This window comes from Dyadobacter linearis, assembly GCF_907165045.1.
GTDB classification, from domain to species: domain Bacteria; phylum Bacteroidota; class Bacteroidia; order Cytophagales; family Spirosomataceae; genus Dyadobacter; species Dyadobacter linearis.
Window position 1 is genome coordinate 403,699 of sequence record NZ_CAJRAU010000004.1, and the last position, 56,715, is coordinate 460,413.

A 56,715-nucleotide genomic window follows, 5' to 3' on the forward strand; every position below is an offset into this window, starting at 1 on the left:
GATTTGCGGAGCAATCACTTTCACGCCGGTCTCGACATTCGTACCGAGCAGCGCGAAGGTTTACCTGTTTATGCGGCTGCGGAAGGATATGTATATAAAGTAGGCGTGCAGCGGAGCGGTTATGGAAATGTGATCTACCTGCGCCACCCAAACGGCCAAACGACGGTTTACGGGCATTTACTGAAATTCGGAGAGCCGCTCGCGAGCTATGTCCGGGAAGAGCAATATAAGAAGCAAACCTTTGAAATAGAGTTATTTCCGGAAGAAGGAAAATATGCAGTAAAAAAGGGCGAAGTGATTGCGCTTTCCGGAAATACCGGCGGCTCGGCTGGTCCGCATTTGCATTTCGAGATAAGGGATTCCAAGAACAATTATCTTAACCCGCTTTATTTCGGTTTTCAAGAGATTAAAGATGTAACGCCTCCGAAGTTTGTCAATCTGGCTATCCGGCCACTGGATATCAATGGGCGCGTGAATGGGCAGTTTGACCGGAAAGTATATGCGCCGATCAAGTTGCCTGACGGATCTTACAGGTTGAAGGAGCCAGTTACCGCCACAGGTATGATCGGTTTTGACCTGGTAGCGCACGATCAGATGACGGGAACGGGATTTCGGTACGGTTTGCAATGCATTGAAATTAAAATGGACGGGCAGGAAGTATTTTCCTATAACATTGAAATTTTTCCGAGCACATCTACGAGGGACTACAACAACCTGATCGACTACGAAACCGAGCAGGCGACAGGGCAACGGTTTTTGAAATGCTACGTACCTGATGGAAATAATTTCAATCTCTTCAAAACGAATGCGTACCAGGGAAAACTGAATATTGCGGATACACTGGATCACGAGGTAAGTATTAGAATATCAGATTCATACGAGAATTCTTCGCAACTGTATTTTACAATAAAAGGTGAAGCAAGAAATCAGCCGCTGCCCGTTTATGATATGGAAATGAGTCCGGAATGGGTGCAGACTGATGTTCAGGAAAATACATTAGTAGTAAAAGCAAAATATTACCGCAGCTCGCTTCCGCTGGTTACCTATTTTGTGGCTGGAAAAGAAGTGAAAAGCAAGCCGGACCTGTACGCAAACGAAACGGCAGTATTTTTAACTGATCTGAGAGAATACCGGCCTGATTCTGTGCAGGTTGGGAATAAAACAGTAAAAACTTTCCTGAGAAGTCAGATATTCCCGGCCGCCCCTGCCCGGTTTGAAGGGGAGAAGTGGGCGATTGATTTTAAGAATACCAGCCTTTTCGATACCCTTTTCCTGACCGGCCAGCGAAACTTCAATGCATTAACTATCAATAACCGTGGCACGGCGCTGAACGATTACATTACTGTTTCATTTGAACCTGAAAAAGCCCCGGAGAATAAAGATAAGGCCAGTATTTACAGATATGTTGGCGGATATTACAGATTCCTGGGAGGGACTTGGGAGGAGGATCGGATCAAGTTTGATACCAGAGAGCTGGGCACATTTGTGGTAATGGCCGATACCATGCCGCCGAAAGTAAAGCTGATTGAGCATAGTAAAGCGCGCATTCGGGGCTATATCAGTGATGCTACTTCGGGAATAGCTCATTTCAAGGCATTTGTGAATGGGGAGTGGGTTTTGTTGAACTACGATTACAAAAAAGCTTATATCTGGTCAGAAAAACTGGATAAGGAAAAGCCTTTTGAGGGCGAGCTGACCGTGGAAGTGACGGACAGGGCAGGAAATAGTACTATCTTGCGAACAGAAATTGCCGAACCGGTTGTTGTTAAAAAGAAGGCAAGAAAACGTAAAAAATAGTATATGGGACTTGAAGTGGGACAACCCGCGCCGACATTTTCAGCCAAAGATCAGGATGGTAAGGAAGTAAAACTTTCAGATTTTAAAGGAAAAAAACTGATTCTGTACTTTTATCCTAAAGACAACACACCAACGTGCACCACGCAGGCTTGTAATCTACGCGATAATTATAAATTGCTTCTGAAAAAGGGTTATAAAGTGCTGGGAGTGAGCAATGATGATGAGAAGTCGCATTTGAAATTTATTAAAAAATACGACCTGCCCTTTCCGTTACTGGCTGATACGGATCATAAAATGGTGGAGGATTATCAGGTTTGGGGTGAAAAAAATACGTTTGGTCGCACCTATATGGGGGTTTTGCGTACAACCTTCGTCATTAATGAAGAGGGGATTATTGAAGAGATCATCCAAAAGGTAGAATCCAAAAACCACGCAGGTCAAATTCTTGGTAATACTGATTAATAATAAGTCATTTTACCAAATCTAATAAACAGACATTTGTCGGGCTAAGTTGCTCACGTTGAGCCGCGGCCGGATCTAGTACAGTCCAATAGAAAATAGATAAAAATGGAAATTGAACAATTAGAAAAAGTAGCTTCACAAGTTCGCAGGGACATTGTACGCATGGTACATGGCTGTCAATCGGGTCACCCGGGCGGTTCCCTTGGCTGTACTGAATTATTTGTGGCCCTTTATTTCGAGCGCCTCAAATTGAAGGAAGAAGGCGGAAAGCCTGTTTTCGATATGAATGGAACGGATGAAGATCTTTTCTTCCTTTCAAACGGTCACATTTCTCCGGTATGGTACAGTACGCTTGCGCGTCGCGGCTATTTCCCGGTTGAGGAACTTGCAACTTTCCGTAAGCTGGACTCAAGATTGCAGGGCCACCCGACCACGCACGAGCATCTGGAAGGTATTCGCATTGCGTCGGGTTCACTTGGACAAGGACTTTCAGTGGCACTGGGCGCTGCGACGGCGAAGAAGCTGAATAATGATAAAGGTATTGTTTACGTCCTGATGGGCGATGGCGAGCAGCAGGAAGGCCAGGTTTGGGAAGCGGTTACATTCGCGCCCCACCACGAAGTTGATAACCTGATCGCATTCATTGACCTCAACGGACAGCAGATCGACGGCCCGACAGTGAAAGTAATGAACAACCGTGATCTTGGTAAAAAATACGAAGCTTTCGGCTGGGAAGTGATATCGATTGAAGAAGGTAATGACATGGCGGCAGTACTGAAAGGCCTTTACGAAGCGAAAAGCCGCCTCGGACACGGCAGACCGATCCTTGTGTTATTGCATACCGGAATGGGCTACGGCGTAGATTTCATGATGGGCAGTCACAAATGGCACGGTGTAGCACCAAACGACGAGCAACTTGCCGCAGCTTTGGGCCAGCTGGAAGAAAGCCTGGGTGATTATTGATCTCAAAAGGGTGCAATAGTCTGTTAATGTCATTATTTATTCAAAAGAAATTTCACAAATGAAAAAATACACCTTCACCGAGAAGAAAGATACCCGCTCGGGATTTGGAGCAGGAATGCATGAACTGGGACAGCAAAACCCGAATGTAGTAGCACTTTGCGCTGACCTAGTAGGTTCACTGAAATTAGAGCCTTTTATTAAGGAAAACCCCGACCGCTTTATTCAATGCGGTATTTCGGAAGCGAATATGATCGGTCTTTCGGCAGGTTTGACGATTGGTGGTAAAATTCCTTTTGCTACAACTTTTGCCAACTTTGCAACAGGCCGTGTTTATGACCAGATTCGCCAGAGTGTAGCATATTCTAACAAAAATGTAAAAATATGTGCATCTCACGCCGGGCTAACACTAGGCGAAGACGGCGCGACGCACCAGATCCTGGAAGATTTGGGAATGATGAAAATGTTGCCTGGAATGACCGTTATCAATCCTTGCGATTATAACCAGACCAAAGCTGCTACCATCGCGATCGCTGATTACGAAGGTCCGGTTTATCTTCGTTTCGGCCGCCCGGTAATTCCTGTATTTACCGATGCAGATCAGAAATTCGAGATCGGTAAGGCGTGGATGGTGAATGAAGGAACTGATGTCAGCATTTTCGCGACGGGCCACATGGTTTGGGAAGCGATTCAAGCTGGCGAAATGCTGGAAGCGGAAGGTATCAATGCAGAAATCATTAATATCCACACGATTAAGCCGCTGGATGAAGAGGCTATATTGAAATCTGTTGAAAAAACGGGTTGCGTAGTTTCTGCCGAGGAGCATAACCGCATTGGTGGACTGGGCGACAGTATTGCTCAGGTTTTGGTTAAACATAAACTCGCGCCGCAGGAATATGTAGCTGTTGACGACAGCTTCGGAGAAAGCGGTACGCCGGCTCAGCTTCTTGAAAAATATGGTTTGACAGCAAAACATATTGTGGAAGCCGCTAAACGCGCGATCGCAAGAAAATAAGTCGGGGTACGTCGTTTTTGTGACGTTTTGCTCCGAAATGAAGGGCCCGGCAGGATTGTAAAACATTGGTTTTGCTCCTGCCGGGCTCAATTTTTGTTTGACCTGACCAAAAAATAAATTATTATTGACTGATGTTGATTTTCACTTAGGTGGATAAATGAATGCTTGCCACAGTAAGGAATTAGCTATCAGGTTAGTACCGATTAAATGTCTGACGAAGAATTATTAGCCCTTTTTGCAAATCCCGAAACGCGTCGAAACGCTTTCAATCTTATGGTACGAAAGTATCAGCAAAAGGTATATTGGCTGGTGCGGAAAATGGTGATCGACCACGACGATGCGAACGATGTGACCCAGGATGTTTTTATCAAAGCCTGGACTGCATTGGAGAACTTCCGCGGCGATTCGAAATTATACACCTGGCTGTACCGCATTGCGAGTAACGAAGCAATTAATTTCCTGAACAAGAAGCGCCGGAAGTTCTTCGTGCCTATTTATGATGTAGAAAACGAGCTGAGTGAAAAACTGGAAGCGGATCCGCAGCTGAGCGGTGACGTGATCCAGCTTAAACTACAAAAAGCGATACTGAAACTCCCCGAAAAACAGAGGCTGGTTTTCAACCTTAAATACTTTGAAGAACTGCCTTATGAAGAGATTTCCGAGATAACCGGGACTTCGGTCGGCGCGTTGAAAGCCTCGTATCACTGGGCTTCCAAAAAAATTGAAGATTATTTAAATAGTACTGATTAAACTATTTGAAGTGGGGGTGGTCAAACTTCTGATAAATAAAAAATATTAATAATTATGGACAAGGGACGTATACGGCTGGACGATCTTCGCAAAGAAGTTCCGTTTTCTGTGCCCGAAAATTACTTTGAACAACTTCCCCAGATCATTCAGTCGAAGATCCAGTCTGAGCCTGCGCGTAAGCCGGTGATCAGCTGGTCGTGGCAGCGGGTGTCGGGAATGGTGGCTGCAATGGCGCTGGTTCTGATGCTGGTGTGGGTTACTGTTCCGGAAAGACAGGGATCCCTTGGACAGGAACCTTTGAGCGGAATCAGTAATGCAACGATCATCAATTACCTGGAAGATGAAAATATCAGTTATTTCGATTTGAGCGAGCATAAAGTGGTTCAGAAGGCTTTTGAAACAGATTCTACCGTATTGTATTATCTCGACGGCCTTGATGACGATATTTTGCGCCAGCAGATCCAGGAAAGCATTTCCGGACAGGAAACCATTTGACCCTAACAGCATAAAGAAATGAAGCATACAACCATAACCCACCTACATCGCAACCTGCTTTTTGCATTCGTTTTGATCCTCGCAGGTTTGTCGGCAGCGAATGCGCAGCGGCGCTCAGAAGAGGAGATCAAGCGGATTCAGGATGCCAAAATTGCGATTATCACCAACAGGCTCAGCCTAACTCCCGAGCAGTCGACTGGTTTCTGGCCCGTGTACAATGAATTTTCTCAAAAGAGAAGGGAAATTCACCGCGCGCAGAGAAAGATCGTGAATGATAAAAAAGCGGAGGGCAAAACGGACGACCAGGCGCTTAATAACCTGAAAGAAGTGCAGGATCTGAGACAAAAGGAGCTGGATCTTGAAAAGGAATATCAGAACAAGTTTCTGAAAGTGATCTCAGCCGCGCAAGTTATTGAGTTATACAAAGCAGAAAAAACGTTTAACGATATGCTGCTTCAACGACTTAAACAGAAGAATTAATAACCTGAAATATCGACTTACTACAATTATTTTCCCCCGGCTGAGTTATCTGCCGGGGGATTTTTTTAGTGACCGCCTACAACTTCTACGTCGTTGATCCCTCTTGTTTCCACAGTAATGTTGCGCAACGGAGCTGAATGCTTCTTGAAATCCTGAATAATTTCAAGTACATCATAATCGATATTGATCGATTTGCTGCCGTCGATAATTACCGTAGCTCCATCAGGAAGATTTTCGAGCGTTGCGTTGATACTGCCTTTGTTCAGGAAAGTAACTTCCTCCGACAATTGGAGCGTAATTACCTCACCTTCACGATGCTGCTCTTTGATATAATGGTAGGAATGCTGATAGTTCTTTCTGAGAATGAAATAGATAGCCACTACCATACCCACTGCTATTCCCTTTAATAAGTCGGTGCTTAGGATCGCGATGATCGTCACGACGAAAGGAATAAACTGTTCCTTACCCAAAGCATACATTCCCTTGTACAAAGAGAACTTTGACAGCTTGTAACCTACCAATAAAAGGATAGCCGCCAGAGAGGCGAGCGGAATGTAATTCAGCAGCGCCGGAATCAATACGGCTGACAGAAGTAATATAGACCCGTGAATGATCGTGGACATTCTGGTACGTCCGCCGGAGTCGATATTGGCCGAGCTGCGGACAATTACCTGTGTTATCGGCAAACCGCCAATCAGACCCGAAGTCATATTCCCGATCCCCTGCGCAATAAGCTCACGATTGGTGGGTGTACTCCGTTTGAAAGGATCGAGTTTATCGGTTGCTTCCACAGACAGCAATGTTTCCAAGCTAGCCACGATGGCGAGCGTCACAGCTATTGTGTACACTTCCACATTCTGAAACGCAGAGAAATCCGGTGTTTTGAAGAAACCAAAAAATTCACCTGCACTGCTGGCCACGGGTAACTGGACCATATGTTCTCCGGTTAAAACCAGCTCAGGAGCAAATGCTGCGTAACCGAGATTTAACAGAATACCTGCCGCTACTACAAACAATGCACCAGGAATGAAGCGGAATAGCTGGATCCTTTTCATGAAAGGCCTGTCAAACAGAATCAGAAGACCCAGTGAGACAGCTGAAATGATGATCGCGCCGGTACTGCTGTACCTAACCGCGTTCCAGAGTTCGGTAAACGTATTCTGACCATCTTTTTGTGCGAAAGCTTCATCGCCCATGAAATCGGCATCATAGCCGAAAGCATGCGGTATCTCTTTTAAAATCAATGTGATACCGATTGCAGCCAGCATTCCTTTAATAACTGACGAAGGGAAATAGTAACCGATAATACCTGCTTTGAGCAAACCTGCGATTACCTGGATCGCACCTGCCAGCACTACGGCAAGCAAAAATGCTTCAAAACTCCCAAGAGTTTCCAGGGCATTCAATACAATCACGACGAGCCCGGCCGCTGGTCCGGCTACTCCCAGTGAGGATTTACTGATTGATCCAACCACGATCCCGCCAACCACACCTGCTATAATTCCTGAAAAAAGCAGGTCGGACCTGCCGGTAGACGCCAGCGCAATACCCAAACAGAGGGGCAGGGCCACGAGGTAAACCACGAGCCCCGAGGGGAAATCGTATTTGAGATTGGAGAACGGACTATTCTTATTCAATGACATACGATTGATTCGAAAGGAAATGAGTTATTTATTTATATGCAGCTTACCCAATCTGAAGTTTATCCAAACGATATACGTCTTCAAAATCATTGGTAGTACCGTCAGCTGTCACGTCGAGATCCTGGAGAATACCTGTATGGATATCATATACAAGTCCATGCACCTGAAGAGCCTTACCGTTTGCCCACGCATTCTGTACGATGCTGGTTTTGGCAAGATCGCGAACCTGCTCGATCACATTAAGCTCAACGAGCCTGTCACTGCGGAGATTCATATCAGAAATAGCATTCAATTCTTCCTGGTGGAATCTGTAAACATCTTTAATATGGCGTAACCAGTTGTCAATCAGCCCGACTTGCTTGTTACCCATTGCAGTAAGCACACCTCCACAACCATAATGGCCGCACACGATAATGTGTATTACACCAAGCACATTCACTGAATAATCGAGTACGCTGAGCATGCTCATATCCGTATGGATTACCATATTGGCAATATTCCGGTGCACAAAAATGTCTCCCGGCTGGGTGCCGGTCAATGCATTTGCCGGAACGCGGCTATCGGAACAGCCGATCCACAAAAATTTGGGGCTTTGGCCTTTTGCCAGGGTGTTAAAAAATTCCGGGTTCTCCTGGGTAATATCGTTGACCCATTTTTTATTATTTTCAAAAAGCTGCTGATATGACTTAACCATGATTTCTCAATTATTGATTTAATAAAGCAATAGGAATATGCCTGGTATGTGACGACGGTACAACCATCTTCATACAGGAAATACTAAAATTTGAGAGAAATCAGACCAGCTCGGGTGGGGGAGAGAGGAGATTGTAAAAAATCTCGTTCCGAAAACTGGTGGAGTAAAGAAAGGAGGCCTTGAGTGGAATGGATAGGCAAAATTTGTCGAAATGGACAATATGATCCGGGAAGACCTGATCGTCGCTTACTTTTTCCGCTTCCGTTTTTTCATTATCGCATGTACCGGTATCGCAAACCACAGATGCCTTTGCTTTGGCCAGCAAGTAACTTGCCACATCTGTAGCTTTGCAGATGAGGAAGGCCGTGAGCAATATGAGGCAGAGCTTTCTGAGCAAGGTATTGCAGATTTTGTAAAACGATTAAGGAACAGCTGACGGTGCTAAAACGTTCTGACGGGCTATAAATTATAGGCGGCCTGCCATTTTGGAAAGTTCAGCCATCACGGGAAACAAAAAAAGGGCGTTATAAACAGCCCTTTTACTTATTGGTTTTCCAGTTCTTTTCATTGTTCTCAAGCCAACGTCCTACCAGGAACGCAGAGCCTAAAAGAACAATATAGAAAACGATCATTATGATTGTCATTTGCATAAAATATCCGTTTAGCGCTTCTTTTGAATCGAACAAAAGTAACTAAAAAAAGCAAACTGGAAGATTAATCGGTCAAAAAATTACAGTACTCCTTTGGTCGACGGCATGAAATCCAGCGCTTTCAAATCTCTCCTTACCGCCATTTTGATAGCCTTTGCAAATGCTTTAAAAATCGATTCGATCTTGTGGTGTTCGTTGTCACCTTCCACTTTGATATTCAGGTTGGAAAGCGAAGTGTCGGAGAACGATTTGAAGAAATGGAAGAACATTTCAGTCGGCATTTCCCCTATTTTTTCACGCTTGAACTCCGCATCCCAAACAATCCACGGGCGACCGGAAAAATCAATAGCGACCTGCGCCAGGGCTTCGTCCATCGGCAAAAGAAATCCGTAGCGGTTAATACCTCTTTTGTCGCCGATCGCCTGCCGGTAAGCTTCACCGAGCGCAAGCGCAGTATCCTCAATAGTATGGTGTTCGTCAATGTGCAGGTCTCCCTCGACGCGGATCGTGAGGTCGGCGCCGGAATGCCTGGCGAGCTGATCGAGCATGTGGTCGAAAAAGCCGAGGCCGGTATGGATCTCAGATCTGCCGCTTCCGTCGAGGTTAAGGTCGATCCTGATCTGTGTTTCTTTTGTATTGCGTTCCACGGACGCTTTCCGGGAAGGCAGTTTAATGTGCTCATAAATGCTGTCCCAATCTTTACTTACAAGTGTAGTGCATTGGTTCATGTCAGCGGAAACATTCGTTTCAGGCAGCACATCGGCATACAGAATCGCTTTTGCACCCAAATTCACCGCTAGTTGAATATCTGTGAGCCGGTCCCCGATAACGAAACTGTTGGCCAGGTCATATTCATCAGAAAGGTAAGCAGTGAGCATACCGGTACCGGGTTTGCGGGTAGGCAGGTTATCTTCCGGAAAACTCCTGTCGATCAAGATTTCGGAGAAATGAATGTTCTCGCCTTCCAACGTCCGCAGCATTTTATTATGAGCCGGCCAGAAAGTATCTTCTGGAAATGAATCTGTCCCCAAACCGTCCTGATTTGTGACCATTACCAGTTCATAATCAGTCTCTTCTGCGATTTTTCGCAGGTTTGAGATTGCTTTTGGTAAAAATTCGAGCTTTTCCAGAGAATCGACCTGAAAGTCGGTGGTAGGTTCTACAATAATTGTCCCGTCGCGGTCGATAAACAGTACTTTTTTCATTTAATATTTTTTAGGAAGATAGCCGACACATTCAGTCAGCGGGATTTTGCTGGCTGCAAAGTTCGCAAACTATGTGAAATTGAAAAGTGATTGGCAGGATTGTAGCCAAGAATCGCATATCCACTCTGCGCAAGAAGTCTTAACTTTGGGTTTTCAAACTGTATATAAGAAGATGTTTACTGGAATTGTTGAGGCAATAGGCGAAGTTACTAATGTAGAGGAACAGGGTACTAACAAGACTTTTACGTTCCTTTCTTCGCTGGCGAAAGACTTTAAAATCGATCAGAGCATCAATCACAACGGTGTTTGTCTGACGGTAGTAGCAGTGGAAGGTGAATCTTACAAGGTAACGGCGATCGAGGAAACCCTTTCCAAAACCAACCTGGGCGCATTAACACCCGGGAGCAAAGTGAATCTGGAAAGGTGTATGCCGGCCAATGGAAGGTTTGACGGACATATTGTGCAGGGTCACGTAGATCAAACCGGGATTTGTACCAATGTGGAAGAACGGGACGGAAGCTGGCTTTTTGATTTCAAGTATGATGCCGGAACGGGGAATATCACGGTCGAGAAAGGATCGATATGCATTAATGGAGTGAGTCTGACTGTTTTTAACTCAGGAGAAAACACTTTCCGGGTTGCTATAATACCTTATACTTATTCCTTCACAAATTTCCATTCGCTGCGGGCGGGCGATTCGGTGAATCTCGAATTTGATATTTTAGGGAAGTATATCAAAAGAATTCTGGGCGCTAATGCAGTTTAACATATTGGCTTCTTAGATTATTACGTTTATTTTTACCCGTATATACCAGTTTAGTGCATTCAAAATATTCATGGCCAAAATAAGTACGCAGTCCAAAAAGGACCTTTTCATACATATTGGAATTATCGTTTCGCTTCTTTTGGTAATCTTTCTGGGATTCTTTTTTGTTTATCTGCCCTTCACAACCAATCACGGCGAAGCTATTACTGTGCCAGATCTGAAAAAGAAGAGTGTGGCTGATCTCGAAGAGTTTCTGGATACCAAGGATTTGCGTTACGAAGTTGACTGCACATTTGTGGCCAATATTCCTCCGCTCACGATTATAGCACAATACCCGCCTCCGGGAGCGAAGGTGAAAGAGGGAAGGAAAATTTATGTGACAGTTGTATCCAATACCGCGCCGCTGATCAAAATGCCGAAGCTGACGGATATGACGCACCGGAGTGCGCAAATGCTGCTGAAAAGTGTAGGGCTGGAAGAAGGAAATATCTCCTATGTGCCTGATATGGCGCAGAATGCGGTATTGCGCCAGTTATATAATGGAAAAGAAATATTGCCCGGCCAGCCTATTACAAAGGGTTCAAAAATTGACCTGGAATTAGGAGAAGGTTTGGGTACTGCTCAATTTGAGGCTCCTTCCGTGATCGGAATGCCGCTCGACGAAGCCAAGATCGCGATTATCGGATCGGGTTTGAAAGTGGGGCAGCAAATGGAACTGCCAGCTGAGGAAGGGCAGGCGCCGGGATCAATTGTACGGCAAAATCCGGATGCTGGAAGCAATGTTAGAATAGGGGATGTTATCGATCTTTGGGTAACACCGCAGTCTTTGGAACCAACTGAGAATGGAACTATCCAACCCGAACCTTAAAAGCACTTTTAATATCAGCAAGTATTTTATCTATATCGGAATGTTGCTGGTATTGCATTGCCGGGTTGCCCATGCGCAGCTTAGGCTTGTGCCGCTGGGTGAGGGAGATTACGAAGAAGAGGTTTTAGAAAACCGCACATTAAGGACGGAGGTACTTTCGCTTCCTTTTTTCGATGATTTTTCTACTACAAGAACTGCCTCGCCGGACACCCGCTACTGGCTTGCAGGAAGTGGTGTGTACATTAATAACTCCCTCGCAACTTCGCAGCCATCGCGCAATATCGCTACATTCGACGGGCTGAATGCGCGCGGGGTTCCTTACAATCTCGTCAATCCACTAGGCCAGGACTTTACGGATACACTTACATCTCAGCCCATTAACATCGCAGGAAGAAGTGCGGCTGATTCTATCTATCTTAGCTTTTACTGGTCGGCGAAAGGACTGGGAGAATTACCTGATTCCAGCGATTACCTAAGTCTTGAGTTGTTAAATCGAAACAATGAGTGGACAACTATCTGGACTCAAAACGGGTTTGAGGCAGATACGTTATTCAGTCAGGAGTTTATTAAGATTTCAGACGCACTCTATCTGCACGGTGCATTCCAATTCAGGTTCAGATCCTATGGACGTGGCTCGGGTCCGTTTGATACCTGGCATCTGGACTATGTGTATATCAATACAAAACGTTCAGTCCGCCAGCCTTACATTTTTGATGTAGCGACCAGAAAACCGGTTTCTCAGTTCCTGAAAACATACACAGCAATGCCACTAAGGCAATATCTGGTCAAACCCGCAGCGCTTATCGCGGATTCGGTGAGTACAGATATTGTCAATCATTTCAATAATTTTAATATCCTCACCAGCACATTTACACTAACCGATGAGCGCACCGGAAAAGAATTGCAGCGAAACGTGCAGCGATCAATCTATGTAGAATCCCTGAAATCAAAGGCTCTGCAAGTGAAGCTCAATGTTCCTGTAATACCCACTGGGATAGATAGTATTAGTCTGGTGAGCCGCTTTTTTCTAACCACCACCGATTCGATTCCAAACCTTGGTTTGAAAAACAACGACACGATTGTTTCAAGAACTACCCTGAAAGATTACTTCGCATTCGACGACGGAAGTGCTGAATATGGTGTTCAGGTTAATCAAAAGTTAGGTAGGGTAGCAGTGCGCTATATTCTTTCCAAGCCGGATACGATTGGCGGCGTCCGACTTGCTATTGTTCCTTTCAACAAGGATATTGCAGGTCAAAGTTTTAACATTCAGATTCTTAGCAATAAAAATGGAAAGCCTGATCAGATGCTCGGACAGCGGTCAGTTGCTGTTTCGTATACCAATAGACGCGATGGTTTTGTAGATTATAAACTGGCAGTTCCGGTTGCAGTAGCAGATACTTTTTACGTCGGCTGGAATCAGATCAATGAACAGCCAGTTACAGTGGGTTTTGACAGGAGTTCCAAGCTTGGAAAGAATCAGATATTTTATAACCTGGGTACGGAATGGGTGCAGGAAAGATCTTTGAACGGAAGCATTATGATCCGTCCGTATCTTGGCGAAAAAGCGCAAGGTGTGATCACTGGAAATGAGGAGTTGGCAACTGATCAAGTATTTTTCCCCAATCCAAATCGCGGTTCGCTGAATTGGAAGGCTGAAAATCTAAAACAAATTGATATATTTTCGAAAGAAGGGCGGCTTTTAAAAAGCGCGTTTCCGGATAAAAGTGAAAAGTCTGTTGATATCTCCCAGCTTCCTGACGGAATATATGTGATCAAAGCCTCTGACGGGAAACGATCGTTTGCACAAAAATTGTTAATTCTTAAATAGCTTACAGAAAACTACCTGACAATGGATATTACAGTTGAAGAATTAAAGAAGAGATTGGATGACGGGGAAGACCTGCATTTCTATGATGTTCGCGAAGAGCATGAATATGAGGAAGATAACCTCGGTGCTACTCTGATTCCACTCGGTGAATTACCGGATCGTTTAGAAGAACTGGAACCACTGAAAAATGAGGAGATCATTATTCATTGCCGCTCCGGCGCCAGAAGTGGTAAAGCTGCCAAATTTCTTGAATCACAGGGCTTCACGAATACCCGCAATGTAGTTGGAGGTATCCTGGCATTCCGCGAGCTGGAAGATTAAAGTAAAAGCCCATTTTCTACGAGAATGGGCTTTTTGTTTTTAAATAGCGAGTTCGGCTTTAATGAAGTGAAGTATCTGATCATAATCTTCCACATCAAACCATTCAAAATTTCCCTGGTGCCGGAACCACGTTAGCTGCCTCTTTGCGTATCTTCTTGAATTCTGTTTTAAAACCCGGATCATTTCCTCTTCATCATAATTTCCGTCCAGGTACTCAAAAACTTCCTTGTAACCCACCGTTTGCAACGCCTGGTGCGATTTGAACTCGCTCAGCCCTCGTACTTCTTCCACCAGCCCATCATTCAGCATATTGTCTATTCTGGTGTCAATCCGTTGATATAGTTCTGCACGGTCACGATTTACGGCAATACAAACTGGATTGAAGTCTCGCTCTTTTTTATTTTCCAGTCTATATTGACTGATCGGTTTACCCGTAGTTTTGTAAACTTCGAGCGCCCTCAGAACACGCTGCGGATTAGAAGTTTCGCTTGATTGAAAAAAAACCGGATCCACCGTTTCGAGCTCCTTTCTTAATACCTCCAAACCTTCATTTTGAAGTCTTTCTGTTAAAGATTCCCGTAAGCCAGGCGCGGGAATAGGTAATTCGTCAAGACCCTCGAGTAGTGCTTTAATGTAAAATCCGGAACCGCCGGTCAGTATTACGTAATCGAGCGTTTCAAAGAGTGAATCCAGCAGCGACAGGCAATCCCGTTCAAAATCGCCGGCGCTGTAAGTTTGGGTTATTGAATGCGAGTTAATGAAATGATGTGGCGCTTCACTCAACTCCTGGGCCGATGGTTTCGCAGTGCCGATATTGAGTTCTCTAAAAAATTGGCGGGAGTCGGCGGATATTATTTCTGTCTTTAAGTCGTTTGCTAATTCAATTGAAAGTGCGGTTTTACCCACAGCGGTCGGACCGGCAATTACGATGAGTTTTTTCTTTTTACTATTTGGCATTTCCAAAAAGGAATAATGGTTTTTTTTATATAATTTATGCGTTAAACGACTCAACAGGCATCATTCCCGAGACTCTGTGCGTATATGTTATCACATTTCTATTTCAGTTCACAATTTAAACGTTGACAAATTATGTTAAAAAAATTATTACTATTTGCCTGGATAGGATCAGTCGCTCTATTTACGAGCAGCTGCGAGGGGCCTGAGGGACCGCAGGGTGAGGTTGGTCCGCAAGGAGTAGCAGGTCCAGCCGGGCCAGCGGGTCCAGCTGGGCAGGATGGTCAGGGCGGCGGCGGTGGCGCAGGCTCTATCATCGCTTTCATGGGCGAAATAGAAACCGATACAGCAGGCAATGTAGTAGTTGGTGATACAGCATTCTTTTCAGAATTCACGGACGAGGAGGTAGCAAGCGTGGAAAAAGGTGCATTTCAGGTTTATATCAAGGATGATGGTGGCTACTTCCCAATCCCCGGTACTGTGTTATTTGAAGACGAGGCTATCAGTTACAGTTATTATTATGTAGTTGAAGGCAACGGGCTCTATTTCCCGATCTTCCGTACCTCAAATGCAAAGGTGAGACAACGTACTTTCGAGGAGATCCGGGTATTGGTTATGCCTGCGTTAAATTTGGGTAAGGAGAATGCTAAAATAAATTGGAAGAACTACGACGAGGCTGTTAAGGCATTAGGACTTTCAGAGTCGGATGTAAAAGTGATCCGCAAGTAATAGCTGGAAAGTTCGAGATAGTTAGATCAATTTCCGGTATTGTAAGCAGCTATAAAAAATCCCCGCTGGAATGCCAGCGGGGATTTTTTGGTATTAACTTGTAAGCTTTGAAATCTTAGTATTCCCAAAGACCATGTTCAAGCTCCATCAACTCTTGTTCGTAGTTAAGAGACTTGATCAAAGCTTCTTTCTGACCATCGTAAATGTCTAAAAACGCCTCATCGCTAGCATTTGAAAATTTGGTGATCCTTCCGTAAAACAGGCGAAGATCGAACGCGTCAGCCAGATTTTTGTTCTGTGCCGTATTATGCGTGTTGTACCAGATATACTTTTTAGGATCGCTTCTAAAAAGCCTCTCAACATCTTTGTATTTGAACGAAGCAACCGGAATTTCGAGGCCAGTCGCCGTTTGTTCAGATGGAAGGATGATGGTCAGAGACTGTATATCATTGTAAAGACGTGATCTCTTTTTGTCAAAAGTCCAATCTTCCTTGATCTCGATGATGCTCAACTGATTCGGAAAATACTCCTCCTCAATTCCGCCTACCTCACCAAAAGTAGAGTCGATCTTAGGTTGTTCAACGACAGGAGCTTCTTCTGTTTTCGCTACCTGCGTATCTTTCGCACCTTTTTTTGTAGTCTTTTTCTTAGGTGGACCCCAGCCATCATCTTCTACGACCTCCTCTTTCTTAGGGTCTTTTTTGGCTGTATTACCCCAGCCGTCATCCGCTGTCTGAGTTTGCTTCGCAGCATCCGGCTTTGGTTTTCCGCCCCATCCGTCATCTGTCTTAACTGGTTCACCAAAACCGGCAGCTATTTCTTCCTCCGACAAACCAGCGGTCTGATTCGGAATCACCATGCGCTTATGCAGCTCCCCGCCACCTATTTTAGTTGCGCAAGAATCATTTGTATATGCATCGATAAGACCTGCTTTCGCAGCATCCAGCAGATAGCGTGTAATCTCGTTATTCTTAGAGAACATGGAAATGTTCTGCTTTTCTTTGAGATCCACCCTTCTCCACAGCGTTCTTTTCATCATCACATCGCCATCTGCGATAGGTCGGGACGAGAAAGAATTAGCAGTTGAATCTTCCTTCTCCTGTGCAAATGCAACACCAGTTCCAATGGACAGGGATAGTATAGACCATGCAATCGTTTTTCCATTCATTCTTCTCATATCATGCAAGAGGTTGTATTGTCCAAAAAACGACAAAAAGTGATTATTAGTATAGTGTAACTGTCCTGTTTTGAGTACCCATTTCCACTTCATTTATAGCGCCTTTAAAATTCTGACGCTCAACCTTGAGGATCGTAATAACGTAGCGATCACCTGGCTGTGCCTGTTGGGCTAGGGAAGATATTGATCCACCACCACCTCGCAATGTTACACCATTAATACGACGGGTTCCGCGGGCAAGGGAAACCTCCACTTCTGAAACCCTGAACTTAGCATCTTCCGGCGAAAAGTTCTTGAAGCTTTCGTCAGGTATTGCTACAACCTGAATACTTCTCGTTCCACTTGCAGGAGCCCCACGTCTTTCGTCAAAAGCAGCGCCATTAACACGTACTTCTAAAGAGGGCTTAGGCACTTTATTAACTCTGAAAGGTTCTGATCCTAAAACGTTGCCGCCATTGCTAACCGTAATATTCAATTGGGCTCTACTAGGTACGATTGTGAATTTCCCTTTTTGTCCGCTCTGAATAATTTCTCCTCCATCTGTTGAGAAGCTAGGTGCCCAAAGTGCACCCAATGCCGGGCTTTGGATACTCAATTTATTTGCACAACCCAGATAAAGTGGAGGCAATGTTCCTGTCTCAATCTGGTAAGTTGGCTTCACGACGAAATATTCCTGATTCATCGTATAAGTAGTATCTCTGCCTGATGGAGTCGGGATCGTGATCCGCGCCTGCAATTCTCTTTTTACAATTCCTTCTGCATTATAACCTCCGCCTTGCGCAGTGAATTCTATCAAACCGATACCGTTTTCAACTTTAACGGGAGAGCCGTTGAGACTCATTCTAGGCGTGATACCACTTGCAGAAGCTGCGATAAACATCTGGCCTTTAAATTTGGTACCGGCTACAACAGTCTTGGCATCTGCACTGACCATCGCAAGTACTCTGTCAAACTTAACATCAGCCGCACCTACTTTACTTGCCAGATAGTTAAGCACTTCACCTTCCATCCGGCGAATATCAGTTTGCTTCTGACTCAAAACTGCCAATGCAGCTGCAACGGGAGTCGACTCAAAGTTTAATTCGGCAAAGTCCTTATTTCTCTGCTCTCTGTTACCCTTTACACTTGGATCTTCTCTGCCGTCCATAGCCAGCATCTGAAATTTATTAGGAGATAGCTGATTCATCTGTGCAGTGTATCCATTCAGGCGTTGCTGCAAGCCGTAAGCTTTTCCTTTTTTCCCTGTGGCAATCATTAACTGACCAACTTTGGATTCTTCCTGAGGGTTTTTAATTCCACCTTCCTCATTCAGCCCGCTGCCGGCTTCATTAATAATCTGTTGTTTCAAAGTGTTGATTTCATTTGTAATATCAGCAGTAACCTTGCGTACTTCTTCGGCTTGCTTAATGACCGCAACGTCAGCTGACCGGTTTCCCGCTTTTTCAACAGCTGCTTTGATTTTAAGTACAGTTTCCTGGTTTATTTTATTAGCTGCTCCGGAGGATAGTTCCAAAGAATTGTTCAGAAGAATGAATTTTTCTATGATGGCTGAACTAACCTGCAATGCGAGCATTGCAGTAAGTACCAGGTACATCATGCCAATCATCTTTTGACGGGGTGTTTCTTTTCCACCTGCCATATTGTTCAGTAATCAGTTATCTGTGATTGAATAATTTGATGATAACAAACAATTAATAATTCACTCAGAGGATTTACTATCGCTTGTTAGGGACTAATCAGGCATTTCCGCCACGCATTGCTGTGAGCATATTGCCATAAATGCCATTCAGGGACGAAATATTCGTCGTTAGTTTTGACATTTCATTTTTAAATACTTGTGATTCTTTGGTAGCGTCAGCCATATTTTCCATCGCTGCTGTCAGATTACCATAAAATGCATTCATCGCTTTCAAATGCTTGGTAGTATCCTGCAATTCAAGCTCATAAACCGCATTCAATGCGCCCATGTTCTTAGTGATTTGCTGAAACTGGTCACGGTAAGATTGCGCATCTTTCGTAGCATCTGCCATCGAAGACATTGCATTGATCGCAACACCATAAGATTTGTTCATGTCGCTGATCGCAGTTGAAGCACTTTTCACATTTCTTGCGTAATCATTAGTAGCAACAGTTGCATCGGTAAGATCTGTTATTTTGCCAACTGTGTCAGACAGGTTTCTGAATCCTTTACCAAGACTATCGAAAACGTCAGGAGAAAGCTTCGCGTTGTCAAGCATGTTGTCAAGCTTCGCTGTAATGTTGCTGCTTTGTGTTGAACCGCGAGTGATTGCGGGTCCGTTGTAATCGTCTGAAAGCTCAGGATAAACACGGGTCCAGTCCGGATCCCTGTCACTCGATTGAGTTAAGGTTTGAAGCGCATAAAGTAAAAATATGATTACCTCTGTTCCAAGACCTGCTGTAAGCATCTCGCTACCTCCATCCCAGTGTTGAATTTTAAATAATGCCCCCATAATTACAACGGCAGCACCTGCACTATATATTGTTGGTACTAGTTTATCCCAAAAAAAATTAGGTCCGCTATTCTTAGCCATACGAATTGAAATCGGTTACAGTGAAAAATTTGATATTAATAAAGTGTTATTTGATTTTGAAGAGATCGTAAAAAAGAAGCAGAGTATCGAAACGCTGCTTCTTTTTATCTGGAATTTCATACTAGCGACGACGGGCACGGGCACCTCCTCGGTCGTTTACATTATCCATTACACAGCGGAAGCCAATAAATGCGCGGCGCTCAGTTTCATATTCGAATGTCCTGGTGCCTGTTTGCAGGTAGTAAGCAATGTCTTTCCATGAACCACCTTTAACAACCTTGCGAGGTTCATCAGGATTATCATATTCGGGGTTCATATCCCAAACGATAGCAGTTGCGTTGTCAGTATAAGCATCCGAAGTCCATTCTGCTACGTTTCCAGCCATATTGTAAAGCCCGAAATCGTTTGGATTGTATGCATTAGCAGGACCGGTGTAAGGATAACCATCAGCGTCATAATTTCCGCGCTGCGGTTTGAAGTTTGCAAGGAAACATCCTTTTGCATTCATAGTATAAGGATTTCCCCAGGGATACTTAGCAACCGCCCGTCCACCGCGAGCAGCCCATTCCCATTCAGCTTCTGATGGAAGACGGAAACCAGTCGAGTTAAACTGACCTTCTTTATTTTGAAAATCGTGCAAGAGATTAGTTCTCCATTTCGAAAAGTACTGAGCTCCCAGCCAGCTTACGCCAACAACAGGATAAGTATCGAAACCAGGATGCTGATAATAGTATTCTACAAAGGGATCTCCATTTGAATAAGCGAAGTCTTTCTTCCAAACCGTTGTATCAGGATAATACTTGGTCATAATCTCTTCTTCTCCAAGTACGGAAACAGAATCAACCAAAAGTGCATTCACGAACTGGCGGTATTCGTTATTAGTGATCTCAGTATCATCCATATAGAACGAACTGATCGTCACCCGCCTGTTCATATTGTTCATAGATGAGGCAATATCTTCGTCAGCCTGACCCATTATAAAAGAACCGGATGGAATAACCACCATACCCGCCGGTGTAGTTTGTTTAAAGCCTTTTCTGGCTGTTGCTGTTATTTCTCCATTTGAAATACCGCTTTCTTCTTGTCCGCCCTTGCCAAACTTACTTTTGATAAATCCGCAACTCTGCATGAGCATAAGAGCGGCTATCAAAAGCAGACTTTTGACTCCATCCCGATAGAACACTTTCACATTCATAGTGGTTTTGTAAAATTTGAGTATAAACTGTAGCCTAAAAACGCCGGCTAATGCTATAAAGTATAATTGAAAAAACAAAAAACTAATCTAAAAAAGGCACTGTTCAGCCGGACAGGAAACTCTAAATTGTGCCCGGAAGCTGCTGAATTCAGTTAATCATCGACTTAACGTATTGAAAATGCGAATTGGTATGCAGGTCGACGATTTTACAAATATAAATTAAAGTTTCACAAACTGCTTGTGCCGAGCAAACTACCATTTAGGAAAATACCAAGTTTAACCCAGCTCATGTTGATTTATTGCTAGCCTGTAATTGAATATTACAAACTTTTCCGGTTTGAGCGATCAAAAGCGGAAGCGAGGCGTGCGGATGATCGTCTTCTTTCCGAATTTCGGAGAAGGTAATGCGTAGGATAACGTAACCTCAAATGAAGATGCGGCCTTGGCGCGATTGCCACCGATCACCAGATCGTAAGCCCCTGAAAGGCGCAGCGACTGGTCTTGCAATAAATAGATCCCGCCCATTAATATGAAGTAAGAATCCTGTTGTCTGTAAGTACCGCCCACCCAGTAGCGCTTATTATAGGTTACCGTCGCGCCACCTTCAACAGACAAAGTGCTGATATCAGATTTTACCAAAATAATTGGTTGAATATCCAGTAAATAGCCCAGTTCAAGGTTTACGCCCGCATTGAAATAAATTGTTTGTGGCAATGGATTCGTACCCTGATCTGAGCCTAGTTGATATTTCGGTTTCAGCAAATGGTTCAGGGATATACCCGCATAAAAAGCATCACTTTCATATCGCACACCTACTGCCAGGTCAGGATTGATTTCTGAGATAACACCGGTTTGAATCAAAGGATCGTCCGGATCACGGGCGCGTAACTTTCCGTAGTCGATAGCCTGGCGAAACAAACCTGCACTTGCACCTACCTGCAAGTTACCCCCGGCAACGGGAATATGATATGCTGCGGAAAGTTTAAAATCCTGATCAGTTCTTGGGCCACTCTTGTCATTCAATGCATAGAAACCAATACCGAAATTTTTGATTGGCATACTAAAAGAGAACAATTGCGTAGAAAGGGCACCGCCGGTATCGTCCAGGTTCGTGCCCTGATAGCCAGCGTACTGAGTCCGGTGCGTAAGCTGAAATTTCGTAAGTCCGTCGGCGCCAGCAGCTGCTGGATTGAGGTAAAGCTGATTTAAAGAGAATAAGCTAAACTGAGCATCTTTCTGGCCGACAGCAGCAAGGGGAATCAAAAATATTAGTGCAAGTAACCGGACATTTTTATTACTCCTTATAGTAAACTTCAAAGTCATACTTTTGGGTTTGTTTAGAGAACTTACCGAAGGTTTTCAGTTTAATTCATAACGCATATTGCTTAAAAAAATTGATATAAACACAAAAAAGCCCTGGAAATTTTCCAGGGCTTTTTTGACCGAAAAACCTGTCATATCTTGTTGGCTTGCCGGATATAAAGGTCGAGCGCGCCGGTCATGGAAGGCGCATTTGGTAGCGGTGCCTGAATGTCCAGAAACAGTCCGGCATCTTCTACTGCTTTCGCGGTGGTCGGACCAAATGCTGCTATCCGCGTATCTTTCTGTTTGAAGTCCGGGAAGTTTTCAAATAAAGACTTAATCCCCGACGGACTGAAAAACGCAATAATATCATAGTATACGTCTTCCAAATCAGAAAGATCAGATGGAACGGTCTGATACATAGTCGCTTCCGTGAAGCTGAATTCTTCTGTGTCCGCAAATTCGGGAATATCGTTTTTCCTTACATCCGAACATGGGTACAAAAACTTCTCTTTTTTATGCTTGCGCATTAATTCAATCAGTTCCGTTGCCGTTTTTGTGCCCGTAAAAATCTTTCTTTTCCGGATCACTATATATTTCTGAAGGTAATTAGCGGTTTGCTCGGAGATACAAAAGTATTTCATCGTCGCAGGAACCTCAATTCTTCCTTCAGTGCAAATCCGAAAGAAATGATCTATCGCATTTCTGCTCGTAAAAATGACAGCAGAATAATCTAGGATGTTGATTTTTTGTTTACGAAACTCTTTGTACGAAACGCCGTCGATCTGGATAAATGGCCTGAAATCAACTTTGATATTGTACTTTTTGGCCAATTCGTAATAAGGTGAATTTTCGTCGGCGGGTCGGGATTGGCTTACTAGCAGGCTGGTCACCTTTTTGAGCCTTTCCTGATCAAAATTGATTGTCTCACTCATGTAAAATCCTCATTAGTTTAGTCCAAACTCATCATTATTAGTTATAGGGCAAATTTCATACTAACGATGAGCGGGATTATTTCAATGACGCAAAGGTAAGAAAATAAATAGAGATTAATCAACGCGCCGGGGGGCTTAGTAACCACGTAGAGCGCAACGAAACGGGCAAAATAGAAGAACAGGAAGGGGAGGAGAATGTAGGGCCGCATATCCCCAATCCAGGTTGCGCGATTGAAACTCACAGTAAATACAATCAAAAACAATGCTCCGTAAAACATATACGAGGATTGTATTATTTTGATGAATATGGTATCCACCTGTTTGTCGAGATTGAGCATATTACCCGCAAGCAGCATGAATATGTATTTGACGTAAGTGAGTATGAAGAATATCGTGGTAAGTATTAAAAAGTCCCCCAGAATAAGCAAAGTGTTCGGTTTTTCAGATAGTATGTTGTTTACTGAAAACAAGTTAAGCCTGTTGCTCGACAGAAACACAAGTACAAAGCCCATCCACATTGCAGTAATGAGCGCAAAGAAAATTATTGTATTACTGTAAGGTTTGTTGATTTTGGAAACCTGGTCCCGCGGGTCGCTGTTGAAAAACTCGATAGGATTTATCAAACGGAGAAACGACAACGGATTAAGGTTAAAGATCCAGGCATTTAATATCAGGATCAATACCAAAGCGATCACCGCGAAGTTACCGAACGGGGTAAAGGAAATGGGTTTGATGTTGATGAAATTGGGCCGGGATGTGTTGAGCCCGATCGCCTCATTTGTTTTTTTTTTGTTGCACAATAGGGCAATTTTATCAGCAACACCCTCGCTGCCGTAAATCGTGACGAGCAGTTCGTCTTTTTTATAAATTTTGAAAAGACTGTCAATACTGAGTTCCTGCCACGAATTTCCCTCAATGCGGTTTTGCAGCGCACCTTCTACAAAAAGATAGCTTTCTGTATCGGATGTGAGTAATAGAAAGTACCTCCTGTTTTTGACCAGATCAATATATAAACTCGCTGATCTGGTTCCTTCGTTTACGCCCGGAGAAAATGGGACGTAATTCTTATACTGATCGCTGTAAACCAGCCAGTCATTTTCATAATTATAAACGGGAAAGAAACGCTCGGGAGGTGTAATTTTTGGCGCGCTCCTGGAAAAAGTGCCCAGGAACAGTAATGCTGTGAAGAAAGCCCAAAAGAATGGTGTGAATATGGACCTCATAAGAATAAAAGGGCGGAGTTTCCTCAGCCCTCTTAAAAAATATATCGTAAGTAAGTATTATTTCCTTCCCAGGGCAAGTAACATCGTTTCGCCGATCAATGCTGGCGACTCAGCTACAAAAATCCCTGATTCCTTCATAATTCTGATCTTAGCCTCAGCTGTATCATCAGCTCCACCGATAATTGCACCGGCGTGGCCCATTCTGCGTCCTTTTGGAGCAGTTTGTCCAGCGATGAAACCTACAACAGGTTTTTTGTTACCAGTTGATTTGATATAGTTAGCTGCATCTGCTTCCATGCTTCCGCCGATTTCACCGATCATTACAATCGCCTCAGTCTCAGGATCGTTCATCAAAAGCTCAACCGCTTCTTTAGTAGTAGTACCAATAATAGGGTCACCGCCGATACCGATCGCTGTTGTTTGTCCCAATCCTGCACGGGTTAGCTGATCAACTGCTTCGTAAGTTAACGTACCTGATTTAGAGACCAGTCCCACAGTTCCTTTTTTGAAAATAAAGCCTGGCATAATACCCACTTTGCATTCTTCGGCAGTAATAACGCCAGGACAGTTAGGTCCGATCAAGCGGCAATTTTTGTTTTTGATATATTCTTTTGCCTGCATCATATCCTTGGTTGGGATACCTTCGGTGATACAAACAATTACGCCGATACCAGCATCAGCAGATTCCATGATTGCGTCAGCGGCGAATGCCGGTGGAACGAAAATGATAGCCACGTCAGCTCCGGTAGAACGAACAGCCTGATCGACGGTGTTGAATACAGGTCTTTCCAAATGAGAAAGTCCGCCTTTACCAGGAGTAACTCCACCTACGACATTGGTACCATATTCTATCATCTGCTGGGCGTGAAAAGACCCTTCCGAACCGGTAAATCCCTGAACTATAATCTTAGAATTTTTATTAACTAAAACGCTCATGTTGGTAAATCAGTTTTTTTGGTAAAAGTAGAACGAAAAGCACGAAGTAGCAAAATGTAACCAGAATTTGTAAATTGCTTTTTTCGATTATATGACGCGTGTTTATGGATATACTTAGCAGTCCTCATATATTTTCTAACCTCGTTTTAAGCTTCACCAGTCTGTTCATTTTTTTCAGGTATTTCAAAAGCCAGCCGCCCGTCACAAGGTGGCTTTGGGGGATATTCCTTTTTAGTATATCCTTCGTTGCGCTCACTGATTTACTGGTATTTGCAGGAGTTGAGAGTTTGGAAAACGTGCATGAAATAGTAATCGCCGGAGAAATGACACTCGGCGCGCTTTGCCTCGTCTCCGGCGCCTGGTGCCTCATCATGCGGTACGAGGGCGGAAACTTTCTATTGACCTCAACCATCGCGCTGGGAATCCTGCTTTTCTATTGCATTACCTGGTTTCGCGTCGAATATGTGGGACTGATCATCAAATCCCTGTGCATTCTGGTCACCTTGCTGATTTCCTGTGTGGGTTTGGCCAACAGACAAAAAAGTGCCTTGTGGGCTGTTTTTTCAATGATGTTACTAGCCTTATCGACAAAGTCAGGCAATTTGCCGATCCCGATGGACCCGGTCGACATTAACCATTATATGATGGTCCTTTCGGTGATATGCGTAGGCAGGGCAGTGCGCGATCAGTACAAAATACTCTTCTGAATGATTGTTTATCAAACAAATGTTAATGGATTGTATTTTTAAAAACTCGTGTAGTAAATTGCGGAGGTTAAATTTAATTAAACAAGTACACTAATACTCAGAATATGAAAACGACTAAGTATGGCGTAATGCTTCTTGCCGCAGTTTTGGCTTTTGGAGCAGTTACTACGAGCCCTGTTCAAGCAAAAGTTCCTGCCGGCACAGAGGTAAACGATGCTAAGCAAGTTAAAACGATTGTCATCAAAGGAAGTGACGCAATGCAGTTTGACCTGAAAGAGATCAAAGTGAAAGCTGGCCAGAAAGTGAAGTTGACCCTGACACACTCAGGTAAGCTTGCGAAAGCGGCAATGGGCCATAACTGGGTATTGTTGAAGCCAGGTGTTGATGTTGCTACATTCGGTTCAAAAGCAGCTGCTGCGAGAGAAACTGAGTACATTCCTGCATCTGAAAAAGCAAGCGTGATCGCGCATACCAAACTAGTTGGTGGCGGAGAAAGCGATACAATCGAATTCACAGCTCCTGCAAAAGGTACTTACACTTACATTTGCAGCTTCCCAGGGCACTATGCACTGATGAAAGGTAGCTTTGTTGTAGAATAAGTTTTAGCCAAATAATATAATGCAAAAAGGCGCTGGATCCAGCGCCTTTTTGCATTATAGGGGTATCAGATAAGGCTGTCAGATCTGCGCAAGCTGCTTTTCGATCAGTTCAATAATTTCAGGCCTGTCCCATTTCGAAGCACCTATTTCCTGCGCTAATATCTTTCCATTATAAATGATATAAGTACGCGGAATTGCATTGCCGTCAAGAGCGGGGGGATAAGGTCCGGCATATTGAAAAAAGGGCAAGTTATATCCCTTGCGCGCAATAAACGGGTTGACAGTTTCGGCATCTTCGTCCGAGATAATATAAAAAGCTACTTTTTCGTGCTCCTTGTATTTGTCGTAAAGTTTCTGGATACCAGGCATTTCCATATTGCACGGGCCGCACCAGGTTGCCCATACATTTACAAATATCAGCTTATCCTGGGCCATCGATACCTGGTTGCCTTTCAGGTCATTCATTGAAGATAGGTAAACGGACGTATCTTCTTCCAGCGGCGGCATCTCACCTTCACTTGCTATCTGCGGAGAATCGCCGGGTTTCAGAAAAGCGAAATAAACAGCTAACGCAGCTACGATAATCAGCCCTGCGAGAAGTAGTTTCTTGAAGCTTCCGGTCATAAAATGGTTTGGTAAAATGAAAAATGTCCAGTTCGTGGGAAACATAAATGTAGGGATATTCTAAGAAACTGGTCTAAGAAAGCGCTGGAAAATAAGGGTATTTGTTTTTTTGATGCAGAGAAGGAATTTGAATACTTTTATAGAATAATAGAAAAATTTCTGATTTGAGGAAACGGTTTACATTCATGAAAGTCTTAGTATCTGCCATTGCGTTTTTAGTTGCGCTTACCCTCTCATTTCCCACCTTTGCCCAGCGTTCAGCAGCCGAATTTTTCGAAGAAGGAAATACAAAGGCCGGGACCGGAGATTTCAACGGTGCTTTGCAGGCCTATTCCTCGGTAATAGCAATGAGCCCCGAACATGCCCCCAGCTACTTCAACAGAGGTCTCGCAAAAGCAAACCTCAAAGACCACCGCGGCGCTATTCTCGATTACGACCGCGCCATTGAGCTTAATCCCAAAGAATCGCTGTATTACCAAAGCAGGGGAGTAAGCAAAAGTTTGCAGGATGATTTCCGCGCAGCGATCGAAGACTATACAAAAGCAATCGAGATCAATCCCGAAGAACCAAAAACCTATTATAACCGAGGTGTGAGCTATGCAAAACTCAAAAATCACCGCAATGCACTGACGGATCTGGACCGCGCCTTATCTCTCAACCCCGACGAGTTGGCGGCCCTTTACGCCAGAGGAAATTGTAAGCAGGATTTGCAGGAATATGCTGGCAGCCTCGCCGATTTTACGAGAGTAATCGAGTTAAGTCCAAAAAGAACAGGAGCTTATGCCGGTCGCGGACTAGCTAAGCTCCAATTAGGTGATTACCAGGGTGCCAGTGCGGATTTTACACGCGCAATCGAACTCAGTCCGAATGACAGTGAGCTTTACGCAAACCGGGGTTTTGCCAAAAATAAACTGGAAGATTTCACGGGAGCGATCATCGACTTCGACAAAACAATACAGCTCAGCCCGGACAATTTCCTGGCATATTATGGGAGAGGGTTTTCCAAAGGCAGGCTAAACGATCAACGCGGCGCGATAGCTGATCTGACAAAATCAATCGAACTAAAAAATCCTTATGTAGGTGATCCTAAGAAGATTGTCTATGCTGGAAAAATTAACAAAGAAAAGCTGGAAGAGCTGCGTGATCAGGTTCAGCAGCCTGTTAAGATAGATAATCTAACCAACGAGCGTGCCGAAGCTTACTATATCAGAGGGATGAACAAAGCGAAAGTAGGGGACACAAAAAGCGCATTGCAGGATATGACAACTGCCGTCGAACTGAACCCGACCTATTCAAGTGCGTACTTTTCCCGCGCCATGATCCGTTCCGCGAGCGGCGACCAAATGGGAGCAGTACTGGATTTCAGCAGCTCAATAAAACTACGGTCTGATTATCCAGAAGCCTATTACCTCCGGGGAATTCTAAAAAACAGCCTTGGTCAGGTAAACGAAGGTTGCATGGACCTAAGCAAAGCCGGCGAGCTAGGTTACCAGCAGGCTTACAAGGTAATTGCGTCGTTTTGTAATTGAAGGGAGGAACAGGAAAAAAGGGAGGAAGGAGGAACGGAGGAAGGAAAACATTTTGTATTGTCCCTTTTCTCCCTTTCCTCCATCCTCCCTTCCTCCCTTCCTCCCTTTCGTCCCCTTCTAAGCTTTCTTCATGTTAGCAGCGACCTTCTCCCAGTTCACCACATCCCAGAAAGCCTTAATATAATCTGGTCTTTTGTTTTGATAGTGCAGGTAGTAGGCGTGTTCCCACACGTCAAGTGCCAGGATTGGTGTTCCTTTGATGTCGGATACGTCCATTAACGGATTATCCTGGTTTGGTGTTGAGCCGATGGAAAGCTTCCCGCCGTTTGCAACCAGCCACGCCCAGCCTGAGCCGAATCTTGTGGTTGCCGCTTTTGCGAATTCTTCCTTCATTTTATCCATAGAACCGAATTGTGCGTTGATCGCGTCAGCTACCGCGCCTGTCGGTGCTGCTGCTTTTTTGGGCCCCATTACTTCCCAAAAGAAAGTGTGGTTCCAGTGCCCGCCACCATTGTTCCGGATAGCAGCCGGCGCTTTGCCTGCCGACTTAAGAATATCTTCCAGCGACTTTTTCTCGTATTCAGTTCCTTTAACTGCGTCGTTCAAATTTTTCACATACGCCGCATGATGCTTCCCATAATGGATTTCCATCGTCATTTTATCAATACTCGGTTCCAATGCGCCGAAATCGTAAGGAAGTGGCGCCTGCTTAAATGGTGCGGTTTCCGCAAGTATTGTATTTGGACTACCTGCAAATGTCTGGTTAGCAAATGCTCCCGCAGCGATCGTGCCGCCCGCGAGTGTCCGCAAAAAATCTGTTCTATTCATAACGATACAATTGAAATTGTTATTAAATCAATCATAAGCCACCCGACTTATGATACTCCGGCCCAGCGTAATTTCATCGGCATATTCAAGATCGCCGCCGATGGGCACGCCACGCGCAATGGTACTCATTTTAACGCCTGTTGATTTTAGCTTTTTTTGTAAATAAAAAGCAGTGGTATCACCTTCCATCGTCGGACTTAATGCCAGAATAATTTCCTGAACACCTTCCTCTTCCGCCGGCTTCTCCACCCTATTTACCAGCGAGTCTATATTCAGATCAGCAGGCCCGATGCCTTCCAGCGGCGAAATAATACCGCCGAGTACGTGGTAAAGCCCTTTATATTGATTGGTAGATTCTATCGCCAGAACGTCCCTCGTGTCGACCACGACGCAAATCGTAGTGCGGTCTCGCTTGGGGTTTGCACAGATATTGCAGTACATTTCATCCGCAATATTGTGGCATTTCACACAGTAAGTAGTTTTGGTACGCATATTCACAATCGCCTCCGACAGCGACCGGGTTTGCTCTTCTTCTCTCTTAAGCAAATGTAATGCCAGCCTCAGCGCAGTTTTCTTACCAATTCCGGGAAGTCGGGAGATTTCATTTACAGCATCCTCTATCAGGCGCGAGGGATAATTCATGAGAATTTAAAGGACGTTTGATGGAACGGGATAATCTGGAAACAATACCCCGGGGAGAAAAAGAAGCGTGCCTGTCGGGCCGATCAATGAATTTCGGCTGAAATTCCTCTCCGGCAGATTTCGTTCCGCATTCCCGTGAGCTCGTCAAAAGCCCCTTCTTTAACCGAGCATTTTCCTTTGTAGTGAATGATGATCGTACATTGTTCGGCCTGCTCGCTGGTGTGCCCGCATACCTCGACCAATGTATCTATTACCCAGTCGAAAGTGTTCACATCGTCATTATAAATAATAAGCTTTTTAATGTCGGTGACAACCGTTTCTTCCAGAATTTCTACGTCTGTTTCCGTCATCGCTTGCATAACAACCAAATTTCTGTTTGATTAGCAAATCTAATTAAAAACGCAGATTATTAGAAGTACTGCGGCTTTTAATACAACACCCCACTAATCCAAATCTCCCCTTTTGATGAATCCCTATATTTCGCTGGTTATCCTGATTGTCTATTTCGGAATGCTGATTACAGTGTCGATCTACACTTCCAGGGGGGCGGATACCAATACTTTTTTTACCGCAAATCGCCAGTCGCCTTGGTACCTGGTGGCTTTCGGGATGATCGGGACTTCGCTTTCGGGGGTAACGTTCGTTTCGGTTCCGGGGGCTGTCGCCAATATTCAGTTTTCCTATTTTCAGGTAGTTATCGGCTATATTCTGGGCTATCTGGTGATCGGTACCGTGTTAATGCCGCTTTATTACCGGCTCAATCTGATCTCTATCTATTCTTATCTCGAACAGCGTTTTGGTTTTTGGTCTTATAAAACAGGCTCCGGTTTTTTTCTCCTATCACGCACAATCGGTTCAGCAGTAAGGTTATATGTCGCTGCGCAGGTATTGCAGTTGGCACTTTTCAAGCCACTTGGCGTCCCCTTCGAAGTGGCGGTAGCGATCACCATTTTCCTGATCTGGATCTATACTTTTAAAGGCGGGGTGAAAACGATCATCGTCACAGATACACTTCAAACCTTTTTCCTGATCACAGCTGTAATTCTAACAATTGTTCTAGTTTCCAAGGAATTGAATCTCAAAGGAATAGGCGATATCTGGAATGCTGTGGACACCAGTAAATATTCGCGCATTTTCTATTGGGATATTAATGATCCGAAGAACTTCTTCAAACAGTTTTTTGCCGGCGTATTTATAGCCATTGTGATGACCGGGCTTGACCAGGATCTAATGCAGAAGAACCTTACCTGCAAGAATATTGGCGAGGCGCAGAAGAATATGTTCTGGTTTACAGTGGTTTTGGTAATCGTCAATTTCCTGTTCCTCTCACTCGGTGCGCTGCTTTACGTATATGCAGAAGCGCAGGGTATTCCGGCTACAGCGAGAACGGACGATTTTTACCCGATGCTTGCTTTAAATCATCTTGGCCTGGTTGTGGGGATTACTTTCCTGCTCGGAATCACGGCCGCCACTTACGCCAGCTCCGATTCCGCGCTCACCGCATTGACTACCGCTTTTTGCATTGATTTTATGGAAATTGAGAAGAGGCCCGAGGAGAAAAGATCTACGATCAAGTTTTGGGTCCACATCATGTTCTCAGTGATATTCTATCTGGTGATTCTAATCTTTAACCGCCTCAATAACAAGGAAGTGATCACCGCAGTATTCGATCTGGCAGGCTACACCTATGGGCCGCTGCTCGGACTTTTTGCCTTCGGAGCATTCCTGAAAACACAGGTGAAAGATCGCTGGGTACCATTAGTATGCATTCTTGCGCCGATATTGACTTATATTATCAATGATCACTCGGCAGAATGGTTCAACGGTTACAAGTTCGGTTTTGAAAGGCTGATTATCAACGGGCTCATTACATTCACCGGTCTTTGGCTGCTGCGCGATTCGAGACATGTAAATGCTGACCGCTACACCTCAGCTAAATAGCCTGCTGGCTATCACTAAAATGGTCTCCGGTGCAAGGCGGCAGAGAATAAATTTAAGATTTGCTGTAACCTTTTCAAACGTTCGCTTTTAAATTGATTGTTCGCTACCGAACAGAATCAAAAAGTCTTGCAGGCAGCATTTGAGATACGAGGATTAATTTTAAGTATCTATAAATCAATAAATTAAGGAGGAATTCTTCTGGAATGTAGACTAGAAATTTAAAAAGTGGCACGTGCTTTTTTAGTATGAGGTCAACCATGCAGATGTATGGTACCAACTTTAAATAGCTATTAGCCATGAAAATTTCAATCGTATCAAACCTGTTCTGCGCCATTGCGCTCACTTTGTCACTTGCATCATTTACAACTGACAAGAAAAAAAATCTCGAAGAAAAAGAAGCGAATGCAGTAGCTTTCGACGCTGGCCTTTACAGAATTTCGGATACTAACAAGGTAAGACTATCTGTAAACAAAAGCCCGAATGACAGGATAAAGGTAGTTGTGAAAGACAAGGTAGGAAATGTATATTACTCGGAGGTATTCGAGGACAGCAACTCAAAATACCGCAGGGTATTCAACCTTGACGAAATGCAGGACGGGACTTATTATTTTGAAATGCATAACAAAAGCAAAAAACTGATCAAAGAAGTGCAGATAGAAAGCAGCAGCGAAAAAACGATCTCATTGCTGTAATGTGATCTTTGCAGAACGAAAAAATCCTGACTTACTCAGCCAGGATTTTTTCGTTTATAATAACTCCTTCTCAGGATCCCAGAAGTATTCCTTCCAATTCTGGATCTTATGGTTTTTGATTGTAGCGCCCTCGCTTTCCAGCCTTTCCTGCATGGTTGTAGGAGTTTCAAAAAGTGCCCTGGCGCTTAGCTCGCCCTGGCTATTCACCACCCGATGTGCCGGAATATCCTGGTGGGTATAGCTGCTGCCCATTGCCCAGCCTACAATCCTGGCGCCTCTGTTATTGCCGAGGTATTTGGCAATCGCACCATAGGAGGTAGCGCGGCCGGCAGGAATCTGACGAACTACATCATATACGTCATTGAAAAATGCATTATCCTTTTTCATTCGCTCTTGCGTCCTGACGTTCGTCGATCTCGCGGCTGAGTTGACCATACCATTCAGGCCCATAAGCACGGATCAGCGGCTCTTTCAAAAATTGATAAACCGGTACGCCAAGTTGCTTACCCAAGTCACAGGCCGGGCTGCATATTGACCAGCGGTCGTAGTTAAGCGCGTGAAATTCGTCGTATTTAGTTACTCTGATCGGATATAAGTGGCAGGAAATCGGCTTTTTGTAACCAATTTTTCCGTCAAGATATGCGGCCTCGATTCCACATTTCAAAATGCCTTTTTGGTCATAAATTGCATAAGCGCATTCGCGGCCGTCAATAATAGGAGTGACGAAATCGCCGTCGAAGTCTTGTGTGGACGTACCTTGTTCCGCAATTGCCTTTTTGCCTTCTTCCGAAAGATAGGGTTCTACCATCGGATAAATTTCATCCAGGATTGCTACTTCTGCTTCATCCAGCGGAGCACCCGAATCTCCTTCAACACAACAAGCGCCTTTGCATTTTTCAAGATTGCAAACAAAGAGCTGGTCTTCGATATCATCACTGATACAGGTGTGATCAATTAAAATCATATTTCCTACTGCTGAGGTATTTTAAGCTTTTGTCCAACCATAACACTGTTTCCGGACATATTGTTTAATTTCTTGATGTCTTCAATATTGGTGCGGTAAGTTTGCGCAATTCTGAAAAGCGTTTCGCCTGCCGCAACCGTGTGCGTCTGAGCGCCCCTGCTAATGCTCTGGTTCACCCGCTCGTCAGTCGACGGGTTACCTGCTTCCCGCTTCACTTTCAGGCGCTGCCCCGACTTTAATCTGTCAGAATTGCCCAGGTTATTCAATTCCAGCAGCTCTTTCACCGAAAGACCATATGCCTTTGAAATACTGTAAAACGTTTGGCCGCCCTCAACAATATGAAATTCACTCTCAGGATTTACCGAACGTCTTGTTTGCTCTTTTACCTCCTCGGGAGTCCGGAAAGTTTCCGCTGGTGCAGTGCGCGTTACTTCGATTTTCTCAGGAGCTGATCTTTCAGGAGCAGTTTTAGCCGCAACTGTCTCATTAACAACCGCTGTTTCCTGACCTGCTTTGCCGACGATCAGTTTTTGTCCGGTCGAAAGGCGCGTCTGGCTGCTTCTGTTGTTCAATTCGAGAAGTTCTCTCAATGATAAATTGTATTTACTGGCTATTCCAAAATAGGTATCGCCTGACACAACTGTATGTGTTTGAGCACTTGTACTCACTTCGGAAGATGAAGTGCCGGCAGCTCGTTCCCTTGCAGCTCTTTCTTCCGCAGCCGCCCGCTGGCGAGCATATACAGAGGTTGAAGCAGCAGTACTGCGGGTCTCATTTGGTGTAATTACTTTCGAAGGCGAACCCGCCTTTGCAACCGGCCGCTCTTCTTCAACTGATTTAAAGGAAGTATCCTCAGAGTCTTGTGTAATGATCACGACCCGTTCGTCATTTTCCACCATTGCCGGCTTTTTGGCAGCCTCGGCCGATCCGCCGACAGCTACGGAAGGTACCGCAGCACTCACCGAAGGTACGGGAATGGAGGCGGCTGGCTCGGCGGTTCTGGTTTCAGCAGGAGCAGCTGCTTCTGTTTTTTCAACCAATACCGGCGTGTATTTTTTCCGCCCCGACGGTTTATCAGGAATCGTATTAGCAGCAGTAACCGGCGTTTTCTCCGTAACCACAGCAACCACTGAATCCTTTTTCACGGGAGGAGTAGCTTGCGGGGGAGCGATAATTTCGATCGGCTGTTTCTTTGGACGTTTTTTTGTCAGGAATAATACCTGCCCCGTTTCAATAGGATAGTTGCGGCTGGTTGTGCGGTTGTATTTCAAAAGATTTACCAGGCGCAGACCATATTGCTGTGATACGCTATGCCAGGTATCTCCCGGCCGTGCTGTGTGGAATGGGGTGGATGCTTTTTTATGCTTTCGGGCCAGATAGTAAACTTTTCCGGGGATAAGCTGCATTTCAGCCTGCATATCATTGTACCGCATAAATTTCGGTGCCCGCATTCCTCCTGCCTTTGCAAGTGTTTTTGGCTTGGAGCCCGGCGTAGCCTCTATACCTTTTAGCCCGTTGATCTCATACAATGCAGGACTTTGGGAAGGCGGCGATGTTCTTTTCAGTACAGGATAGCCGGTATCTTCATATACAGACGCCACCGCAGTTTGTTGTGGAGGCAAAGATAGCTTTTCACGAACAGCCGCTACCTGAGCGGTAGGAACGGGGATTGTCAGAAGATACTCCCGATCTGACGGTATCTTGCCATCGGCCAGCCACCTGTTGTAATTTTTCAACTCTATTGCAGGAATACCCAGTGAGCTCGCTACTTCGTCCAGCGTTTTGCCTTTACCGAAGTCCGACTCCATTAATACATACGCACTGGCAGATTTGTAGCGCTCAATACCCGCTTCCAATGCAATTTTGTGCGCAAAGAAGCGGAGCATATACCGGTCTGTTTTAGACGTCAGCGTTACTTCCCGGGCATAAGCCCAGCTCGCAGGGATAATTTTTTTTACACCACCCGCACCCTGGTAATAGGAGTAAAGTGTTGTGACCCAGTTATTAAACTGCTGGTTATTTTTTTTCAGGTACCACGCCGCTGCGTGTGTCGAGGCGCTGATATTCTTTCTTTCGTCGATCGTATCATCCACTCTCAAGTTCAATTCACGTGCAGTTTCCGGTTTGAATTGCCAGTAACCCACTGCATTTGATGTAGATATGACATCCGGGCGGAATGAGCTTTCCTGAACTGCCAGATATTTGAAGTCAATAGGTACCTCTTCATCCATCAATATTCCCTCCACGATAGGAAAGTGAAGTATTGCCCGATCCATTTTTTCTTCCCAAAATTTCTTGTTACTCATCAGGCTCTTAACATCCTCTTCGATCAGGTTTTGTGCATTTCTGTCAAATTTGACGGTTATACCACCAAATGAAACGCTGGCTGGGATTTCGGGAGTTTGCGCAAATACTGCGTTTGTCACAGTCAGTGACAGAAGCAATGCGGCTGTTAAGTACTTGATGTTATTAATGAAAGTTCTGGCCATAAATGTTTGGTACTTGGCTTACTGGTGTGCTTAAATTTTCTGAAGTATCATTAAACCGTCCCGGATCGGGAGCAGAATATTGGAAACCCGGCTGTCTTCGTGGACCATTTTGTTAAAGTCCAGTAACGCCTGGGTGTCTTTGTCTATTTTAATACCGGGCTGAACTACCTTTCCGCTCCACAGTACATTGTCGGCTATAATGAAACCGCCGCTCCTGACCTTTTCAAGACAAAGCTCAAAATAAGAAGAATAATTAATTTTATCCGCATCGATGAATACCAGGTCAAAAGTATCGTGAAGCCCCGGAAGTATGTCCAGGGCATTCCCGATTATATATTCGATCGAAGTTGAAAAAGAAGTGCTTTCGAAAAATTTACGGGTAAAAGTTTCGAGCTCTTCATTGATGTCAATGGTGGTGATCTTACCGCCGGGTTGCAATCCTTCACAAAGGCAAAGTGCCGAGTAACCCGTGTAGGTTCCGATTTCCAGGATCCGGTCAGGCCTGATCATTTTAGAAATCATGGATAAAAACCGGCCCTGTAAATGTCCCGAGAGCATGCGAGGATTGAGAATGTTGGCGTGGGTCTCCCGATTCAAAGACCTCAGCAAGTCACTCTCATTTTCCGTATGCATCACGGAATACTCCTCTATTTCCTCTGCCAAAAACTTCATTTATTTGTCCGGACAAATGCAAAAATCAGCGTTTTCAGCTGTTTGCAACAATGCGTTCAAGATAGGTACCATACCCGCTTTTAACGAGCGGCTTGGCAATTTCGCGTAACTGGTCTGCATTAATAAAGCCCATTCTGTAAGCGATCTCCTCAATGCAACCGACCTTCAAGCCCTGGCGCTCTTCGATAACCTGCACAAACTGACCAGCTTGCATTAACGATTGGAAAGTGCCGGTATCTAGCCAGGCAGTTCCTCTGTTTAATACACCAACTTTCAATTTGCCGCGTTCCAGGTACACCCGATTTACGTCTGTAATTTCCAGTTCTCCACGTGGTGATGGTGGTATTGTTTTCGCTATCTCGACTACATCGTTATCATAGAAATACAGTCCTGGTACCGCGTAGTTTGACTTTGGCGTTACCGGTTTTTCTTCAATTGACAATACATTATTTGATTTGTCAAATTCCACAACACCGTAGCGTTCAGGATCATGTACCTGATAAGCGAATATGACGCCGCCGTCGGGATCATTGTTGGATTGAAGAAGCTGCGAAAGTCCCGAGCCGTAGAAAATGTTATCACCGAGAATCAAAGCAACTTTTTCTTTGCCAATAAATTCCTCACCGATGATAAATGCCTGTGCAAGTCCGTCAGGGCTAGGCTGTACGGCGTAGGTGAATTCGCATCCAAGCCGGCTTCCGTCACCCAGCAACTTTTCGAAATGCGGGAGATCGTGTGGGGTTGAAATGATCAGAATCTCACGAATTCCCGCCAGCATCAGAATGGAAAGCGGATAATAGATCATCGGCTTGTCGTAAACGGGCATAAGCTGCTTACTAACCGCCAATGTTAATGGGTGCAATCTGGTTCCGGATCCGCCGGCCAATATAATGCCTTTCATAAGTTTGTTTTCGTTGTGAAACGTTGGAGTATCTTTTGTACGGGACGCGCAGTACCGACTACCTGTCCGAATACATTTCGGTATAGTATTTCTGGTAAGAACCTGAGGTTACGTTATCCAGCCACTCCTCGTTTTGAAGATACCAGTCTACCGTTCTTTCCAGACCTTCTGCGAATTGAAGGGAAGGTTTCCAGCCCAGTTCGTTCGAAAGTTTTGTAGCGTCGATCGCATAGCGCAGATCGTGGCCCGCGCGGTCGGTTACGTAAGTGATCTGCTTTTCGGTTTCACCTTTTTCGCGGCCGAGTTTCTCGTCCATGATGGAGCAAAGCAGCAATACTAGGTCAATGTTCTTCCATTCGTTGTGGCCGCCGATATTATAAGTTTCGCCATTCACGCCGTCATGGAAAATCACGTCGATTGCTCTTGCGTGGTCTTCAACAAAAAGCCAGTCCCGGATATTTTCGCCTTTTCCGTAAACCGGAAGTGGTCTTTTCTGGATGATATTGTGGATCATCAGCGGAATCAGCTTTTCAGGAAAATGGTTTGGGCCGTAGTTATTGGAGCAATTTGAAATAACAACTGGAAGCTTGTAAGTATTATGGTAAGCCCGCACAAAGTGGTCAGAAGACGCTTTTGAAGCTGAATAGGGTGAACGCGGGTCGTAGCTGGTTGTTTCAGTGAAAAACGTCCCCGGATCGTGCAGCTCGCCGTATACTTCATCCGTAGAAACATGGTAGAAACGGTGGCTTGCGAGATCGTCTTTCCACGCTTTTTTGGCGGAGTTCAGAAGATTGACAGTTCCAACCACATTCGTCATCACAAACGACATCGGATCCGAGATCGAACGGTCAACGTGGCTTTCGGCTGCAAGGTGAACCACGCCGTGAAAATCGTTTTCGCTGAAAAGCTTTTCAATAAAATCAGCGTCAACAATATCTCCTTTTACAAAAGTATAATTAGGCGCATTTTCAATATCCCGCAGGTTTTCAAGATTGCCTGCGTAAGTGAGCGCGTCGAGGTTGTAAATATGATAGTCAGGATGGGAGGTTACGAAGCGGCGTACAACGTGAGAGCCGATAAAACCGGCGCCGCCTGTGATTAAGATCTTTTTCATTTATTGAGCTGTTATTTTTAATTGCCACTTCCAGGCATCGCGAAGTGCTTCGGCCATGGTTTTTTCGGCACGCCACTTCATTACATTATTGACTTTATCTGATTGTGCGTAAATCTTCTCCACATCTCCCTCGCGGCGCGGCCCGATCGAATAGTTAAGCTTCACACCATTTACCTGCTCGAATGTGTTGATCAGTTGCAGTACCGTGTAGCCTTCGCCAGTTCCCACATTGAAAACATCGTAATAGTCAGGTCCGCTTTCCGATTCGAGCAGCTCCAATGCTTTTACGTGCGCTTTCGCCAGGTCTACCACGTGGATAAAGTCCCGGATACAGGTTCCGTCGGCAGTATCATAGTCGCTTCCGAAAACGGTAAGTGATGGACGAAGGCCGGCGGCTGTTTGGGTGATAAATGGTACCAGGTTACTCGGAACGCCATTTGGCAGTTCGCCGATCAATGCGCTTTCGTGCGCCCCGATCGGATTGAAGTAACGAAGGGATATTGCTTTTACGCCGGGCTTGGCATAGATATAGTCACGAATAATATCTTCTCCGATCGCCTTCGTATTTCCGTAAGGTGAATTGGCGGGCTTTCTTGGGGTTTGTTCGGTTACCGGAATAGCGTCAGGTTGACCGTAAACGGTGCAGGAAGAGGAGAATACGAAATTTGGTACATTAAATTCCGTCATCGCCCGCAATAGGACCATCAGGGAAATGAGGTTGTTTTCGTAATAGTTAAGCGGTTTTTCTACCGATTCTCCAACTGCTTTATAGGCAGCGAAATGGATCACACCGTCGAACTTCTCTTTTGCAAAAAGCGCCCGTACTTTCTCGGGATCGTTGCAGTCCATTTCGTAGAAAGGGAAATCCTTGCCGGTGATCTGCTTGATACCTTCGAGAACGCCGAGGTTCGAATTGTACAGATTATCTATAATAACGGGCTCAAACCCTGCTTTGTCCAGCTCAACAACAGTATGAGAGCCTATGAACCCAGCTCCCCCGGTAACAAGAATTTTCATGCCCAAAATCTAGTTTTTTAAAAAATATCGTGAAATGAATGTCTTTCCAAATCCCTTAAATTTTACAACAAAAAGGAATTTCGGGTATGATAACTAATAAAACTGACTTTAAGGAGGCGCAATTTTTTCCCGGGCAAAAGTAGAAAATTTGACTTCTATAAAAAAAAAATGTTTTTATTTATCCGTTGGTAGTTAAATGCAGATTTGAGGAAAATGAACAAGAGAGAAATCAAAGCACTGATATCCTTACTTGATGATGAAGATCATGAAGTGAGTCAGCACGTTGAGGGTAAAATTCTGTCATTGGGGGGGAACGTAATACCTTTTTTGGAGAATGAATGGGAGGAAAGTTTCAATCCCATTGTGCAGCGGAAAATTGAAGAACTGATCCACGAGCTTCAATTGAGCATTATGATCGAGCGTTTGCAGGCCTGGAAAAACGGCGGCGCACTCGATCTGCTGGAAGGAATGTGGATCATCGCCACCTACCACTATCCTGATCTTTCGATTGAAAAACTGAAAGCGTCGATTGAGCAGCTTTATTATGATATATGGATACAATTCCAGGAAGAAATGAATGCGGTGGACCAGATCAAACGGATCAATAGTCTGTTTTTTGGGACAATGAACTTTGCGGCGAATACCAAAAATTTCCATTCGCCTTCCAACTCGATGATCAATGTAGTGCTCGAAAGCCGGAGAGGTAACCCGATCACACTTTGCGTGATCTATCTGCTCGTTGCCCGGAAGCTGGGTCTGCCGGTTTATGGAGTTAATCTGCCCAACCTTTTTGTATTGACCTACAAAAACGACAATACACAGTTCTATATTAATGTATTCAATCGCGGGATCATATTCTCGAAAACCGATATTGATCATTACATCGCGCAGCTGAATATCAAGTCGAAAGAGATATTTTACCAGCCTTGCACCAACCTTGAAATCGTGCAGCGCGTACTGCGCAATCTGATACTATCTTACGAAAAAACGAGCGAGCAGGATAAGATCCGGGAAATTGAGAAAATCCTGAAATCGACGCTTGATGAGATGGAAGACCATTAGCTCAGAGGGCGATTGCGAGACAATGTCCGTCGAACCATCTCACGTGGATCCTTGAATCCAGGATCAGGTCTTCGTCGGTCAGCTTTCCGCTCACAATTTGGTTGTCAACTGAAAAAGGATGAATGTAGATGGAATCCTTGAAGCTGATCTTTTTCTTCCCATACATTTTGTAAAGTGCCTCTTTGGCGCACCAGTAGATGCTTAGGTTGGGTAGCTCGTCTTTTGCGTGCTCAAACTCACTGGCAGACAGGTACTTGTTCGCAGTTCGTTGGAGTTTCGGGTCACTTTTCTCCATATCTATCCCTACTGCAGCAAACGGATTGATCGCCACGGCCACATATTCGAAAGTGTGGGTGATGGAAATGTTCGAATCGTTATTGATCAGGAACGCTTTTCCGTGCTGGTCTTTGTGCAAGCCGGCATAAGTAATTCCGAACTGCTCGACCAATACTTTGATCAACATTCTGCTGGCCAGCCACTCGCGGATCTTTTGAGGGTGTGAAATGCTGCTCAGCTCCTCCGAATTGAACCCGTTGCCCAGGGTCTCACGCAGCTCCGATTCCGTTTCGGTCAGTTTCCATAATAGCAGGGTGCAAGTCTCCCCAATCCTCTCGGAATGAACGAGCGGCATAGTTATTCTGTTTAATTCCTATTTTTGACTACTTAACGCTATCCGATTATCAGGATGAACATACGCAAAGTAGATACTTTTTCCGGTCATCGGGATAGTGTATTTACAATTATTTCAGACCACACTTCTCACGGCTTCTACTCGTCCGGAGGCGATGGTTATGTTATTCAATGGGATTTAAATAAGCCCGATCTCGGCAAACTGGTCGCCCGCGCCGGCGCTTCCGTGTACGCACTTGCGTTGAATTCGGCCGATCAGACACTCTGGATCGGGCAGAATTACGAGGGTATTCAGGTATTGGATACTGTAAATAATAAGGTCGAAAAAACGTCAAAAATAACGGCTGCGGCGATATTTGACATTCAGATATTCGGTAACAATGCATTGATCGCCCTGGGCGACGGCGTGATCGTCGTGATGGATCTTGTCACATTTTCAATCCGCAAGCATCTTAAAGTTTCGGCTAAAAGTGTACGCTCGATCGCGGTCAATCCCGTGACCAATGAATTTGCAACAGGCGACAGTGATTCCAACGTTCATATTTTCGATCTGGATGGATTTACTTTAAAAAAGACAATTACTTCACATGCTAACTCCGTGTTTTCCGTTAAGTATTCACCAGACTTCAATCATTTGTTCACAACGGGTCGCGACGCGCACCTTAAAATCTGGGATGTAAATGATGCTTACGGGATCGTCGCCGACATCCCTGCGCACATGTATGCGATCAACGATATTGCATTCAGTCCCGACCGGCAATTATTTGCCACTTGCAGCATGGATAAGTCCGTGAAAGTCTGGGACGCTGCGACTTTCAAACTGAAAAAAATCATCGACCGCGCGCGTCACGCCGGACATGGAACTTCGGTCAATAAACTCCTCTGGACAACCTTTGAAAACCAGTTAATATCATGCAGCGACGACCGTATGATTTCGGTCTGGGAAGTGGCAGAATAGCATACTTATAATATGGTATTATTGGTAAATACTTTGAAAAATGACGCATATATCTTTAACTTACACGACTGTTTTTATCTAAGTAACATACTTTGAACGCATCATGAAAATATCCGCGATAGAGATACGCAAGCATACTTTTGAGAAGATTTTCAGAGGTTACGACCCGGACGAAGTAGATGCTTTCCTGAACTCTTTGTCTCAGGAATGGGAGCGGTTTTCTAGCGAAAATAGCCTGCTGAAAATGCAGCTTGAATATGCTGAAAAGGAACTTAGTAAGCTAAAAGACATTGAATCCACGCTATTCCGCACACTTAAAGCTGCCGAGGATACCAGCAGGCTGATCGAGAAAGAAGCCAACGAACTCGCGGAAAAACGCATTGAAGAATCGAAGACAACGGCCAATGATCTGGTGACCGAAGCGGAGACAAGAACGAATCAGATCATCCAGGAAACAGAGGATAAATTACGCCAGTTCAAGGAGGACTTTGCGTCGGAAGTGAAGAGACAGGAACGCGATTTCAAAGCCATCGAAAATTTCAGGGACAACCTCATTGTACAGCTGAGTTCGCTTGCTAATAATACGATTGATACGGTCGAACGTTTTGAGCAGAAGTACGATAAGGAATCGGTTCTGAACAAAATGGAAGAGATCAAACAACATATCTCGGAGATTGAAATACCTAAGAAACAGTCTTTCCCGATCGCGGCTAAACCGGTTGAGCTGGAAGTGGATCAGGAAGAAGATGAGGCAGATTCGGAAGTGAATGTAATCATGCACGACGACAAGCCGGACGTAGTTTTTGAAGTGTCCAACGAGAGAGAAGTTTTTGTTGAGGAACCTGAGCCGGCAGCGGAGATTGAACTCGAAGAAGCTGAACTAATTCCAGAGGCCCGGTTTGAAGAAGAAGAGCTGAATGCAATTGAAGAACCTGAACCGGTAGAAGAAGTAGCTTACAACCGACCGAGAGAAAGCGCAAGAAGTGCCGCTGACGAAGCGAATGAGGCGCTTGCTGAAATGCATAAATCTGCCGAGATAGCGAGAGATAATGCTGCGAGGGACAATGCCAACCGCGAGAATGCGACCCGTGATAACGCACCAAGAGAAGCTGCGCCAGCTATTAACAGGCCACGTGAAACAAATCAGCCTAAGAAAACAGGCGGCGGTGGTTCATTCTTTGATCAAATCTAATCCACCTTGGGAACAATCAGCCTGGAAGGACTTGAATTTTTTGCTTACCACGGATATTATCCCGAGGAACAAAGGATAGGAAATAAATATGCGCTTGATATCACGATCGCGACCGATTTTATAAAAGCTGCGCAGGAAGATAAATTGAGTGAGACAGTGAACTACGAAACGATCTACCAGATTGCTTCGATCGTGATGAAAGAGCCGGCGAAATTGCTGGAACATATTGGCTTCAATGTTATTGAGAAAATAAGAGAGAAATATCCGCTCGTTGCCACCATTACAGTGCGGGTCTCCAAATTCAATCCGCCGGTCGGGGGAGTTTGTACGAGGGCGGTGATTACGATGGAAGGTTAACAATAAAAAAGAAACGCGGCTCCAGAGCCGCGTTTCTTTTTTATTGTTAGTATTCGTGAGGAAGCGTCACATTAATGCGCTCATTCCACGGTAGCCCGTGCTGGTTGAGCAAATCCATAAACGGATCGGGATTCAGTTCTTCTACATTATATACGCCCGGCTTCATCCATTCGTCATTCGTCAGCATCAGCATTGCGCCGATCATCGCGGGAACGCCGGTGGTGTAACTTACAGCCTGCGCACGCACTTCGCGGTAGCATTCAGCGTGGTCGCAGTTGTTCCACACGTAATAGGTTTTTTCTTCACCATTTTCAATGCCTTTGATCTGGCAGCCGATTGAAGTTTGTCCTGAATAATTTTCTCCCAAAGAATCAGGAGCAGGCAATACTGCTTTCAAAAATTCCAGCGGTACAATGTCCATTCCCTGGAATTTGATCGGCTTGATGCTCGTCATACCTACATTTTCGAGCACATTCAAATGCGTAATATAAGCTTGTCCGAAAGTCATCCAGAAACGTGCGCGTTTCAAGGTTGGGAAGTTTTTTACCAAAGATTCAAGTTCCTCGTGGTAAAGTACATAGCTTTCTTTTGGTCCGATTCCTGGATATTCGATAGGCTTGTGAATGGACATAGCCGGAATTTCGATCCACTCACCATTTTCCCAATACCGGCCCGGCTGCGTGATCTCGCGGATGTTGATCTCAGGATTGAAGTTAGTAGCAAATGCTTTTCCGTGATCGCCTGCATTACAGTCGATAATATCCAGGTAATGCATTTCGTCGAAATGGTGCTTGTTAGCATATGCAGTGAAAACCTGCGTTACACCCGGATCAAAGCCACATCCTAAAACGGCCATTAATCCAGCTTCTTTAAATCTTTCCTGATAAGCCCACTGCCAGCTGTATTCAAATTTGGCAACATCTTTCGGTTCATAATTGGCTGTATCCAAATAGTGCACGCCGGTTGCCAGACAAGCTTCCATGATCGTGAGATCCTGGTATGGCAGCGCCACATTGATAAGGAGCTTCGGCTGGAAACGTTTGATCAGAAGCACCGTTTCAGCGACGATATCTGCATCAACCTGCGCAGTTTGAATGGTCACGCCGTGCATTTCCTGAATTTCGGCGGCAATTTTATCGCATTTCGCTTTCGTGCGGCTGGCCAGTAAAATCTCTGTGAAAACCTGGCTGTTCATCGCACATTTGTGCGCCACTACACTACCTACACCTCCCGCACCAATTATTAGGACTTTGGACATTTCTATATTTTTAAATTTCCGGCAAAGATAAAATGACAGGGCAGTTTTTCAACTTATTTTGCATTGACCAGCTTCATTACTTTCCCGTCGCTGTAATTCAGAAAATACACTTCTCCATTTAGATCCTGCCCGAAAGAAGAGATCGAACCCTGATTTTCCAGAATAAGGGTGTTCCCTTTTTTAGTATCTCCCTCCATTTCAAGCGCCCAGATCTTGCCGCTTACGTAATCACCATAAATATATTTACCTGCCAGGCTCGCGATTGCTTTTCCACGATACACATAACCGCCTGTGACAGAACGATCTCCATTGCCCTGCACATAATCATGAATAGGCTCGATCAGATTTTCTCCGGCGCAGTTGGAAGCAGGATTAAAACAGTCGGTACCTTCTTTCAGCCGCCAGCCATAGTTGCCGCCTTTTACAATAATATCAATCTCCTCCCTCTCATTTTGCCCTACATCACCCGCAAAAAGTCTCGTATTTTCCATATCAAAACTGATCCGCCACGGATTTCTTAGTCCATAAGCATAAATTTCAGGAAGCGCATTCTGTGCATTTGAGACAAAGGGATTATCAGCCGGAATGCCATAATTACCTTTGGTAGTGGCATTTACGTCTACCCTCAATATTTTGCCAAGATAACTTTGCAGGTTCTGTGCATAATTTTGCGGGTCGCCGCCGCTACCGCCGTCGCCAGTTGCAATATAGAGCAGTCCGTCTTTGCCAAACTGCATGGAGCCGCCATTGTGATTGCTATAAGGTTGATTGAAACTAAACAATATCACCTCACTCGCCGGATCAGCCTGGTGGCTGGCAGGGTTCGCTTTGTACCGCGCGATCACAGTTTTCAACGGATTACCGGTCGTATAATTGACGAATACCAAACCGTTTGTCTTATAATCCGGATGAAAAGCCAGACCAAGTAGGCCGCGCTCGCCGCCGGAAGTCACTTTGCTTGTAATATCCAGAAAAACCGGCGCGCTGGGTACATTAGAGGTATTTGGGAAAGTCCGAATGGTTCCTTCCTGTTCTATTACATAAAATCTCGAACTGTCGCCGGGAGCCTGCACGAGCTCGACAGGAGAATCAAATTTGAGTGAAGGAAAAGCTTCGGCTGAGGTAATGCCGTCAACAGGTATTTCGGGCACTTCTGAAATATCAGTGTCTTTGGAAGAGCACGCGAGAATGAGAATAGCCAGCGAGAAGCCGTAGGCGAGGTGAAGTTTCATAGTTTGTGACGTTGAAGTTTGTTAAGTCAACGTCACAAACCATGTTTTGTTTTTGAAATGATCTTTAAATCAAATGCTTCCAAATCACATCGTACACATCTATCGCTTCTATTTCGCCTTTTTCAAGCGGCGAATCGGTAATGCAGATCGGGAAATATTCCTTTGGAACATTGATGCTGCCGTGTGAGCCTTTTACCAATGTGGCATCGAGGGGGATTACGTCCATTAAATACCTGAAACCCATTAACTTACGCGCCAGCTTGTAGCCTGCCCGCAGCTTGATCAGTGGGTTTTTGGGATCCATAAACATTTCAACCGGATCGTAACCTGGTTTTCGGTGAATATCTACCAAATGTGCGTAATCGGGTGCTTTGGAATCGTCGAGCCAGTAGTAATAGGTAAACCAGCTGTCGGGCTTGGCGACCAATACCAGATCTCCGGCGCGCTCATGATCAATGTGATACGCTTTTTGCTGTTCCCGGTCGAGTACCAGATCAATACCGGGTGTTTCCCTTAAAACCTTTGTGATCCGCTCTTTTACAGACTCATCATTAAAATAAACGTGCGCGATCTGGTGATCAGCAGTTGCGAATGCTTTCGAAATACCCGCATCCAGCAGCTCGTACCATCTTTCAGTACGAACCGAAATCACACCTTCATTTCGCAGGATCCTGTTAATATGAATAGGATTATTGACCGGGTTAATGCCATATTCAGAAAGCAAAATGACTTTCGCATTCCTCGATTCATAAAACGTAACCAGCTCTTCTACAACCGTATCGATCTCGCCCAGCTCTTTGCTGATCTTCGAAAAATCAGGTCCGAACTTTTGCAGACAATAGTCCAAATGTGGCAGGTATATTAATGTCAAAGTCGGGTTATGCTTCCGCTCAACCCACATCGAAGAATCCGCGATCCATTTGGTGGATTTGATATTTGCATTCGGTCCCCAAAAATTAAACAGTGGAAACTGCCCCAAATCCTTTTGCAATTCGTCGCGCATTTCGGGCGGGTAGGCGTAACAATCCGGCGCTTTAACTCCGTCGGCGTGGTATTGCGGGCGCGGCGTAACTGAAAAATCGGCCGTCGAATACATATTGTACCACCAGAACATTTTGGCGCAGGTGAAATTGGGATCAAGCTTTTTCGCCGAGTCCCATATCTTATCGCCTTTTACCAGCTTGTTGGATTGCTTCCAGAACTTGATCTCCGAATCCTCCCGATCGTACCAGCCATTTCCCACAATCCCGTTTTCAGCCGGCCATTTCCCTGTAATATAGGTACTCTGTGAAGTAGTGGTGACTGCGGGTAAAACGGGCTTAATAGGAGTCAGCGCGCGTTTTTTAGTGTATTTATCAAGAAACGGGGTGTGTTCGCCGATCAGATTGGCGCTCAGCCCTACTATATCTATTACTACTGTTTTATTCATAACTTAAAATTTTCTTCACCCATTCCAGCTCCCGAACAATCGATTCGCCGATCGGTTTCTGGATATCTTCGGGCAAAACGCCCCAGGTGTAGGTTTCAACTTCCATATAACTCGAAAATTGATTTTCGCGGTGGATGTTGAGGGTTTTGATAATATCCGATTGCGTGGATTCCAGTACGCCGTAATTATTTATAAAGAGCGGAACATGAAAATGTACGCGCCATTCCTGCTGGCTCTCATCCCAGGCAGCAAGTGCTTCTTTCAGGTCAGGGTAATGGTTTTTGGTATGATTTGCATTCCTTGCAACTACCTGGTGCAGATACACCGGCTCATCAAAAGTCTCGATCGCTTTCAGTTTAATCCCCGGATCACTTTCAAAATTGACCTTCAATGCAGAGCTCACCTGAATGCGGCCAACTTTAATCCCAACCTTATTCAGCGAATCCAGTATCTCCTGCGGATCCTCGTAACCGACAGCTGCGTGGCAAATATCATAGCAAAGCTGAATGTGTCTTAGAATAGCTTCGGTAGCTTGCTGGTCGCTATAACCATATTTGGCGCCCAGATATTCTTCGCCTCTTAGTATCAGCGTTTCTTTATACCATTGAACAAAATCACCCGTATTGTCGAGTATTCCGTCTGGTTCTGGTTCAATATCCAGGTGCAGATATTTGCCCGTTTCCTTTTCAATGCTGATCAGTTTATCAAGCAGTTCCAGAATATGCGAGGTCGCTCTTTCGGTTGCTTTTTGTTTATCACCTTCGGTTTCCCACCAAAAACGGTAAGAGAGTGGGGGAGTCGAAACGCCTCCGTGCATGCCTTCGGGTAGTAATTCAGCCAGTATTTCAAATAGTCTGATGGTGTATTCGAGCCGGTCGATCGTGGTCCAGTCGGGCGCATGCACATCGTCTTTTACGACTACATTATGAAAGCCGCCGTAAGGAAATCCGTTGATCACGAATACGTAGATATCGTTTTCAGCGAGCCAGCTTTTGAACTCGGCCAGCACTTCCGGCTTGCTCAACTCAATGGAAGCTTCGTTGGCAACCCGTAATCCCAGCCCAAAAGGTTGGTCAGGGGAAAGTTGTTGTTTGATAAAAGGCAGGTTCTCCCGCAGCGACTGAAAATGGTCATTCCATTTTTCGCCCGGGTGGATATTGCTGCAATAGGTCAGGTGTCCGTAAGGGGTGATCATTATGCGTGGATTAGTTTAGAACCTTCCAGATAATCAACAGATTGTGCGATAATATCGGCGTCGAGCTCGTGTACTTCTACGCCTTTTCCTATTTTTTCCAAAAGCATAATTGTCAACCTTCCGCCCAGGTGTTCGCGAAATTCCTGCAATCCGTTACGCAGGTTGATCTTATCGTTTTCGGCCAGTTTGGGATGGTATAAGTCAAAACCAAGCTTTGTCAGAACGTCGAGAATGCGGGTCAGATCAGCTTCGGGCAGCTTGCCGATCTTGGCAGCATACACACAATCCAATGCAATACCGATAGCAACCGCCTCTCCGTGACGAACCTGAAAATCAGTTAGATATTCGAGTTTGTGTGCTGCCCAGTGACCAAAATCCAGCGGCCGTGACGAGCCGAATTCGAATGGATCGCCGCCGGCAATATGGTCCGTGTGCATTTCAGCGCAACGATGGATCAGGTAAGCCATTGCCTCTTCATCGCGGCCCGCGAGCGCATCAACATGCGACTCTATCCATTCAAAAAACGCTGTATCCTTGATCAATGCGACTTTAATAGCTTCGGCTAGTCCGCCGCGCCAGTCACGGTCGTCAAGTGTTCTTAAAAATGTTAAGTCATTAAAAACAGCCACGGGAGGCGCAAACGTGCCCAGGAAGTTTTTCTTTCCTTTGAAATTGATACTGTTTTTAACACCAACTCCTGAATCATTTTGCGCTAAAACAGTAGTAGGAACGCGGATCAGCTTGATACCTCTGTGAGAAACTGCGGCAGCGTAGCCTACCAAATCCAGCACAGCGCCGCCGCCGATTGCGATGATAAATGAATGCCGGTCGATACCGTGTACGTCAACGGCATTGACCAGACTTTCAAATAGTACAGGGTCGTTCTTGCAAGCTTCGCCGCCGGGTACTATAATGGTTTCCGAGGCAAGCTGAATTTGCGGGACGGACTGCGAAAAGTAAGTCCGGATATCGCTGGAAAGTGATGGATGAAAGTTTGCAAAACCTTCATCTACAATCACTAATGCTTTTTTCTGAAAGCCCTGCTCGGTATATTGATTGAAAAAATCTTTAAGTAGCGTATTGGCAGGATCGAACAAATGCTGCGTAAAGAACACAGCGTAATTGTATTCTACTTTGAATTGCTGTTGTATGGTTTGCATCGAAAACGACATGGAATGCAGAATAGGGTTATTTTTAATACTAAGTTACAGCGAAAACCTTCGCCAGCAGCATTGACAATGGTAACAGGGCCAGTACCGCAAGTCCGAGTGGCAGTAATCCGAAGGCCACGCACCAGGAAGCATTCATTACGATCAGGGATATTACCCCGGCTTTTACCGCTTTCCCGATCAACGGTCCGATCGGGTTTTGCATTGCATTCCAAAGCGGCCGACCTATCAGCCAGGTGTGCAGCAATACAAATGGAAGCGTAAATAATAAGTTTCCTTCCCGGCTCGAAATGGTGAGCTGCACCGCCAGCACGATTGTGTAAAGTAATGCAGCAATATATAAGGTGCGCTTTTTGCCGCCGTGCACTTCATCCTGACTGATCATCGTGATCGCAAAAATGTAAGCGATTGGCAGCAATGCGACCCACGCATATTTTTCAAAGGATTCGGGCAAAACGCTCATTCCCAATATCAAATTACCACCGCGGCACATACCCATCACCAGCGGACCAAAAAATGCGTGGTGCTTGGCAATGCGATTATAAAGTATAGTGAACATCGCTACTATGATCGCGATCATGCCACTTTGAAAACTATATAATGCCGCAGCCAGAATACCCATAAATAGTAGCGAGATACCCAGTAAAGCTGCGGATCTCAAAGGGACTTTTCCACTCGGGATCGGTCTTTCAGGCCGCTCGACGCTATCGAGTTTTGCGTCAAAAACATCGTTCATCACCACGCCGCCGCCGTAAAGTCCGAGCGTGGAAATGACCAGCCAGGCTGGTGAAAAGTCGGAAAATGTAAATTGTGCGATCGCCAGGCCGGCCAGAATGTCTGCGATGGCTGTCACGAGATTGGCCGGGCGGGTTAGCTGAAGATAAGGTTTGATGGTGCTCACTTTAACGGATCACTAGGGAATCTTTAACCGGTTCAGGCTGCTGCCCGCCTCTCAGAATGCTGTTTCCATGAAATTTTGCGCTCTGGTCAATTTCATAACCTCCTTCAAAATCCGTCACGTCAATCTGCCCGCTTTTACCGAATGCATCGATCGCATTCTGGTAGGTCACCAGCCGGATCGTTTCGTCGGAAATACCTTTCATTTTCATCAATGCGGCCGTTTTAGGAATTGCCAGCGGATCAGAAATACCCCAGTCGGCAGCAGAATTGATCATAATGCGCTCAGGACCATATTGTTCCACTACTTTCACCATTCTTTCATTACCCATTTTGGTAAAAGGGTAAATAGTAAATGCAGCCCAGAAACCTTTGTCCAGTACACTTTTTACGGTTTCTTCATTATTATGGTCCACGATCACCCACGAAGGATCGATACCATGTTCGATCGCGATCGCCATACTGCGTTCGGTACCTTTCTTTTTGTCGCGATGAGGCGTGTGGATCTGAACCGGCAGTTTCGCCTCTTTCGCCAGTTCCAGTTGAAGCCTGTAATATTTCTCCTCAGCCGGTGTCTGGTCGTCGAAACCAATTTCACCTATGCCTACTACACCTTCTTTGTATATATATAGTGGTAAAATTTCCATGACCTGCTCGGCCAGCGGCTCATTATTGGCTTCGCGGGAATTTAGTCCCATCGTGCAATAATGCTTGATGCCAAACTGCGAAGAGCGGAAACGCTCCCAGCCAACCAGACTACTGTAATAATCTTTAAAACTCGACAATCCGGTACGCGGCTGACCCACCCAGAAAGCGGGCTCGATGAGGGCAACTATTCCTGCCTGGTGCATAGCCTGGTAGTCGTCGGTAGTCCGCGAAACCATGTGAATATGCGGATCAAAAAACCGCATTCCTTTGATCAGATCGCGGTAATCGTTCCAGGCAATATCACGGTGCGCCGAGGCGGTTTCTTCACTTTCTTCAAAGTGGGAAGGGTTTGGCGCGGATTCATTAGGGTTTAAGCACATAGTTTCAATGTTCAAGTTCGGCCCAGGTCAATACACCTGATTTCACTGCTTTTTCAAGATCTGTATATTTGGCCAAAAGGTAATTTGCATTAATAAGCGAAGATTCCGAGCAGGCTAGCGCAGCTGCTTTCTGGTCTTCGCGGTTTTCAGAATTATACAAATACTGCATGTCAGCCAGGATCGTCGGCGTCATGTACCTGCTCACAAGCCGCCAGACCTGGGGCGGAACGCTTCTGCCAGCGGCCCAGCGTTCGTGCGCAAAATCGGATAATGTCACAGCCAGCTTTTCATTCATTCGATTTTGCAATCCTTCTATTAAATGGATCGGCTTATCGTTAAAAATGGTCTTCAAAACCAACTGGTTCCACGCCAGTTCGTTGAAGTGCTTTTCAGGATAAGGATTATGAAATGCGATCGCGTCAAATACAAATCCCATATTGGAACGAACTGCGTCGGTAGCCCGGAAAAGCCACTGTTCGGGGTAGGAGAGGAGCGGCAGCGCAGAATAGAGCGCCACGAGCTCGTTCATTTCAGCAGTGTCAAAAAGGGTATCCACGTTTTTGACATATTCCTCCTTGTCGGAAGGATCAAGCTGGGTTACCAGCCAAACGCGGCTCAACCGCACCAGAGACCAGTTTTCAACTGAAAATCCGGGCACTTCCGTATTCAGCTCCCACTTGTCTTCATCGGTGGTTTCTATTATTTTTTTGGACAAAAACCTGGGGGCTGCCACAAATGCGGTCATTAGTTCGAGCGGAGCAGAAGTGCCTTTTTGCTCCAACCATTCTGATTCGGCATCGGAGGTATTCCGGCCGATAATTTCCCAAAGCCTGTGTTTAATGGTGTCGGACATATATTGACTGTAATTCTGATCCGGCTATTGTTAACGCTAAATCAGTCAAATTTTTCTGGTTGTTTTACTATAATCTTTATTTCTCTTTATAAAGTTTCCCTAACAACCATTATAACGCTCTGTTGTTGCTGAAAAGCTCATTTTCCGGGTTTTTACATCCAATTTTAATCAAAAACTAATGTAGCGGTTTTGTTACCTTAAAAGTCAAACTCCCGGATATCTGTATCGTTGAGAAGTCGCTGGGTCAGTTCGTCGTGGTGCTTCTCGGGTCCCTGTAAAGTCCAGCTGCCGGTGATATGCTTTTCTGTCCGGCTCTGTTCGCCCCGCAGTATTTTCAGATCGTATTGCTGGAAAAGGTCCTCGTACGTTTTCAGGGATTTTTGGTCAAATTGGCAAACCAGCCTGTAATTCCGAATCTGACTTCTTCTGCGGATAAACTTTTGAAGCGGCGCCAGCATCACAAGCGACATTCCCGAAATCACGAAACAAATCACGGTAATCTCATAAAACCCGGCCCCGATCCCCATTCCAATTGCGGCTGTAACCCACACGATCGCCGCGGTGGTAATACCCACAACCCGGTTGTTTTCCCGAAATATAATCCCCGCCCCGATGAAGCCGATTCCGGTCACAATATTAGCCGCAATCCTGCCAGCATCTGCACTGATTTTAATGGATAGTACTGTAAATAGCGTCGACCCGACCGCGATCAGGATCATAGTCCGCAACCCGGCCGACTTGCTGCGGTACTCCCGCTCGGTACCAATAACCGCGCCGAGGAGGAAGGAAAGGAGCAGTTTTATAATGTCTTCCTGAAGAAGGTGCATGCAAAGAGTATAAGTGTCTTCGAAAAAAATAAAAGCCGGAAAGATGATAATCTCCCCGGCTTGCAAAATTATATAACTAACGGTCACGCGCTACCAGTTTTTCTCTCGACCCAGTGAATCAGTTTCTCAGCCTCTTCGATTCCCAGTTTCGCCAGCGCCGCGCTGCGTGCCCCATCGTATGCCATATCGAGGTGCAGTACCTGGTACGCGGTCATAAACGAATTGAGCATCTTCTTGTCTGCCTGAGAAAGGTTTGACTTATACCAATCGACGTCTTTTCGGCCTTTCGTTTTCTTTCCAAAGACTTCGTCCAATACCAGTAAAATGCCCGCATAGGCTGTGTGTCCGGCCATTTTTACGTACTTGGAATCTTGGAAATAGCCATCTTCCTTGCGTGCCTTTTCACGCAAAATTTGTTTCGCATTTGCCAGATACCGTCTGGCTTCCTGAATAGAATCGGGTGTTGTTTCGACCATTAGTGTATGTTTGGTTTTTGTTCAAATATAGTAGTATCTCCAAAAAATTTCGGGAGTTATTATCTCAAAGTTCATTAAAAACATCTTTCAATGGACGAGTTGCTAGCTTCCCTGATTTTATGGCGATGAGATCATCTTTTAAATGATCCAATATCTCTAATTTAGAAGTCGCTTCGGATACTCCTTCATTTTGCAAAACGGAGACCAGCTTCTTCTTCTCAACTTCCGGTAATTGCTTCACCAAGTCAACCAACTGATTGAATGACAATGGAATATTAAAATTGAGCGTTCTTTCCATATCGACACTTTTATTGGTAACACTATTGAATCGCGTTATCCCCAGACTGTAAACAAATTTACTAAAAACAAGATCACCTCAGCTATTCATAATTTCCTCAATCTCCTCCGCCTCCAGCGGAATGTCAGCCATTAAATCAATATTGCCCGTTTGTGTGATCAGTAGATTGTTTTCCAAACGGATACCCAGACCTTCTTCGCGAATGTAAATGCCTGGCTCGCAGGTGAATACCATTCCTGGTTCGAAAGGGCGGTATTTGTTGCCTACGTCGTGGATATCCAGTCCGAGGAAGTGCGAGGTGCCGTGCGGGAAATACTTTTTATAAGCAGGTACGTCGGGATCCTGATTTTCAATGTCAGTTTTTGAAAGCAGCTTCAAGCCGATCAGCTCGCTTTCCATGATTTTTCCGACTTCCTTGTGGTATTCATCCCAGATATTGCCGGTCACCAGCATATCTTTTGCAGCTTTAAAAACCCTCAGTACAGCATCATAAACGTCTCTCTGCCTTTTTGTAAACCGCCCATTCACAGGAATACTTCTGCTCAGGTCAGCTCCGTAATTGGCATATTCCGCGGCCACGTCGAGCAAAATTATGTCCCCGTCCTTACACTGCTGGTCATTTTGAATGTAATGCAAAACGCACGCATTGGCCCCGGAAGCAATAATCGGCTGGTAGGAAAAACCTTTGGAACGGTTGCGGACAAATTCATGGACCAGCTCGGCTTCAATCTCAAATTCATGCACGCCCGGTTTCACAAACTTCAAAACGCGCTCGAAACCGGACTTGGTGATCTCGCAAGCCTTTTTCAGTAGCTCAATTTCGACAGGATGTTTGATCGCCCGCAGCTGGTGCATGAGCGGTGCCAGCCGCAAAAGGGTATGCACAGGGTACCGATCCTTAAAATCACGCACAAAACGACTTTCCCGGCTCTGTACCTGCGAATCGTTTCGGGTATGTTCATTGGTGTTCAGGTACACATTTTCAGCTTCAAAAATGATATTGCCGAAGATAAAGTCAAACTGGTGCGTCCAGTAAACGGATTGAATGCCGGTAACTTCCCGCGCCTGTTCCTTGGTCAGCTTTTCGCCTTCCCAGACCGCGATCAGCTCATTTGTTTCGCGTACAAATAGTACTTCACGGAACTTTGGGTCCGGGTGATCGGGGAAAATGAGCAATATGGTTTCTTCCTGATCAGCGCCCGTTAAATAGAACAAATCCGAGTTTTGCTTAAAGCCCATCGTACCGTCTGCATTGGTCGGCATAATGTCATTTGAATTCAGAATTGCGAGGGATTTTGGCTTCAAAAGTGTGCTGAGCCTGCGTCTGTTGTCTATGAAAAGGGCCTTATCAATACGTGAATAGCGCATACCTGGTAATTTTTGTAACTGTAATTTAATTTGTAAAATTACGTTTATCTTGTTCTAAAATTACAGATATCCGGGAAGCTGCACGTGTAAAACGCTGCTTTGTGCCCGATTGCAGATTTTGATATACCAAATTAAGGAAGTGCCTAACAAAATGAATGTATGAAAAGATTGCTATTGATCACCCTACTCCTGATCCCGGCTGCGCTGCAAGCGGCTCCGAAATATTGGATTTATCTCAAAAACAAAGACTTAGCATCTTCCCCCGCCGTCTCCCCGCAAACTTTGGCAAGTCGCCAGCAACTCGGACTACCCATTTCAGACGAAACTGACCTGCCGATCAATATAGGATACGAGCAAGCTTTAAAAGCGCAGTCTGTTACTATCATTAATAAATCAAAATGGCTGAATGCAGTGTCTGCGAACCTGACGAGCGAGCAGGCGATGAAAGTGCGGGAGTTGGATTTTGTGCAAGAGGTTATACCGATTGATCCGGGATTTTACGTAGCCAAAACGCAGCCGATTGAGAAGGCACAAATGGCGCCGGTAATGTCCCAGGTGCAGGCCAGCTTGTTTTTGAAAGAAGGTATTACCGCCAAAGATGTGACAATAGGAGTGATCGACGCGGGCTTCTATGGAGCTGATTCTTCACTGGCGCTTGCAAAGATTTTTTCTAATAAAAGGATTTTGGGAATCCGGGATTATGTAAAACCGGGCCGGGCGGGTGAGCTGCTGTTCAGCACGGCGGAGTCATTTTCAGATATGCACGGAACGGAAGTAATGGCAGCTATTGCGGGCGTTGATTTCCAGGATGAAATACAGTACGGAAT

Annotated in this window: 59 protein-coding genes (2 of these 59 cut by a window edge); 23 read left to right on the forward strand and 36 right to left on the reverse strand. The window is 45.1% G+C overall.

Translation table 11 applies throughout. The features are described from left to right. The 7 genes from KOD92_RS16315 to KOD92_RS16345 all read left to right on the forward strand — a co-directional run. On the forward strand, positions 1-1,797 hold the 3' portion of the coding sequence (locus KOD92_RS16315; RefSeq protein ID WP_229254704.1) for a M23 family metallopeptidase. Its footprint begins 117 nt before the window's first position; only the last 1,797 of its 1,914 coding nucleotides appear in the window; its start codon lies beyond the left edge, outside the window; the stop codon is at positions 1,795-1,797. Positions 1,798-1,800: 3 nt separating this feature from the next. After that, positions 1,801-2,259: a thioredoxin-dependent thiol peroxidase gene (bcp, locus tag KOD92_RS16320; RefSeq protein ID WP_215234644.1), complete on the forward strand. Its 459-nt coding sequence runs from the start codon at positions 1,801-1,803 to the stop codon at positions 2,257-2,259. A 105-nt stretch (positions 2,260-2,364) separates the two neighbouring features. Continuing rightward, positions 2,365-3,222: a transketolase gene (locus tag KOD92_RS16325; protein WP_215234645.1), complete on the forward strand. Its 858-nt coding sequence runs from the start codon at positions 2,365-2,367 to the stop codon at positions 3,220-3,222. A gap of 58 nt (positions 3,223-3,280) precedes the next feature. Continuing rightward, entirely contained in the window at positions 3,281-4,234 is a 954-nt protein-coding gene (locus KOD92_RS16330; protein WP_215234646.1) for a transketolase family protein, read from the forward strand. A gap of 207 nt (positions 4,235-4,441) precedes the next feature. After that, positions 4,442-4,984 (forward strand): RNA polymerase sigma factor, encoded by a 543-nt coding sequence (locus tag KOD92_RS16335; protein WP_215234647.1) that lies wholly within the window; start codon positions 4,442-4,444, stop codon positions 4,982-4,984. Between the two features lie 54 nt (positions 4,985-5,038). Next, positions 5,039-5,479 carry a hypothetical protein gene (locus tag KOD92_RS16340; protein ID WP_215234648.1) on the forward strand — a complete coding sequence of 147 codons (441 nt, stop codon included), beginning with the start codon at positions 5,039-5,041 and terminating at the stop codon, positions 5,477-5,479. 18 nt (positions 5,480-5,497) lie between these two features. Beyond that, entirely contained in the window at positions 5,498-5,959 is a 462-nt protein-coding gene (locus tag KOD92_RS16345; protein ID WP_229254705.1) for a hypothetical protein, read from the forward strand. Between the two features lie 65 nt (positions 5,960-6,024). Here KOD92_RS16345 and KOD92_RS16350 read toward each other — a convergent pair whose 3' ends face one another. Together KOD92_RS16350 and can are read right to left on the reverse strand one after the other, a co-directional pair. Further along, on the reverse strand, positions 6,025-7,602 hold the full coding sequence (locus KOD92_RS16350; protein ID WP_215234649.1) for a SulP family inorganic anion transporter: 1,578 nt from the start codon (positions 7,600-7,602) through the stop codon (positions 6,025-6,027). 43 nt (positions 7,603-7,645) lie between these two features. Next, the gene (can, locus tag KOD92_RS16355) at positions 7,646-8,296 is read right to left on the reverse strand and encodes a carbonate dehydratase (RefSeq protein WP_215234650.1); all 651 of its coding nucleotides are present in this window, start codon (positions 8,294-8,296) and stop codon (positions 7,646-7,648) included. A gap of 211 nt (positions 8,297-8,507) precedes the next feature. Here can and KOD92_RS16360 point away from each other — a divergent pair, with 211 nt between their 5' ends. Continuing rightward, complete coding sequence (locus KOD92_RS16360) at positions 8,508-8,732, forward strand: hypothetical protein (protein WP_215234651.1); 225 nt, start codon at positions 8,508-8,510, stop codon at positions 8,730-8,732. A gap of 294 nt (positions 8,733-9,026) precedes the next feature. Here the strand turns inward: KOD92_RS16360 and hisB are convergent, their stop codons facing one another. Beyond that, positions 9,027-10,151, reverse strand: a complete 1,125-nt coding sequence (gene hisB, locus KOD92_RS16365; RefSeq protein WP_215234652.1) for a bifunctional histidinol-phosphatase/imidazoleglycerol-phosphate dehydratase HisB — start codon at positions 10,149-10,151, stop codon at positions 9,027-9,029. Positions 10,152-10,323: 172 nt separating this feature from the next. Here hisB and KOD92_RS16370 point away from each other — a divergent pair, with 172 nt between their 5' ends. The 4 genes from KOD92_RS16370 to KOD92_RS16385 all read left to right on the forward strand — a co-directional run bounded on the left by KOD92_RS16370 (position 10,324) and on the right by KOD92_RS16385 (position 13,937). After that, positions 10,324-10,917, forward strand: coding sequence for a riboflavin synthase (locus tag KOD92_RS16370; RefSeq protein ID WP_215234653.1), 594 nt, complete (start codon positions 10,324-10,326; stop codon positions 10,915-10,917). A 70-nt stretch (positions 10,918-10,987) separates the two neighbouring features. Further along, entirely contained in the window at positions 10,988-11,785 is a 798-nt protein-coding gene (locus tag KOD92_RS16375) for a PASTA domain-containing protein (RefSeq protein WP_215234654.1), read from the forward strand. Further along, complete coding sequence (locus tag KOD92_RS16380) at positions 11,760-13,616, forward strand: T9SS type A sorting domain-containing protein (protein ID WP_215234655.1); 1,857 nt, start codon at positions 11,760-11,762, stop codon at positions 13,614-13,616. The genes KOD92_RS16375 and KOD92_RS16380 overlap by 26 nt, the downstream gene beginning before the upstream one ends. A gap of 21 nt (positions 13,617-13,637) precedes the next feature. Beyond that, positions 13,638-13,937 (forward strand): rhodanese-like domain-containing protein, encoded by a 300-nt coding sequence (locus KOD92_RS16385; RefSeq protein ID WP_215234656.1) that lies wholly within the window; start codon positions 13,638-13,640, stop codon positions 13,935-13,937. A gap of 39 nt (positions 13,938-13,976) precedes the next feature. On the opposite strand, the gene miaA is transcribed toward KOD92_RS16385, so the two are convergent. Beyond that, positions 13,977-14,894 carry a tRNA (adenosine(37)-N6)-dimethylallyltransferase MiaA gene (miaA, locus tag KOD92_RS16390; protein ID WP_215234657.1) on the reverse strand — a complete coding sequence of 306 codons (918 nt, stop codon included), beginning with the start codon at positions 14,892-14,894 and terminating at the stop codon, positions 13,977-13,979. A 132-nt stretch (positions 14,895-15,026) separates the two neighbouring features. On the opposite strand from miaA, the gene KOD92_RS16395 reads away from it, so the two are divergent. Beyond that, complete coding sequence (locus KOD92_RS16395) at positions 15,027-15,620, forward strand: hypothetical protein (RefSeq protein ID WP_215234658.1); 594 nt, start codon at positions 15,027-15,029, stop codon at positions 15,618-15,620. A 115-nt stretch (positions 15,621-15,735) separates the two neighbouring features. On the opposite strand, the gene porN is transcribed toward KOD92_RS16395, so the two are convergent. The 8 genes from porN to sucD all read right to left on the reverse strand — a co-directional run bounded on the left by porN (position 15,736) and on the right by sucD (position 24,940). Then, positions 15,736-16,788: a type IX secretion system ring subunit PorN/GldN gene (gene porN, locus KOD92_RS16400; protein ID WP_215234783.1), complete on the reverse strand. Its 1,053-nt coding sequence runs from the start codon at positions 16,786-16,788 to the stop codon at positions 15,736-15,738. Positions 16,789-16,843: 55 nt separating this feature from the next. After that, the gene (gene porM, locus KOD92_RS16405; protein ID WP_215234659.1) at positions 16,844-18,436 is read right to left on the reverse strand and encodes a type IX secretion system motor protein PorM/GldM; all 1,593 of its coding nucleotides are present in this window, start codon (positions 18,434-18,436) and stop codon (positions 16,844-16,846) included. A 97-nt stretch (positions 18,437-18,533) separates the two neighbouring features. Further along, positions 18,534-19,349, reverse strand: coding sequence for a type IX secretion system motor protein PorL/GldL (porL, locus tag KOD92_RS16410; protein WP_215234660.1), 816 nt, complete (start codon positions 19,347-19,349; stop codon positions 18,534-18,536). 121 nt (positions 19,350-19,470) lie between these two features. Further along, entirely contained in the window at positions 19,471-20,544 is a 1,074-nt protein-coding gene (porK, locus tag KOD92_RS16415) for a T9SS ring complex lipoprotein PorK/GldK (protein ID WP_215234661.1), read from the reverse strand. A gap of 345 nt (positions 20,545-20,889) precedes the next feature. Beyond that, the gene (locus KOD92_RS16420) at positions 20,890-21,867 is read right to left on the reverse strand and encodes a PorP/SprF family type IX secretion system membrane protein (RefSeq protein ID WP_255567389.1); all 978 of its coding nucleotides are present in this window, start codon (positions 21,865-21,867) and stop codon (positions 20,890-20,892) included. A 131-nt stretch (positions 21,868-21,998) separates the two neighbouring features. Next, positions 21,999-22,781 carry a uroporphyrinogen-III synthase gene (locus KOD92_RS16425; protein WP_215234663.1) on the reverse strand — a complete coding sequence of 261 codons (783 nt, stop codon included), beginning with the start codon at positions 22,779-22,781 and terminating at the stop codon, positions 21,999-22,001. Positions 22,782-22,822: 41 nt separating this feature from the next. After that, the gene (locus KOD92_RS16430) at positions 22,823-24,004 is read right to left on the reverse strand and encodes a DUF4271 domain-containing protein (protein ID WP_215234664.1); all 1,182 of its coding nucleotides are present in this window, start codon (positions 24,002-24,004) and stop codon (positions 22,823-22,825) included. A gap of 57 nt (positions 24,005-24,061) precedes the next feature. Further along, on the reverse strand, positions 24,062-24,940 hold the full coding sequence (gene sucD, locus KOD92_RS16435) for a succinate--CoA ligase subunit alpha (RefSeq protein ID WP_149640931.1): 879 nt from the start codon (positions 24,938-24,940) through the stop codon (positions 24,062-24,064). A gap of 104 nt (positions 24,941-25,044) precedes the next feature. On the opposite strand from sucD, the gene KOD92_RS16440 reads away from it, so the two are divergent. Next, positions 25,045-25,647 (forward strand): hypothetical protein, encoded by a 603-nt coding sequence (locus KOD92_RS16440; protein WP_215234665.1) that lies wholly within the window; start codon positions 25,045-25,047, stop codon positions 25,645-25,647. Positions 25,648-25,751: 104 nt separating this feature from the next. Beyond that, positions 25,752-26,246 carry an azurin gene (azu, locus tag KOD92_RS16445; protein WP_215234666.1) on the forward strand — a complete coding sequence of 165 codons (495 nt, stop codon included), beginning with the start codon at positions 25,752-25,754 and terminating at the stop codon, positions 26,244-26,246. Positions 26,247-26,324: 78 nt separating this feature from the next. Here the strand turns inward: azu and KOD92_RS16450 are convergent, their stop codons facing one another. Continuing rightward, the gene (locus tag KOD92_RS16450) at positions 26,325-26,870 is read right to left on the reverse strand and encodes a TlpA family protein disulfide reductase (protein ID WP_215234667.1); all 546 of its coding nucleotides are present in this window, start codon (positions 26,868-26,870) and stop codon (positions 26,325-26,327) included. Between the two features lie 185 nt (positions 26,871-27,055). Here KOD92_RS16450 and KOD92_RS16455 point away from each other — a divergent pair, with 185 nt between their 5' ends. Beyond that, positions 27,056-28,399, forward strand: a complete 1,344-nt coding sequence (locus KOD92_RS16455) for a tetratricopeptide repeat protein (protein ID WP_215234668.1) — start codon at positions 27,056-27,058, stop codon at positions 28,397-28,399. A gap of 117 nt (positions 28,400-28,516) precedes the next feature. Here the strand turns inward: KOD92_RS16455 and KOD92_RS16460 are convergent, their stop codons facing one another. The 3 genes from KOD92_RS16460 to KOD92_RS16470 form a co-directional block, all read right to left on the reverse strand. Then, positions 28,517-29,227: a superoxide dismutase gene (locus KOD92_RS16460; protein ID WP_215234669.1), complete on the reverse strand. Its 711-nt coding sequence runs from the start codon at positions 29,225-29,227 to the stop codon at positions 28,517-28,519. Positions 29,228-29,254: 27 nt separating this feature from the next. After that, positions 29,255-29,869, reverse strand: coding sequence for a recombination mediator RecR (gene recR / locus KOD92_RS16465; RefSeq protein ID WP_215234670.1), 615 nt, complete (start codon positions 29,867-29,869; stop codon positions 29,255-29,257). Positions 29,870-29,952: 83 nt separating this feature from the next. Next, complete coding sequence (locus KOD92_RS16470) at positions 29,953-30,228, reverse strand: ATP-dependent Clp protease adaptor ClpS (protein ID WP_215234671.1); 276 nt, start codon at positions 30,226-30,228, stop codon at positions 29,953-29,955. Positions 30,229-30,334: 106 nt separating this feature from the next. Here KOD92_RS16470 and KOD92_RS16475 point away from each other — a divergent pair, with 106 nt between their 5' ends. Beyond that, positions 30,335-31,810 carry a sodium:solute symporter gene (locus KOD92_RS16475; RefSeq protein WP_215234672.1) on the forward strand — a complete coding sequence of 492 codons (1,476 nt, stop codon included), beginning with the start codon at positions 30,335-30,337 and terminating at the stop codon, positions 31,808-31,810. Between the two features lie 296 nt (positions 31,811-32,106). Continuing rightward, positions 32,107-32,502: a hypothetical protein gene (locus KOD92_RS16480; protein ID WP_215234673.1), complete on the forward strand. Its 396-nt coding sequence runs from the start codon at positions 32,107-32,109 to the stop codon at positions 32,500-32,502. A 54-nt stretch (positions 32,503-32,556) separates the two neighbouring features. Here the strand turns inward: KOD92_RS16480 and KOD92_RS16485 are convergent, their stop codons facing one another. From KOD92_RS16485 to galE, 7 genes are read right to left on the reverse strand one after another with little or no spacing between them, the layout of a single operon-like run. Then, positions 32,557-32,889 carry an MGMT family protein gene (locus tag KOD92_RS16485; protein WP_215234674.1) on the reverse strand — a complete coding sequence of 111 codons (333 nt, stop codon included), beginning with the start codon at positions 32,887-32,889 and terminating at the stop codon, positions 32,557-32,559. Continuing rightward, complete coding sequence (locus KOD92_RS16490; protein ID WP_215234675.1) at positions 32,876-33,466, reverse strand: DUF3109 family protein; 591 nt, start codon at positions 33,464-33,466, stop codon at positions 32,876-32,878. The genes KOD92_RS16485 and KOD92_RS16490 overlap by 14 nt, the downstream gene beginning before the upstream one ends. A gap of 5 nt (positions 33,467-33,471) precedes the next feature. Beyond that, a complete protein-coding gene (locus tag KOD92_RS16495; RefSeq protein WP_215234676.1) occupies positions 33,472-35,955 on the reverse strand; it encodes a LysM peptidoglycan-binding domain-containing protein in 2,484 nt (827 codons plus the stop codon). Positions 35,956-35,985: 30 nt separating this feature from the next. Then, entirely contained in the window at positions 35,986-36,627 is a 642-nt protein-coding gene (locus KOD92_RS16500) for an O-methyltransferase (protein WP_215234677.1), read from the reverse strand. 34 nt (positions 36,628-36,661) lie between these two features. Beyond that, complete coding sequence (rfbA, locus tag KOD92_RS16505; RefSeq protein WP_215234678.1) at positions 36,662-37,528, reverse strand: glucose-1-phosphate thymidylyltransferase RfbA; 867 nt, start codon at positions 37,526-37,528, stop codon at positions 36,662-36,664. A gap of 58 nt (positions 37,529-37,586) precedes the next feature. After that, a complete protein-coding gene (gene rfbB / locus KOD92_RS16510; RefSeq protein ID WP_215234679.1) occupies positions 37,587-38,642 on the reverse strand; it encodes a dTDP-glucose 4,6-dehydratase in 1,056 nt (351 codons plus the stop codon). Then, positions 38,643-39,659 (reverse strand): UDP-glucose 4-epimerase GalE, encoded by a 1,017-nt coding sequence (gene galE / locus KOD92_RS16515; RefSeq protein WP_215234680.1) that lies wholly within the window; start codon positions 39,657-39,659, stop codon positions 38,643-38,645. It abuts the gene before it with no gap. Between the two features lie 213 nt (positions 39,660-39,872). Between galE and KOD92_RS16520 the strand changes: the two genes are divergently transcribed. Continuing rightward, positions 39,873-40,721, forward strand: a complete 849-nt coding sequence (locus KOD92_RS16520; protein ID WP_215234681.1) for a transglutaminase-like domain-containing protein — start codon at positions 39,873-39,875, stop codon at positions 40,719-40,721. Between the two features lies 1 nt (position 40,722). Here KOD92_RS16520 and KOD92_RS16525 read toward each other — a convergent pair whose 3' ends face one another. Continuing rightward, positions 40,723-41,352 carry a 4'-phosphopantetheinyl transferase family protein gene (locus KOD92_RS16525; RefSeq protein WP_215234682.1) on the reverse strand — a complete coding sequence of 210 codons (630 nt, stop codon included), beginning with the start codon at positions 41,350-41,352 and terminating at the stop codon, positions 40,723-40,725. Between the two features lie 54 nt (positions 41,353-41,406). Here KOD92_RS16525 and KOD92_RS16530 point away from each other — a divergent pair, with 54 nt between their 5' ends. The 3 genes from KOD92_RS16530 to folB all read left to right on the forward strand — a co-directional run bounded on the left by KOD92_RS16530 (position 41,407) and on the right by folB (position 43,858). Further along, entirely contained in the window at positions 41,407-42,309 is a 903-nt protein-coding gene (locus KOD92_RS16530) for a WD40 repeat domain-containing protein (RefSeq protein ID WP_215234683.1), read from the forward strand. A 103-nt stretch (positions 42,310-42,412) separates the two neighbouring features. Further along, positions 42,413-43,501, forward strand: coding sequence for a DivIVA domain-containing protein (locus tag KOD92_RS16535; RefSeq protein WP_215234684.1), 1,089 nt, complete (start codon positions 42,413-42,415; stop codon positions 43,499-43,501). A gap of 6 nt (positions 43,502-43,507) precedes the next feature. Further along, positions 43,508-43,858, forward strand: a complete 351-nt coding sequence (gene folB / locus KOD92_RS16540; protein WP_215234685.1) for a dihydroneopterin aldolase — start codon at positions 43,508-43,510, stop codon at positions 43,856-43,858. Between the two features lie 46 nt (positions 43,859-43,904). Here folB and KOD92_RS16545 read toward each other — a convergent pair whose 3' ends face one another. The 12 genes from KOD92_RS16545 to KOD92_RS16600 all read right to left on the reverse strand — a co-directional run bounded on the left by KOD92_RS16545 (position 43,905) and on the right by KOD92_RS16600 (position 55,888). Continuing rightward, the gene (locus tag KOD92_RS16545) at positions 43,905-45,155 is read right to left on the reverse strand and encodes a saccharopine dehydrogenase family protein (RefSeq protein ID WP_255567392.1); all 1,251 of its coding nucleotides are present in this window, start codon (positions 45,153-45,155) and stop codon (positions 43,905-43,907) included. A 14-nt stretch (positions 45,156-45,169) separates the two neighbouring features. Then, positions 45,170-46,348, reverse strand: coding sequence for a PQQ-dependent sugar dehydrogenase (locus tag KOD92_RS16550; protein ID WP_215234687.1), 1,179 nt, complete (start codon positions 46,346-46,348; stop codon positions 45,170-45,172). Between the two features lie 64 nt (positions 46,349-46,412). Beyond that, on the reverse strand, positions 46,413-47,777 hold the full coding sequence (locus tag KOD92_RS16555; protein WP_215234688.1) for an alkaline phosphatase family protein: 1,365 nt from the start codon (positions 47,775-47,777) through the stop codon (positions 46,413-46,415). Then, a complete protein-coding gene (eboE, locus tag KOD92_RS16560) occupies positions 47,770-48,972 on the reverse strand; it encodes a metabolite traffic protein EboE (protein ID WP_215234689.1) in 1,203 nt (400 codons plus the stop codon). Before eboE ends, KOD92_RS16555 begins: the two co-directional genes overlap by 8 nt. Continuing rightward, positions 48,972-50,132, reverse strand: a complete 1,161-nt coding sequence (locus KOD92_RS16565) for a 3-dehydroquinate synthase (protein WP_215234690.1) — start codon at positions 50,130-50,132, stop codon at positions 48,972-48,974. Before KOD92_RS16565 ends, eboE begins: the two co-directional genes overlap by 1 nt. 40 nt (positions 50,133-50,172) lie before the next feature. Continuing rightward, the gene (gene eboC / locus KOD92_RS16570) at positions 50,173-51,042 is read right to left on the reverse strand and encodes a UbiA-like protein EboC (protein WP_215234691.1); all 870 of its coding nucleotides are present in this window, start codon (positions 51,040-51,042) and stop codon (positions 50,173-50,175) included. Position 51,043: 1 nt separating this feature from the next. Beyond that, positions 51,044-52,066 carry a TatD family hydrolase gene (locus KOD92_RS16575; RefSeq protein ID WP_215234692.1) on the reverse strand — a complete coding sequence of 341 codons (1,023 nt, stop codon included), beginning with the start codon at positions 52,064-52,066 and terminating at the stop codon, positions 51,044-51,046. 4 nt (positions 52,067-52,070) lie between these two features. Then, the gene (locus tag KOD92_RS16580; protein WP_215234693.1) at positions 52,071-52,919 is read right to left on the reverse strand and encodes an EboA domain-containing protein; all 849 of its coding nucleotides are present in this window, start codon (positions 52,917-52,919) and stop codon (positions 52,071-52,073) included. A 197-nt stretch (positions 52,920-53,116) separates the two neighbouring features. Continuing rightward, entirely contained in the window at positions 53,117-53,746 is a 630-nt protein-coding gene (locus tag KOD92_RS16585; RefSeq protein WP_215234694.1) for an MgtC/SapB family protein, read from the reverse strand. An 83-nt stretch (positions 53,747-53,829) separates the two neighbouring features. Beyond that, positions 53,830-54,222 carry a DUF5618 family protein gene (locus KOD92_RS16590; protein ID WP_215234695.1) on the reverse strand — a complete coding sequence of 131 codons (393 nt, stop codon included), beginning with the start codon at positions 54,220-54,222 and terminating at the stop codon, positions 53,830-53,832. A 64-nt stretch (positions 54,223-54,286) separates the two neighbouring features. After that, entirely contained in the window at positions 54,287-54,520 is a 234-nt protein-coding gene (locus KOD92_RS16595) for a hypothetical protein (protein ID WP_215234696.1), read from the reverse strand. A 78-nt stretch (positions 54,521-54,598) separates the two neighbouring features. Beyond that, the gene (locus KOD92_RS16600; protein WP_215234697.1) at positions 54,599-55,888 is read right to left on the reverse strand and encodes an aminopeptidase P family protein; all 1,290 of its coding nucleotides are present in this window, start codon (positions 55,886-55,888) and stop codon (positions 54,599-54,601) included. Between the two features lie 159 nt (positions 55,889-56,047). Here KOD92_RS16600 and KOD92_RS16605 point away from each other — a divergent pair, with 159 nt between their 5' ends. Then, positions 56,048-56,715: the start of a S8 family serine peptidase gene (locus tag KOD92_RS16605; RefSeq protein WP_215234698.1), read on the forward strand. 859 nt of this gene lie beyond the right edge of the window; 668 of the gene's 1,527 nt are visible here — the first part of the coding sequence; the start codon lies at positions 56,048-56,050; its stop codon lies beyond the right edge, outside the window.

Excerpts from the sequence above, each read along its gene's own strand:
- KOD92_RS16595 (WP_215234696.1), bottom strand. The coding sequence starts at position 54,520 with ATGGAAAGAACGCTCAATTTTAATATTCCATTGTCATTCAATCAGTTG.
- KOD92_RS16555 (WP_215234688.1), bottom strand. The coding sequence starts at position 47,777 with ATGAATAAAACAGTAGTAATAGATATAGTAGGGCTGAGCGCCAATCTG.
- rfbA (WP_215234678.1), bottom strand. The coding sequence starts at position 37,528 with ATGAAAGGCATTATATTGGCCGGCGGATCCGGAACCAGATTGCACCCA.
- KOD92_RS16575 (WP_215234692.1), bottom strand. The coding sequence starts at position 52,066 with ATGTGCTTAAACCCTAATGAATCCGCGCCAAACCCTTCCCACTTTGAA.
- KOD92_RS16330 (WP_215234646.1), top strand. The coding sequence starts at position 3,281 with ATGAAAAAATACACCTTCACCGAGAAGAAAGATACCCGCTCGGGATTT.
- KOD92_RS16345 (WP_229254705.1), top strand. The coding sequence starts at position 5,498 with ATGAAGCATACAACCATAACCCACCTACATCGCAACCTGCTTTTTGCA.
- KOD92_RS16380 (WP_215234655.1), top strand. The coding sequence starts at position 11,760 with ATGGAACTATCCAACCCGAACCTTAAAAGCACTTTTAATATCAGCAAG.
- KOD92_RS16395 (WP_215234658.1), top strand. The coding sequence starts at position 15,027 with ATGTTAAAAAAATTATTACTATTTGCCTGGATAGGATCAGTCGCTCTA.
- can (WP_215234650.1), bottom strand. The coding sequence starts at position 8,296 with ATGGTTAAGTCATATCAGCAGCTTTTTGAAAATAATAAAAAATGGGTC.
- azu (WP_215234666.1), top strand. The coding sequence starts at position 25,752 with ATGAAAACGACTAAGTATGGCGTAATGCTTCTTGCCGCAGTTTTGGCT.
- KOD92_RS16535 (WP_215234684.1), top strand. The coding sequence starts at position 42,413 with ATGAAAATATCCGCGATAGAGATACGCAAGCATACTTTTGAGAAGATT.
- hisB (WP_215234652.1), bottom strand. The coding sequence starts at position 10,151 with ATGAAAAAAGTACTGTTTATCGACCGCGACGGGACAATTATTGTAGAA.
- KOD92_RS16480 (WP_215234673.1), top strand. The coding sequence starts at position 32,107 with ATGAAAATTTCAATCGTATCAAACCTGTTCTGCGCCATTGCGCTCACT.
- KOD92_RS16585 (WP_215234694.1), bottom strand. The coding sequence starts at position 53,746 with ATGCACCTTCTTCAGGAAGACATTATAAAACTGCTCCTTTCCTTCCTC.
- KOD92_RS16590 (WP_215234695.1), bottom strand. The coding sequence starts at position 54,222 with ATGGTCGAAACAACACCCGATTCTATTCAGGAAGCCAGACGGTATCTG.
- porM (WP_215234659.1), bottom strand. The coding sequence starts at position 18,436 with ATGGCAGGTGGAAAAGAAACACCCCGTCAAAAGATGATTGGCATGATG.
- KOD92_RS16375 (WP_215234654.1), top strand. The coding sequence starts at position 10,988 with ATGGCCAAAATAAGTACGCAGTCCAAAAAGGACCTTTTCATACATATT.
- porN (WP_215234783.1), bottom strand. The coding sequence starts at position 16,788 with ATGAATGGAAAAACGATTGCATGGTCTATACTATCCCTGTCCATTGGA.
- miaA (WP_215234657.1), bottom strand. The coding sequence starts at position 14,894 with ATGCCAAATAGTAAAAAGAAAAAACTCATCGTAATTGCCGGTCCGACC.
- KOD92_RS16520 (WP_215234681.1), top strand. The coding sequence starts at position 39,873 with ATGAACAAGAGAGAAATCAAAGCACTGATATCCTTACTTGATGATGAA.
- recR (WP_215234670.1), bottom strand. The coding sequence starts at position 29,869 with ATGAATTATCCCTCGCGCCTGATAGAGGATGCTGTAAATGAAATCTCC.
- galE (WP_215234680.1), bottom strand. The coding sequence starts at position 39,659 with ATGAAAATTCTTGTTACCGGGGGAGCTGGGTTCATAGGCTCTCATACT.
- porK (WP_215234661.1), bottom strand. The coding sequence starts at position 20,544 with ATGAATGTGAAAGTGTTCTATCGGGATGGAGTCAAAAGTCTGCTTTTG.
- KOD92_RS16600 (WP_215234697.1), bottom strand. The coding sequence starts at position 55,888 with ATGCGCTATTCACGTATTGATAAGGCCCTTTTCATAGACAACAGACGC.
- KOD92_RS16470 (WP_215234671.1), bottom strand. The coding sequence starts at position 30,228 with ATGCAAGCGATGACGGAAACAGACGTAGAAATTCTGGAAGAAACGGTT.
- KOD92_RS16460 (WP_215234669.1), bottom strand. The coding sequence starts at position 29,227 with ATGAATAGAACAGATTTTTTGCGGACACTCGCGGGCGGCACGATCGCT.
- porL (WP_215234660.1), bottom strand. The coding sequence starts at position 19,349 with ATGGCTAAGAATAGCGGACCTAATTTTTTTTGGGATAAACTAGTACCA.
- KOD92_RS16420 (WP_255567389.1), bottom strand. The coding sequence starts at position 21,867 with ATGACTTTGAAGTTTACTATAAGGAGTAATAAAAATGTCCGGTTACTT.
- KOD92_RS16500 (WP_215234677.1), bottom strand. The coding sequence starts at position 36,627 with ATGAAGTTTTTGGCAGAGGAAATAGAGGAGTATTCCGTGATGCATACG.
- KOD92_RS16340 (WP_215234648.1), top strand. The coding sequence starts at position 5,039 with ATGGACAAGGGACGTATACGGCTGGACGATCTTCGCAAAGAAGTTCCG.
- KOD92_RS16430 (WP_215234664.1), bottom strand. The coding sequence starts at position 24,004 with ATGAGGTCCATATTCACACCATTCTTTTGGGCTTTCTTCACAGCATTA.
- KOD92_RS16565 (WP_215234690.1), bottom strand. The coding sequence starts at position 50,132 with ATGCAAACCATACAACAGCAATTCAAAGTAGAATACAATTACGCTGTG.
- KOD92_RS16325 (WP_215234645.1), top strand. The coding sequence starts at position 2,365 with ATGGAAATTGAACAATTAGAAAAAGTAGCTTCACAAGTTCGCAGGGAC.
- KOD92_RS16490 (WP_215234675.1), bottom strand. The coding sequence starts at position 33,466 with ATGATTTTAATTGATCACACCTGTATCAGTGATGATATCGAAGACCAG.
- sucD (WP_149640931.1), bottom strand. The coding sequence starts at position 24,940 with ATGAGCGTTTTAGTTAATAAAAATTCTAAGATTATAGTTCAGGGATTT.
- KOD92_RS16525 (WP_215234682.1), bottom strand. The coding sequence starts at position 41,352 with ATGCCGCTCGTTCATTCCGAGAGGATTGGGGAGACTTGCACCCTGCTA.
- eboE (WP_215234689.1), bottom strand. The coding sequence starts at position 48,972 with ATGATCACCCCTTACGGACACCTGACCTATTGCAGCAATATCCACCCG.
- KOD92_RS16495 (WP_215234676.1), bottom strand. The coding sequence starts at position 35,955 with ATGGCCAGAACTTTCATTAATAACATCAAGTACTTAACAGCCGCATTG.
- bcp (WP_215234644.1), top strand. The coding sequence starts at position 1,801 with ATGGGACTTGAAGTGGGACAACCCGCGCCGACATTTTCAGCCAAAGAT.
- KOD92_RS16455 (WP_215234668.1), top strand. The coding sequence starts at position 27,056 with ATGAAAGTCTTAGTATCTGCCATTGCGTTTTTAGTTGCGCTTACCCTC.
- KOD92_RS16450 (WP_215234667.1), bottom strand. The coding sequence starts at position 26,870 with ATGACCGGAAGCTTCAAGAAACTACTTCTCGCAGGGCTGATTATCGTA.
- KOD92_RS16360 (WP_215234651.1), top strand. The coding sequence starts at position 8,508 with ATGGACAATATGATCCGGGAAGACCTGATCGTCGCTTACTTTTTCCGC.
- rfbB (WP_215234679.1), bottom strand. The coding sequence starts at position 38,642 with ATGAAAAAGATCTTAATCACAGGCGGCGCCGGTTTTATCGGCTCTCAC.
- KOD92_RS16580 (WP_215234693.1), bottom strand. The coding sequence starts at position 52,919 with ATGTCCGACACCATTAAACACAGGCTTTGGGAAATTATCGGCCGGAAT.
- KOD92_RS16425 (WP_215234663.1), bottom strand. The coding sequence starts at position 22,781 with ATGAGTGAGACAATCAATTTTGATCAGGAAAGGCTCAAAAAGGTGACC.
- KOD92_RS16335 (WP_215234647.1), top strand. The coding sequence starts at position 4,442 with ATGTCTGACGAAGAATTATTAGCCCTTTTTGCAAATCCCGAAACGCGT.
- KOD92_RS16485 (WP_215234674.1), bottom strand. The coding sequence starts at position 32,889 with ATGAAAAAGGATAATGCATTTTTCAATGACGTATATGATGTAGTTCGT.
- KOD92_RS16385 (WP_215234656.1), top strand. The coding sequence starts at position 13,638 with ATGGATATTACAGTTGAAGAATTAAAGAAGAGATTGGATGACGGGGAA.
- KOD92_RS16440 (WP_215234665.1), top strand. The coding sequence starts at position 25,045 with ATGGATATACTTAGCAGTCCTCATATATTTTCTAACCTCGTTTTAAGC.
- KOD92_RS16350 (WP_215234649.1), bottom strand. The coding sequence starts at position 7,602 with ATGTCATTGAATAAGAATAGTCCGTTCTCCAATCTCAAATACGATTTC.
- KOD92_RS16550 (WP_215234687.1), bottom strand. The coding sequence starts at position 46,348 with ATGAAACTTCACCTCGCCTACGGCTTCTCGCTGGCTATTCTCATTCTC.
- KOD92_RS16370 (WP_215234653.1), top strand. The coding sequence starts at position 10,324 with ATGTTTACTGGAATTGTTGAGGCAATAGGCGAAGTTACTAATGTAGAG.
- KOD92_RS16475 (WP_215234672.1), top strand. The coding sequence starts at position 30,335 with ATGAATCCCTATATTTCGCTGGTTATCCTGATTGTCTATTTCGGAATG.
- KOD92_RS16530 (WP_215234683.1), top strand. The coding sequence starts at position 41,407 with ATGAACATACGCAAAGTAGATACTTTTTCCGGTCATCGGGATAGTGTA.